The organism is Micromonospora sp. WMMA1363 (assembly GCF_030345795.1).
GTDB lineage: Bacteria > Actinomycetota > Actinomycetes > Mycobacteriales > Micromonosporaceae > Micromonospora.
On sequence record NZ_JAUALB010000001.1, the window covers coordinates 3746600 to 3802791 of the forward strand.

Below are 56192 nucleotides of genomic sequence, written 5' to 3' on the forward strand. Positions count from 1 at the left end.
CGCGCTGGACTACGCCTTCGCCCGAGACGTGGTGGTCGTCGCCTGCACCGGCAACGTGGCGACCTCGACCGACAGCAAGGTGTGGTATCCGGCCCGCGAGCCCGGCGTGGTGGCGGTCTCCGGTCTGGAGCGGGACAGCGAGAATCTCTGGTCCGGCGCGATCACCGGCCACCAGACGGTGCTCACCGCGCCCGCCACCGGGCTGGTCGGCGCCCGCCCCCGGGAGGGGTACTGGCGGGTGCAGGGCACCAGCTTCGCCGCGCCCCTGGTCGCCGCCACCGCAGCGCTGGTCCGGTCCCGCTACCCGCAGATGTCCGCCGGTGACGTGGTCAACCGGCTGATGGCCACCGCCCGCGACATCGGCCCCACCGGGCGCGACGACCGGTTCGGGTACGGGTTGGTCGACCCGGTGGCCGCGCTGACAGCCGAGGTGCCGCCGGTCGGGCGCAACCCGCTGGACGACCAGTCGTCGCCCGGCGTAGTCGGCTTCGGTCCGGCGCCCCGGACAGCCGACGAGAAGCCGGCCGGCAGCGAGGCGCTGGGCTTCGATGCGACCCAGCAGCAGGCCCGGTGGGCGGCGCAGCCGGGCGGCGCCCACCACGATGCCGCACCGCAGCGGCTCTGGTCCGCCGTGGCGCTCGCCGTCGCGCTGCTCACCTGCGCTGTGCTGGTGGTGCTCCGGTTCCGACGGTGGGACCGCTGACGGCGGCCCGGTCCCGCCCGATACCAGCCCCAACCAGGTCACCTTCCCGGTAAAACGGACATCATGACGTCGTCCGGCTCCCGTCCCCTGGACCGGCCGACCCGACTGTCGTGGCACCGACGCCGGCTGCACCCGCACCACGCGCGAGGTCTGCGGCTGACCCTCGCCGTGGCGGCCGCCTTTCTGGCACTGGTGCCGTTCACGTTGCTCGCCCTGCTGGTGCTGTCCGCCTGGTCGCCGCTGCGCCGGCTGGACGACACCGTGACCGGGACGCTCGTCGGCTACGGCGTCGACCATCCGAGCTGGACACGGGCGATGAACCTCTGGACCGACCTCTTCGGCCCGATGCCGCTGCGGGTGGGGGCACTGCTGCTCGTGCTCTGGCTGGTCGGGCGGGGGGCCCGACAACTGGCGCTCTGGAGCGCCACCACCATGACCGTCGGCGGTCTGCTGGGACCACTGCTCAAGCTGCTCGTCGGGCGGCCCCGACCGGCGTTTCCGGAACCGCTGGCACAGGCGGTCGGGCTGGCGTTCCCGTCCGGGCACGCGCTGAACGCCACGTTGGCTGCCGGGGTGCTGCTGGTGGTCTGCTTTGCCCGGGCGACCCGGCCCGCCGGGCGGTACGCGGCCTGCGCCGCCGCGCTGCTGCTCACCGGGGTGACCGGGTTCAGCCGGGTGGCGCTCGGGGTGCACTGGACCACCGACGTGGTGGCCGGCTGGCTGCTGGGCGCCGCCGTGGTGGCGGGCTTCACCGTGTGGCGGGTCGTTCCGCCGACGCTTCACCCGCCGTCATCGGCACGCTGACCGGTTTTCCGGGTCCGGTGGCTACGTCGTCACGTGCATTCGCCGGTGCCGACGGCCCGGGTGCGCTCCGCGCCGGTCAGGGCGGCCGGGCGGGCCTCGGCCGCGGTCACCGCGAACCCGGTGTTCGGGTCGTCAGCCGCCGCCGCGAAGATCACACCGAGCACGAGGCCGTTGGCGGAGACCAGCGGGCCGCCGGAGTTGCCGCTCTGCACCAGCGCCCGGATCGTGTAGATCTCCCGGGTCACGTTCCCGGCGGAGTAGATGTCCGGTCCGGTGATCTCGTCGACGTCCCGGATCCGGGCCGACTGGGCGTTATACGGGCCGTCGAGCGGAAAGCCCAGCACGATCGCGTCGGAACCGCTTCCCGCGTTGCCGGCGGCGAAGCGCATCGACGGACCTGGCAGCCCCGGCACGTACAGCACGGCCAGGTCCCGGTCCGGGTCGTACACGACCACTCGGGCGTCGTACCGGTCACCGTTCAGCTCGACCACCGTGGAACGGGTGCCCGCCACCACGTGCGCGTTGGTCATCACCCGGTCGTCGGCGTACACGAAGCCGGAGCCCTCGATCCGGCGCGAGCAGCTCGGGGCGGAGCCGAGCACCTTGACCACCGACCGTTGGCTGTTGGCCACGACCTGGGATCCGGCGAGCGCCGGGTCGGGTGGGGCGACCTGCCGGGCGCGGGTGGGTGCCAGGTCGCCGAAGACGTCCGGGAAACCGTTGGTGTCGACGGTGTCGCGCAGGGCGGCGGAAAGCTCCTGCGCTCGGTCCGGCAGCACCCGGTCCACCACCGTGAGTAGCGCGCTGTTCCGGACCGAGGCGGCCAGCCAAGGCAGCGACGACGAGCCCAGCGGCACCGCCACCAGCCAGGCCACCAAGAGAACGGCGAACAGCGACACGAACGCGCCGCCGATGTCGTCGGCCTGGCGCCCGACATCGCTGGTGATCGTCCGGCGCAGGTGGGAACCGATCCAGCCGGCGAGCGCCTGACCCACCACCGCCAGCCCGAAGACCGCGACCAGGGAGATCAGCACCCGGGTGCCGCTGTCGAGGAACTGCTGCGCGAGCAGCGGCCCCACCTGAAGGCCGACCAGCGCCCCCAGGAAGAACCCGGAGAACGACAGCACCCCGACGACGAAGCCCTGACGATATCCACTGATCGCGAAGACGAGCATGAGCAGCAGAAGTACGAGATCCACGGCGGACACGCGTCAAGCGTACGGGCACCACGCACCCCGGGATGACCGCCGCTTGCGGAAGGTGACGGTGGAGTCAGCGCAGGGCCGTCTCGTCAACCTCGTCGGTGCTGGCCGACGGCGCGGGACTGGCGCCGGTCGGCGGGAGGTCCACCACCCGGCCCGAATGCCACGGGCGGGCCCAGCCGCCCATCTCCAACAGCGCCGACAGCACACCGGCGGTGAAGCCCCAGACCAGCATCCCGCGCACCGCGAAGGCCGGGCCGATCCAGCCGCTCGGGTGGCGTACCTGCATCCGGTTCTCCGGGGCGACCAGCTCGGCGACCGACAACCGGGCCACGTGCGCCACCTCGGCCGGTTCCCGGGAGTGCACCGGGTGCGGGGCGTGCCACCAGGCGAGCACCGGGGTCACCACGAAGTCGCTCACCGGGATCCAGAGTCTCGGTAGCTCGGCGAGCACGGTGACACTGTCCGGGTTGAGGCCCACCTCCTCGTTCGCCTCCCGTAGCGCGGTCGCCGACGCGTCGGCGTCCCCCGGATCGGCGGCGCCCCCGGGAAGGCCGGCTGACCGGCGTGGTTACGCAGGGTGGCGGCCCGCTGGAGCACCAGCACGTCCGGGCCGGCGCCGGCCGCCTCGCCGAGCAGCACCAGCACGGCACTTTCGCGCCCGCCACTGTCCGGGGTCGCCAGCCGGGTGAAGTCCTCCGTCCGCGCGCTGCCGAGCCGGGTCAGCAGCGGGTCCAGCCAGGGTGGTGGTGTCTGGGTCACCGTGCCACCGCCCCGTGCCGCGGCGCCGCGGACGCCGCCATCGACCGCGATCCGCTCACTGCGGAACCGCCACGGCCAGGTGCCGACGGACCAGCTCGGCGAGACGGGCGTCGTCGAGCGCGCCGGAGGCGTCGACGTGCCGGACCCGCCCGTCCGCGTCGACGAGGACGGTCAGCGGGATCGCGCTGCGTCCCAGCGACCGTTGCAGGGACTCGCCCTGGTCGACCAGGGTCGGAAACCGGACGCCGAAGTCCTCGCCGATGGACTGCGCGCCACTGCGGGTGTCCCGCGTGTTCACGCCCAGCACCGTCAGGCGTCCCTCGGCCCGCTCGCTGAGTCGTTGGAACGCCGGCAGTTCCGTGCGGCAGGGGGCGCACCAGGAGGCCCACAGGTTGATCACGGCGGGGCCGCGAACGTCCCGCAACGCGATTGGCGCCCCACCGGTGAAGCAGGTCAGGGTCAGCTCCGGTAGCGGCGGTCCGCCGGCCGGCGGGTCGGCAGCGTTCGGCACCGACTCGGACACCGCGCCATGCGGGGTAGCCCCGGCTGGCGTGGTCAGCCCCGCGCAGTCCTGGAACGGGGATGGTCGGCCCTGGGCCGCGCCGTCGCGCGTGGTGGCGCCCTCCCCGCCGGCGGCGGTGCAGCCGGCGAGCGCCAGCAGCACGGGGGCCAACAGGGCGGCGAGCCGCGTCCTCACGGCGCCTCCGCGGCGGCGGCCTGGACGGATACCAGCCCCGGATCCACTCCGGCTGCCACCGCCAACTCCTGGGCCCGGGGCCCCTTGAGTAGCTTCGCGGCCGCCGCCGGCTCGGTCGGGCCGACACCGTACGACGGGCAGAGCCTGACCAGCGTGCACGCCCCGCAGGCCGGCTTGCGGGCGTGGCACACCCGCCGCCCGTGGAAGATGATCCGGTGCGACAGCATGGTCCAGTCGCGCTTCGGAAAGAGTGCCCCGATCGCGTGCTCGATCTTGACCGGGTCGGTCTCGGCGGTCAGCCGCCACCGTTGCACCAGCCGCTGGAAGTGCGTGTCGACGGTGATCCCCGGCACGTCGAAGGCGTTGCCGAGGATGACGTTGGCCGTCTTACGGCCGATCCCGGGCAGCGTCACCAGGTCGGCGAGCTTCCCGGGCACCCGTCCGTCGTACCGCTCGACGAGGGCCTGTCCCAGCTTGATCAGTGAGTCGGTCTTGTTGCGGTAGAAGCCGGTGGGCCGGATCAGCTCCTCCAGCTCACCCCGGTCGGCACCGGCGTAGTCGGCCGCCCGCGGGTAGCGGACGAACAGCTTCGGGGTGACCTCGTTGACCTTCTTGTCGGTGCACTGCGCGGAGAGGATCGTCGCGACGGCGAGCTCCAACGCGGTGGAATGGTCGAGTTCACAGTGCGCGTCGGGGTGGGTCTCGGTCAGCACCCGCCCGATCCGCCGGGCGCGGCGCGTCCGCCCGAGGTCCGTCTCGGTGAAGCTGGTGGTCACGCCGGCCAGCCTACGTCGGCACGCCGACCGGCTGTCGGCCCACGCCCACGCCCGCCGCGTCGGTCATCCCGCCTCGGGCGGACTGATCTTCCCGGAGTCGTCGAGCACCGCCCCGGTCTCCGGGAAGTCCTTTCCGCTCAGCTCCCGCACCAGAGCCAGACCACGGTCGTCCGGATCCAGCGTCGGCAGGCCGGCCGAGTTCATGTACGTCGAGGCGAAGGAGCCGCTGGTCCACGTACCGTCCGGCCTGAGCGACACCTTGAGCACCCCGCCCCAGCCGAGCCGGCCGCTGTTGTTGAGCATCTTTCCGCCGCCGGCGAAGTTGCCCAGGCTGTACGCGATCAGGCGGCCCCGGTAGAACTCCAGGCCGCGCAGAACGTGCGGGCCGTGCCCCACGATCAGGTCCGCCCCGGCGTCGATCATCGCCTTGGCGAACCGCACCGGGTCGCCGCGGTTCTCGCCGAGGTACATCTCGGTGCCTGGCTTCACCCTGGTCCGGTCCGCCCCCTCGGCGCCCATGTGCACCTGCACGACCACCAGGTCCGCCATCCCCGCTGCCTTGGTGACGATCTGCGCGGCCGCCGCGATGTCGGTCAGCGGATTCGACCACGAGTACGGCGAGAAACCAGCGACCGCCACCTTGACGCCCCGCACGTCGACCACGGTGATCTGGCCGGGAGCACCAGTGTGCGCGAGCTCGTACTTCTCCAGCGCGGCCTGGGTGTTCTGGTAGCCCTCCGCCCCGAAGTCGTGCCCGTGGTTGTTGGCCTGGTTGAGCAGGTCGAATCCGGCGTCGCGCAGGTGCGCCGCGTACTCCGGGGGCACGCGGAACTGGAAGCAGCGGGTGGCGTCCGCCCCGCACTTGCCGACGCCGGTGTCGACGGTGAGCGGTTCCTCCAGGTTGCCCATCACCAGGTCGGCGGCGAGCGCCCCCTCGACGTCAGCGAAGAAGTCCTTACCGTCGTTCGCCGGCAGCCGGTTCGGGGCGTTGCCCATGATGATGTCACCGGTGGCGGAGAGGGAGATCGCCGTTGCGGCCGGCTCGGCAGCTCCGGTTGAGGCGGCCGGGGCGCTGCCCCCGGCGCCGGGTTGCCAGACCGCGCCGGCTCCCGGATCGGCGTCGCCACATCCGGCCGCGAGCAGGGTACCGAGGAGCGCACCAACCAGGGGCGACAGGCGTCTGCGGGGTGGGTGGGGCTTGCGAGAGGCGGCGGAATACATCGCCCGCGACCCTACCGGGCGGTCACCGTACTGACGAGACCGGATGCGGGGCTGTCACGCGAAGGTCCGCTCCGACCATGGCACGACGGCGACGGCGCCCCCGGCCACCACGGCGGCGCGCACCGCCCGGGCCAGCGGAGCGCCCCAGGTCGAGCGGGGGCCGCCGTACGCCGCCTCCGGCCCGTCGGCCGGGCAGAGGACGGTCACCGCGTCGGTCGGGGTGCCGGTGCCGGGAATGCCCAGCTCCGCGAGGGCCTGCACCTTTGCCTCCGTGGCCGTCGCCACCGCGTTGACCAGGGCGGCGTCGCCGAGCCGGGCCGGCACGTACGCCACGATGTTGACCGTGCCGGCCCGCTGGGTCAGCACCGCCGGGGCCGCCGCCGCCCAGACCGGGGCACCGAGTCCGACCGTCGCCCAGACCCGCACGCCGGTGTCGGCCCGGTCCACCACCTCCGCGACGTCCACCCCGGTCAGCAGGCCCACCCCGGGTCCGTCGAGGCCGAGTTGGTCGGCCAGGTCGGCCAGGTGGTCGGCCGGGTCCTCCCGGTCGTACGACATCGGCACGGTGGCGTTGAGCACCCACTTTCGCCCGCCGAGGCCACCACCGAGCGGCCCAGAGCTTACGCTGGGTAGCAGCCGGTCGGCTCGCCAGACCAGCAGTGGGATGTCCCGTCCGTCCTCGTGGCGGGCGGTCAGCAACGGCTCGTTCAGCACGTGGCGACCCTACTGCCCGCGCTGCAGTATCAGGCGGGACATCCGGGCGCGCGATTCTAGCGGGTGTTCGCGTCGGGCAGGTTACGACCAACGATCAAGATTCCAGGGGTGCAGCTCGGATAACAGCTCACGTGCGCCTAGACTGGCGACGCGCGAGGGATCAGCGGACGGCGGACCCGGCCGAGAAGACGGCACGCGCAGGCGGAGGTGCGCGATGGACGAGGTACTGGCTCGCAGCGGGATCTTCCAGGGCGTTGACCCGGAGGCTGCCGAGGCGCTCGCCAAGGAGATGGAGACACTGGAGGTCCGCAAGGGCGAGGTGGTCTTCAACGAAGGCGAGCCCGGCGACAGCCTGTACATCCTGCTGACCGGCAAGATCAAGGTTGGCCGGCGGGCGGCGGACGGCCGGCAGAACCTGATCGCGGTCATGGGGCCGTCGGACATGGTCGGCGAGCTGTCCCTCTTCGACCCGGGCCCGCGCACGGCGACCGCCACCGCAGTGACCGACACCCGCCTGGTGCGGCTGCGCAAGCAGGCGCTGCGCCCCTGGCTCAACAACCGACCGGAAATCGCCGAGCAGCTACTGCGGGTGCTGGCCCGTCGCCTGCGCCGGACGAACGACTCGCTGGCCGATCTGATCTTCACCGATGTTCCCGGCCGGGTGGCGAAGAACCTGCTCCAGATGGCCGGCCGGTTCGGCACCCGCGACGGTGGCGTCCTGCGGGTGACGCACGACCTCACCCAGGAGGAGATCGCCCAGCTGGTCGGCGCTTCCCGGGAGACGGTCAACAAGGCGCTCGCCGACTTCGCCTCGCGCGGCTGGCTGCGCCTGGACGGCAAGAGCATCATCATCCTCGACCCGGAACGCCTGGCCCGGCGCGCCCGCGTCTGACCGCGAGCTCAGCACGAACGGCCCGGCACCACGCCGGCGCACCGAAATCCGCGCCCGGGGACGGTCACCGGGCGCGGTACCACGCGTTCGGTCCGACGGTGCCGGCCGATCGCCAGCGAGGGTCAGCCTCCAGGATCGCGCCGATCCGCTCGACCGCGCGTCCAGCGCCCACCGCCGGTCGGCGGACAGCGGGGGCGATAGTTCCACCGTCACGTGGATGGCGCGCCCCGCGCGGCGCTCGTCGCGCACGAGGCGGAGATCGGCGCGCGACCCCATCCGGGCCCGCCGGCTAGCTGTCCGCACGGGCCGGCCAGAACTACTAGTGGCTCGCACGGGCCGGCCCGGCCGGAAAAAGTCAGTCTTGACTGTTTCTTTTCTGGGCGGCACGCTGGGGCCGTGTCCCGCGTATCGACCCGCGTACCGCAACAGGAACGCAGTCGCGCCACCCAGGCCCGGTTGCTGGAGGCGACCGTGGACTGCCTCGTCGAGCGGGGCTGGTCAGGCACCACCACGACCGTGGTGGCGACCCGGGCGGGCGTGTCGCGCGGTGCCCAGCTCCACCACTACCCGACCAAGGCCGCTCTGGTCACCGCTGCGGTCGCACACCTCGCCGAGCGGCGGGCGGAGGAGCTACGCGTCGAGGCGCAGGCCCTGCCGGCCGGGCCGCAGCGGCTCGACCGGGTGATCGACCTGCTCGCCGTGGCCTTCACCGGCCCGCTCTTCGTCGCCGCCCTGGAACTGTGGGTCGCCGCCCGCACCGACCGGGACCTACGGAAGTCACTGGTGCCGTTGGAAGCGCAGGTCGGCCGCGAGATGCACCGGCTGACCGTCACGCTGCTCGACGTCGACGAGCGTCGCGCCGGCGTACGCGAGGCGGTGCAGGCGACCCTCGACCTGCTTCGCGGCCTGGGCGTCGCCAACCTGCTCAACGACGACTCCGCCCGCCGCACCGCGCTGCTCGCCACCTGGAAACGACAGCTCACCCACCTGCTCGCCACCTGACCGCGCCGCACCGACGCCCCCACGTCCGAATCGCACCGCACGCCCGTTCCCCGGCACCGCCGCATTCCCGGCACCGCCGCACCGTCACCCGCCCCCCGAGCCCCGGAGGCACCATGGTCGACCTCACGGACCTGCTGACCGACTTTGCGGCCGAGTCAGCTGACCTGGACTCCCTCGTCGCCCCACTGCCCGCCACCGACTGGGCCCGCTCCACCCCCGCTCCGGGCTGGACGATCGGCCACCAGATCGCTCACCTGGCCTGGACGGATCACGTCGCCCTGCTGGCCGCGACGGACGCCGATGCGTTCTTCGCCTCGGTGACCACCGCGCCGGAGCCGGCCCGGCTGGTCGACGCCGGCGCCGAGGAGTTCCTCGCGCCGCCGGACGAGTTGCTGCCCCGCTGGCGGACCGGCCGGGCAGCCCTCGCCACCGCGCTCGCGGCCGTGCCGGCCGGCGAGAAACTGCCGTGGTACGGCACCTCGATGTCCCCCACGTCGATGGCCACAGCCCGGATCATGGAGACCTGGGCGCACGGCCAGGACGTGGCGGACGCGCTCGGCGTCACCCGGCCCGCCACGGCGCGACTGCGGCACGTCGCGCACCTCGGCTTCCGGACGCTGCGGCACTCCTTCGCCGTGCACGACCGGGAGGTGCCGACGGTGCCGGTGCGGGTCGAACTGGCCGCACCGGCGAGTGAGCCCGGCGACGCGATCTGGTCGTACGGCCCGGCGGACGCGGCCGACCGAGTCAGTGGCCCGGCGTTGGACTTCTGTCTGCTGGTCACCCAGCGCCGGCACCGCGCGGACCTCGCCCTCACGGCGACTGGGCCGGTGGCCGACACCTGGCTCGACGTGGCACAGGCCTTCGCCGGCCCGCCCGGTCCCGGTCGGACACCGCTGTCCACTCCAGACATGACGCCTACCGGGGTGACGGCGTGACCGACGTGCTACGCGTCGGCAACGCGTCCGGCTTCTACGGCGACCGGTTCGCCGCGTGGCGGGAGATGCTCGACGGCGGTGAGCTGGACGTGCTCACCGGTGACTACCTGGCCGAGCTGACCATGCTCGTCCTTGGCCGGGACCGGCGGCGCGACCCCCACCTCGGATACGCGAAGACCTTCCTCCGCCAGTTGGAGGGCACCCTCGGCACGGCGCTGGACCGGGGCGTCCGGATCGTCACCAACGCCGGTGGGCTGAACCCCGCCGGTTTGGCCGCCGCCGTCCAGTCGCTCGCCGGCCGACTCGGGCTCGACGTCAGGGTCGGGTACGTCGAGGGCGACACCCTTCAGCGGCCGGACGCGCTGACCGCGAACGCGTACCTCGGGGCGTTCGGCATCGCCGCCGCCCTCGGCGGCGGCGCGGACGTGGTGGTCACCGGGCGGGTGACCGACGCTTCGCTGGTGGTCGGCCCGGCCGTCGCCCGCTTCGGCTGGGGTCGGGACGACCTGGACGCCCTCGCCGGAGCGACCGTCGCCGGCCATCTGCTGGAGTGCGGCGCACAGGTGACCGGCGGGAACTTCAGCTTCTTCACGGAGCTGCCGGACGGCGGGCACCACCCCGGTTTTCCCGTCGCCGAGCTACACGGCGACGGTTCCTCGGTGATCACCAAGCATCCGGGCACCGGCGGTGCGGTCACCGTCGAGACGGTCACCGCGCAGCTGCTGTACGAGGTGGGCGGGCCGGCGTACCTCGGGCCGGACGTGGTGACCCGGCTGGACACCGTGCGGCTGGCGCAGGACGGGCCGGACCGGGTACGCGTGTCCGGCGTCCGGGGGACACCACCGCCGGACACGCTGAAGGTCGGCGTCAACGACCTCGGTGGCTTCCGCAACTCGATGACCTTCGTGCTCTGCGGGCTGGACATCCCGGCGAAGGCCGCCCTGGTCCGGAGGCAGATCGAGGAGGCGGTCGGCAAGGACGGGCTGGAGTTCGTCCTGGCCCGCACCGACCACCCGGACGCCGTCGACACCGAGGCGGCGAGCGCGCTGCTACACGTGCACCTGCAGGACGGGGACCGGGCGCGGGCCGGACGGGCCTTCTCGGCGGCGGCGGTGGAACTGGCCCTGGCCTCCTACCCGGGCTGCACGCTGACCACGCCGCCCGGCGACGCGGCGCCGTACGGGGTCTTCACCGCCGACACGGTGCCGCAGACCGCGGTGGCCCACGTCGCCGTGCTTCCCGGCGGCGAGCGCGTCCCGATCCCCCCGCCGCCTGTGACGGGTTCGGATCGGCCTCTCGCACACCAGCAGGCGTCACCAGGGGACCCGTCCCGACATCCGACCCGACGCGGGGCGCTGGGTGAGCTGGTCGGGGCGCGCTCGGGGGACAAGGGCGGCAACGCCAACCTGGGCGTCTGGGCGCGTACCGACGCGACCTGGGCCTGGTTGCGCGGCTGGCTCAGTGTCGCGCGGCTGGCCGAGCTGCTGCCGGAGACCACTCCGCTGACCGTCGAGCGGTACGAGCTGCCGAACCTGCGGGCGGTCAACTTCGTGATCCGGGGACTGCTCGGGCCGGGGGTGGCCGCCTCCACTCGCTTCGACCCGCAGGCCAAGGCGCTCGGCGAGCTGCTCCGCTCACGCCTGGTCGACCTACCGGCCGACCTCACTCCGGGAGCGCCGGCATGACCATCGTGGACACCGCCGAGCGCCGCCAGCTGCGCGAGTTGACCCGGGCGTTCGTGACCAGGGACGTGCTGCCGCACCTCGACGAGTGGGAGCGGGCCGGCGAGGTCCCCCGGAGTTACACGTTGCCGCGGCGAAGCTCGGCCTGCTCGGCATCGGGTTCCCCGAGTCGGTGGGTGGCAGCGGCGGCGATCTGCTCGACTCCATCGCCGTCACCGAGGAAATCATCCGCTCCGGCGGCTCGTCTGGGCTGGTAGCGGCGCTGTTCACGCACGGTATTGCGCTGCCGCACATCGTCGCCGCCAGCGCGGCGCTCGGCCCCGCCGTCGGCTCCCACGAAGGCAACGACTCCGCCGCCGAAGCGCATGATCTCGTGGACCGGTACGTGCGACCGACGCTGGCCGGCACGATGATCGGTGCGCTCGCGGTCACCGAACCGGACGGCGGTTCGGACGTCGCGGGACTGCGCACCACCGCTCGCCGCGACGGCGACCACTACGTGGTCAACGGCGCGAAGACGTACGTCACGAGCGGCCACCGGGCCGACTTCGTGACCACCGCCGTCCGCACCGGTGGGCCGGGCGCGGGCGGCGTTTCGCTGCTGGTGATCGAGAAGGATGCGCCCGGCTGCACGGTCGGGCGGCGGCTGGAGAAGCTCGGCTGGCACTGTTCGGACACCGCCGAGCTGTCCTTCGCCGACGTCCGGGTCCCGGCGGCCAACCTGGTCGGCGCGGAGAACACCGGCTTCCTCGCGATCATGCAGAACTTCGCCGCCGAGCGGATCTCGCTGGCCGTGCAGGCGTATGCGACCGCACAGCGCTGCGTCGAGTTGGCGACCCGGTGGTGCCGGGACCGGTCCACGTTCGGCCGCCCCCTCGCGAGCCGGCAGCTCGTCCGGCACCGGCTGGCCGAGCTGCACACCCGCGCCGAGGCCGCCCGGGAGTACGTGTGTGCGGTGGCTGCCCGGGTCGCGGCCGGGGAATCGGCGGTGACCGAGGTGGCGATGGCGAAGAATGTCGCGGTGGCCGCCTGCGCCGAGGTGGTCGACGCCGCGCTGCAACTGCACGGCGGATTCGGCTACCTGCGCGACGCGGAGGTGGAGCGGCACTACCGCGACCAGCGCATCCTCGGTATCGGCGGCGGCACCACCGAGATCATGAACGACATCATCGCTAAGGGCATGGGGCTGTGAGTGCGAGGAGTGAGCCGGGCCTGCGAGCCCCGCAGTCACGAACGAAGGGAACTCCGTGACCATACTCGACACCGCGATCGACCCTGTGGCGCCGGCGTTTCGGGTCAACCGCGAGGCCCTGCTGGAACGCCTCGCCGAACTGGACGCCGCGCTCGACCAGGCCCGAGCCGGCGGCGGCGAGAAGTACGTGGCCCGGCACCACAAGCGCGGCAGGCTGCTCCCCCGGGAGCGCGTCGAGCTGCTGCTCGACCAGGACAGCCCGTTTCTCGAGCTGTCGCCGGTGGCCGCGTTCGGCACGGACTTCCCGGTCGGCGCCAGCACGGTCACCGGCATCGGCGTGGTCGAGGGCGTCGAGTGCCTGGTGATCGCGAGCGACCCGACGGTCCGCGGCGGCGCGGTCAACTCGTGGTCGCTCGCCAAGACCCGGCGGGCCGGCGAGATCGCCCTGGCGAACCGGCTGCCGATGGTGAACCTGGTCGAGTCGGCCGGCGCGGACCTGCCCACCCAGGCGGAGATCTTTATCCCCGGCGGGCGGGTGTTCCGGGACTTGACCCGGCTCTCCGCCGCGAAGATCCCGACGGTCAGCGTGGTCTTCGGCAACGCCACCGCCGGGGGCGCCTATGTGCCGGGAATGTCCGACCACGTGATCATGGTCCGGGAGCAGTCGCAGGTCTACCTGGCCGGGCCGCCGCTGGTGAAGATGGCCACCGGCGAGGACGCCGACGACGAGTCGTTGGGCGGCGCGGCGATGCACGCCAACACGTCCGGCTTGGCCGACCACCTGGCGGAGGACGAGCGGGACGGCATCCGGTTGGCCCGGCAGTGCATTCGCCGGCTCAACTGGCGCAAGGAAGGCCCGCTGCCACGTACCGCCGCTCCCCAGCCGCCGAAGTACGACCCGGAGGAGTTGCTGGGCATCGCCAGCGCCGACCTGAAGGTGCCGTTCGACCCGCGCGAGATCCTCGCGAGGGTGTTGGACGGCAGCGAGTTCGACGAGTTCAAGCCGACCTACGGCACCGCGCTGGTGACCGGCTGGGGTGAACTGCACGGCTACCCGGTCGGCGTCCTCGCGAATGCCCGGGGCGTGCTGTTCAGCGCGGAGGCGCAGAAGGCGGCCCAGTTCATCCAGCTCGCCAACGCCGCCGACATCCCGCTGGTCTTCTTGCAGAACACCACCGGCTACATGGTCGGCACGGAGTACGAGCAGCGCGGCATCATCAAACACGGCGCACTGATGATCAATGCGGTGTCGAACTCGACCGTGCCACACCTGACGGTCAATGTGGGCGCGTCGTACGGCGCCGGCAACTACGGCATGTGTGGGCGGGCCTACGAGCCGAGGTTCCTTTTCACGTGGCCGAACGCCAAGTCCGCGGTGATGGGACCAGCGCAGCTCGCCGGGGTGCTGTCCATCGTGGCCCGGCAGGCCGCCGCCGCGAAGGGCCGGGATTACGACGAGGAGTCCGACGCGGCGATGCGGACGATGGTCGAGCAGCAGATCGAGTCCCAGTCCGGGGCGCTCTTCCTCTCGGGCCGCCTCTACGACGACGGTGTGATCGACCCCCGGGACACCCGCACCATCCTCGGGCTCTGTTTGTCGGCGATCCACAACGGACCGGTGAAGGGCGCCGACGGCTTCGGCGTCTTCCGGATGTGACCCGTGAGCGCGAGGAACGCAGCGCAGCGGAGTCCCGCAGCCGCGAACGAAAGGCAGACACCGTGAGCGCGAGGAACGCAGCGCAGCGGAGTCCCGCAGCCGCGAACGGAAGGAGGGCTCAGTTCGGATGATTCGCAGACTGCTGGTTGCCAACCGGGGCGAGATCGCCCGCCGGATCTTCGCCACCTGCCGGACGCTCGGGATCGAGACGGTCGCCGTGCACTCGGCAGCGGACGCCGACGCGCCCTTCGTCGCGGAGGCCGACCAGGCCGTCTGGCTGCCCGGGAACACGCCGGCCGAGACGTACCTCCGGGTCGACCTGATCCTGGGCGCGGCCCGCCGGGCCGGCGCGGACACCGTGCATCCGGGCTACGGTTTCCTCGCCGAGAACGCCGACTTCGCCACGGCGGTCACTGACGCCGGTCTGACCTGGATCGGACCGCCGCCGAAGGCGATCGCCGCGATGGGCGACAAGATGGCCGCGAAGGCGCTGCTCGCCGAGGCGGGCGTGCCGATGCTCCCCACCTGGACCGACGCCGACCAGGTCAGCGGCTTCCCAGTGCTGGTGAAGGCGTCCGCCGGGGGCGGCGGGCGCGGCATGCGCGTGGTCCGCGACGCCGAGGGGCTCGCCGAGGCCATCGCCAGCGCGCGCCGCGAGGCGGCGGCGGCGTTCGGCGACGGCACGGTCTTCGTCGAGCGGTACGTCGAACGCGGCCGGCACGTCGAGGTTCAGATCTTCGGCGACGGCTACGGGACGGTGGTGGCCCTTGGTGCGCGGGACTGCTCCATCCAGCGCCGTCACCAGAAGATCGTCGAGGAGGCACCTGGTGTCCTCCCGGCCGGGGTGCGGCAGCGGCTGCACGAGGCGGCGGTGGCCGCCGGTGGGGCGGTCGACTACGTCGGCGCGGGGACGGTCGAGTTCCTGCTCGCTCCGGACGGGGAAGTCTACTTCCTGGAGATGAACACCCGCCTCCAGGTCGAGCACCCGGTCACCGACCTGACTACGGGGCTGGACCTGGTCCGGCTGCAGTTACTGGTCGCCGAGGGTGAGCCGCTGCCGCTGACCGCGACCCCGCCGACCGAAGGCCACGCGATCGAGGTGCGTCTCTGCGCCGAGGTCCCCGGCCAGGGGTACCGACCGGCGACGGGCACGCTGCACCGATTCGGGGTTCCTGGTGTGGCCGCCGAGTTCGGGCCGTTGGCCGGGCCGGGCCTGCGGCTGGACTCGGGCGTGGTCGACGGCTCGGTGGTGAGCGTCCACTACGACTCGATGCTCGCGAAGGTGATCGCCTGGGCGCCGACCCGCACCGAGGCGGCTCGTGCCCTGGCCGGCGCGCTGGCTCGGGCCGAGTTGCACGGCGTGCCGACCAACCGGGATCTGCTGGTCCGCATCCTGCGCAGCCCGGAGTTCGCCGCGGTCGACGTCGACACCGGCTTCCTGGATCGGCACCCTGAGGTCTTCGCCCCGCTGCTGCCGGCCGAGGAGGTTCCCATGGTCGCGCTGGCGGCAGCCCTCGCGGCGGCCGCCGGTCGCCGCGAGGCGGCTCCGGTGCTGGCCGGGCTGCCGTCGGGCTGGCGCAACGTCCCCGCCTTTCCACAGGTCACCCACTTCACCGGCCCAAACGGCGAGGAGATCAAGGTCCGCTACCGCCTGAACCGCACGGGGGACCTTGCCGAGTGGTCGGCGTCGGCAGGCGGAGCGACACAGGTCACCATCGGCTCCGCCGGCGCCCCGACCGCCGAGGGCGGAACCGCCGATGTGATGCCAGCAGTCGCTCTCGTCGAGGCCAGACGGGAGCGGGTCGTGCTCGACGTGGCCGGGGTACGGCGGGCGTACCGCGTGCACCGGGTGGGGTCGCAGGTCTTCGTGGACGGCCCGGACGGCGCGGCGACCCTGGCCGAGCTGCCGCGTTTCCCCCTGCCCACCGCGGAGTTGGCCGCGGGGTCTCTGCTCGCGCCGCTGCCTGGCGCGGTGGCCCGGGTGCACGTCGAGGTCGGCCAGCGGGTCGCCGCCGGTGACCTGCTGCTGACTCTGGAAGCGATGAAGCTGGAACACCCTGTGCTCGCTCCAACCGGCGGCCTGGTCGCCGAGCTGCCGGTCCCCGCCGGCGGCCAGGTCGACACCGGCGCCGTGCTGGCCGTTGTCAATTCCCTCGAGGAGGCATCGTCATGAACTTCGACCCCACCCCTGAGCAGGACCAGCTCCGCGACGCGGTCCGGGCGTTGGGCAAGCGGTACGGCCACCGATACTTCGTGGAGCAGGCCAGGGCCGGCGAGCACACCACCGAGCTGTGGAACGAGGCCGGCCGGCTGGGCTACCTCGGCGTGAACATCCCCACCGAGTACGGCGGCGGGGGCGGCGGCATCACCGACCTGACCATCGTCTGCGAGGAGTTGGCTGCGGCTGGCTGCCCGCTGCTGCTGCTCGTGGTCTCCCCCGCCATCGCCGCCACGGTCATCAACCGGCACGGCACCGACGAACAGCGCAAGCGCCATCTGCCTGGCCTCGCCGACGGCTCGCAGAAGATCGCCTTCGCGATCACCGAGCCGGAGGCCGGGTCGAATTTCCACCGCCTCGGCACGGTGGCCCGCCGCGACGGTGACGACTGGGTGCTCTCCGGCCGCAAGTGCTACATCTCCGGGGTCGACGAGGCCGGTCACGTGCTGGTGGTGGCCCGCGTCGCCGTCGGTGACGGCGGTGCCGGCTCGGCGGACGCGGCGCCAGAGAGGCTGAAGCCGGCGCTGTTCGTCGTGCCGACCGACGCGGCCGGGCTGACCTGGTCCAAGCTGGACATGGAGATCCTGTCCCCGGAGAGCCAGTTCCTGCTCTACCTGGACGACGTCCGGGTGCCCGGGGACGCGCTGGTCGGCGGGTCCCTGGACGCCGGTCTGCCGGCGCTCTTCTCCGGGCTGAACCCGGAGCGAATCATGATCGCCGCGCTGGGCGCCGGCACCGGCCGGTACGCCATCGAGCGGGCCTCGGAGTACACGGCGAGCCGAAAGGTGTGGGGTGGGCGGTCGATCGGCTCCCACCAGGGGGTGTCGCATCCGCTGGCCCACGCGGCGGTGCAGGTCGAGCTGGCCCGGCTGATGATCCAGAAGGCGGCGGTGCTCTACGACGCCGGCCGCGACCTGGAGGCCGGCGTCGCCGGCAACATGGCGAAGTACGCGGCCGCCGAGGCCGCCGCGCTCGCCGTCGACACCGCCGTGCAGGTACACGGCGGGGCCGGCATGACCACGGAGTACGGGGTGGCGACGCTGCTCGGTGCGGTAAGGGCGGGACGGATCGCCCCGGTCAGCCGGGAGATGATCCTCAACTTCGTCGCCCAGCACGTCCTAGGCCAGGACAAGTCGTACTGAGACAAGTCACGGCTCAGGTGGCGAACTGCCCGTTCTTGTCGGCGTCGATGGCATAGCCCCACCCACCGGGGTCGAAGGACAACAGCGGCTCCTGCTGGTCCTTGCTGTCGCGAACCATGACGGCCTCGGTAAACGCACGTGGCGTAAGCATCGGTCTGGAGCAGGCCCGGGATCAGTTGTGCCTCGTACTTGCGGAGACGGCTCGCGGCGGTTTCGTATCGACCGAGCGGCCAGCCCCAGTTCGTGACTCCGCTGTTGTTCCGCCTGACCCGGGTCCTCGACTGGGCTACCTACGACGGCTGGATCTGGCTGGACGGCTACCAGCTCAATGTCAAGGGTGACGCCGTCGCCCGCCGGACGATCCTCTCGGCGCCGCCTGCCGCTGAACTTCGCGTATGGGAGTTCAGCGGCAGGCGGCGTCGATCCGGTGTACCGGGCGTACCCGCCGACCCAATCCCTCCAGCAACGAGTCCTCCACGTGGAAGTCGTGGACTCGCAGCCGGTGCCGGGGCAGCTCCTCTTCCGTTGGGCAGAGCACCTGCCCGCGTACCTGGTCGACCGGGACGTAGCGAACCCCGCCGCGCTCCTGAAGGATCACCATGTTGACGTCGTCGGTGGTCACCACGTGCCCCCGGATGTTCTCGGTGGCCCCGGCCGCCGCCCCGACCGTGGTGACGGTCAGTGGCAGCACCGGCGTGCTGATCACCGGTAGCGCCACCCAGACCAACATGGCCAGCACGGCGACCTGGGTGACCGTAGCCAGCGGCCGGATCACCATCCCGGGCAGCGGCCCGGCGATGGCGAGCGCGAGCAGCGGTGCCACGACCAGCAGCACGATCGCCAGCGCCTCTTCCTGCCGCCACGCGTCGCGCAGCGTCGGCACGAGCAGCCACAGGTAAGCGGCGAACACCGCCACGACGATCATGACCCGCACGGCGGCGCGCTCGTACAGCCGTCCCGGCCACAGTTGGAAGGCCGCCGCGAGGGCGGGCACGAGGAGCGGCAGGTACAGCAGCGGCCAGGTGACCAGGGCCATCAGGAAGCTCCCGGCCACGAACCAGGCCGGGGTGACCTCCGTCCAGCGGGCGAAGAGCGGCCGGCGCCGCCCCGGCGGCAGGTTCCGCACACTTGCGGCGAGCACCGCGCCGAGCGCGAAGACCGCGACCAGCGCGGTGGAGAGCAGCCGGGCGGTCGTGGTGAGGAAGCCGGCCAGCAGGTTGATCGGCCCGACGTTGGCGACCAGCAGCAGGGTGGTCTGCAACTCGCCGCCGGCCTCCACCCCGAGCCGGAGCACCGAGAAGATCGTCGGTACGCCGACCACGGCCGTCCAGAACGACTGGCTGGCCCGTGCGCGACGCTCGACCTGCTCCCAGCCGGCCTCACCGCCCGCCATGGCCAAGGCCGGCGAGTGGCCCGTGGCGGGCACCGGCGTTGCCGGTGACGACGGCGCGGGCTGCGCCGGCAGCGTCGCCGGCACGGGTGGGCGCGGCACGGGCGGCGGCGCGGAAGCCGCCGCGCCACCCGCGTCCCGGTCACCGGGGGCGGTGGCCCTCGCGCCACCCGTGGCCGGGGCACCGGGGCCGGCCTCCGACGCCCGGCTCATCGCCGGGGCGCCTTGTCGTCGAAGTCCACCAGCTCCGGCACGTCGAGCGGCTGCGGCTGCCGCTTCTCGCCGCGCAGCCACGGCCCCAGCGTCCGGTTGTACGCGGTCTGCCACGGGCTGATCTGCCCATCGCGCCCCTGCTGGTAGCTCTTGTCGAGGAAGTACGCCACCAGGTCCCGCAGCGCCGGGTCACCGATCGGCACGCCGACGCCGAGCAGTTCGCTGGTGCCGAACGGCATGTCGACGATCTCGAACTCGGTCGGATAGCGGGCCAGGAAGCCGGCGAGGATCGTCTCGTCGGAGCTGACCGCGTCGTACTTGCCGGCCCGGATTCCTTCGACGCAGTCCCAGACGTCCTTCACCACCAGGGTGCGGACCTGGTGCTTCTCCAGCTCCGCCTCGGTGGTGGAGCCGCCGCTGGTGCAGATCTTGTACTTCGGGTTCCGCAGGTCCTCGATGGTGCGGATGCCGTCGGTGTGCCGGGCCGGGACCAGCACCTCCTGGGTGGTGACGAAGTACGGCCCGGCGAAGTTGACCTGCTTCTTCCGCTCCTCGGTGATGGAGAAGCTGGACACCACGAGGTCGACCACGCCACCCTGGAGCGCGGGGATCCGATCCTCGGTGGACACGTTCACGAACTCGATCCGCTGCTCCCCCTCGTAGCCGAGGGAGGCGGCGATGTAGCGGGCGATCTCGACGTCGAAACCCATGTGCGCGCCGTTGCGCACCTCACCCATCAGCGGTTCGTCGTTCGCCACCCCGATCCGCAGGACGGGTTGACCCCAGATGTGGGACTCGCGGAGCTTCTCCCGCACCGAGGGCCGGTCCGGCTCCTGCTGGCTGTCGCAGCCGGCGGCCGCGGCGAGGACCAGGGTCATCGTGACGGCCGCCGTGGTGGCGATCGAGCGGAACCGTGATCCGGCGGTGTGTTCGCGCATGAATGACCTCGCTACGCGGCGGAACCTACGGGAGACCGACGGTAGCCGCCGTCGTCGAGCCGCCACCATCTACCGGAGCCGGGGTGCGGGGAGCGCCCGATCGCCCGCCGCACCCCGGGTCCTCAGCGGACGGTCAGCGTGCCGACCGCGGGCAGCGGTGCCACCACCGGCGGGAGCCGCTTGGGCGCGCCCCGCCCGGGAGCCGCGCTGCGGGCGTTCTCCGCCACCTCCGCCCGCTCGGTCGCCACCGGAGCGTCGGGCAGCGGCGCGAACGGCTGCACGTCACCCTTGCAGACCGTGCCCCTCGCCGGCAGCGTTCCCCGGAGCAGGTACGTGTCGATTGCGCCGGTGGCGCACGCCGACGTCCCGTACGCGGTGTGGCCCCAGCTGTCGCTGCTGAGCAGGCGGCTGTTCGGCAGCAGCTTCGCCGCGCCGACCGCACCCTGGTAGTTGGTAGCCGGATCCCAGTAGTTGCCGACGACCAGCACCGGGGCGCTGGTCCGCCGGGTGAACGGCCCGGTGAACCGGTCCTCGTCGCGTACCGTCCAGGTCTTCCGGGCACACGGCGCGGAAATCCAGGTCCAGAGCCGGCCGAAGTACGGGTCGCGCTGGTCGGCCCGCGCCGCCCGCGCCCGCCACGAACCGGCGTCCTTCGGGTGGTTCGCGTCGGTGCAGTCGACGCCGAGGAAGGTCTCCAAGCCGTTGTCGTACGGGAAGTCGAACGTGCGTTGCTGGCGTGCCCGCGCGGCGAGCCGGACCACGCCGGCGCGGGCCTCGGTGCGGGCCGCCGGGCTCGCGGCCGGGTCGGTCAGTACCAGCAGTTCGGCGGTGATGCCGACGACCTGCTCGTACCCGAACGGGCTGTACATCGCGCCCAGGGTGGCCGATACGAAATCCGCGTAGGTGACCCGGAAGTCGCCGAAATCCGGATCCTCGATCAGCAGCGGGTTGGCCCGCAGCCGCCGGGCCACCAGTTCGTACGAGGCGGCCGGGTCGCCGCCGGCCAGCACGCACTGCTCCTTGCCCGCCGCCGCGCACCGCGCCAGGATTTCGCGCAGCGCCTTGGACGCGCCCTGGGCACTGCGCATCCGGTCCTCCTGGGCCACGGTGCGCGTCCGGCCCTGGCCGACCCACGCGGTCGGGTCCACCACACCGTCGATCACCAACGCGCGGACTCGGCCGGGGAACATGTTGGCGTAGTACTGGCCGAGGACGCTGCCGTAGCTGAATCCGAGGTAGTTGAGCTTCCGGTCGCCCACTGCCCGGCGCAGCACGTCCATGTCGCGGGCGACCTGCGCGGTGGACATCGCACCGCTGAGCGGCTTGCCGGTGGTGGAGCAGCCCCTGCCGACCGCCTTCACGGAGGTGACGTAGGCCTGTTCCTCCGCCTTCGTCCAGGGAAAGGCGACGTTGAGCCCGGCGTAAGCCCGGGTCTGCTCCTTCACCGAGCCGAAGCAGCGGATCTGCTCGCTGGCGTTGACGCCACGTGGATCCACCCCGATCACGTCGAAGCGGTCGAGCACCTCGTCACCGAGGAAGTACGGTGCCGCGAGCGCGATGCCGGTGCCGGAGCCACCGGGGCCACCGGGGTTGATGAAGAGGCTGCCGACCCGGTTCTGCTGGTCGCGGGCCTTGACCCGGAGGACGGCGATCTCGGTCGTCGCGCCCTTCGGCCGGTCGTAGTCCAGCGGCAGCTCGACCGTGGCGCACTCGGCGTATTCGTAGCACTGGTACCAGTCGAGTTTCGGCGTGGGGACGCGGTCGACCCGACGCGCCTCGGTGCGACTGGTGCGGTCGGAGGTGGCTGGTCGGTCTCGGTCGGCCTGGGTGGGGGCCGCTGTCGCGGGCACGGCAGCCAGTCCGCTGAGGAGAATGCCGGTGACCGCGGCGGCGAGGGACCGATGTCGTCGTGGCATGTGGATGCCTTCCAGTGGGCGACGGGGGACATGTCGAGGTGTCGCTCGACCCCGCCACTCTAAATATCGTAGGCAATGAATGTCGCTCCGGCAGAGCCGCATTTCGGATAACAAACCCGACGATGTAACGGAAATGTCGCGATCGACGTTGTTTTTGTTCATTCCGGCGGCGATCCGGCACCACAGGTTGACAGCCGGGCTGCGGTGGACATCCTGGACAGGTGACAGTACGCAGGCCCTACGCACGGACGATCGCGCTCGTCGCCGGCGCGGCGGCGGTCGCGCTGCTGGTGACCCTGCTCGTGCTACGCCGGCAGGACCTCCTCGCGGTCGTGCTCGCACTGCTCTGCATCCTGGCGGCGGCCATCTCGGGGGTCGCCGTGGCGGCCGTCCGCGACGGTCGGCAACCGCCCACGACCCCCGCCTCGCCACCGGCCGACGGCCTCTACGGCGTCGACGCCGACACGCTGGAGACCCTCGACCACCGGGACGCGGTGCGCGCGATGCGGGACCGCCGCCGGGGCCGGCCGCTGTCAGCCGACGGTGAAGGTAGGTGACGCGAGCGCGTCCAGGCCACGACCGGCCAGGCAGCGGTACGTCCGGTCGGCGACCTCCGGCGGCAGCACCTCCAGGTTCCACCCGTCGACGGATGTGACGCCGCTGGTCAGCCGGAAGGTGGTCAGGTTGCAGACGCGACGCACCGTCGGATCGGCGCTGACCTCGTCGTAGCCGGCTCCGAGCAAGGCGTCGGGCAGTTCGCCCTCGGCGTAGCTCTCCCAGGTGTGCTCGCCGGCACAGGGCACCCTCGCCGCGCGGGCCCGGGCGCCGCGCACCTCCAGCGGCCCGAAACACTCCAGCTCGTCGCCGCAGTGCGCGCCGTCAGGCAACTCCGCCGCCTGAGCGCAGGCGGGCCGCGGGCCGCTGTCGGCCGCGAGGTCGGCGGTCGGCGAGGCAACGGGCGCGAACATTCCGCCGGCCAGCCAGGCGCCGGCGCCGGCTGCGGCGGCGAGCGCGACCGCCCCGGCCCCGCCGAGGAACCAGCGGCGTCGCCGCCGGCCGGCGGCGGGCACGGTGGGATGCTGGTCCTCGGCCGGCGGGCGGGGCGCGGGCCGGGCCGACCGGCCGACCACGTACGGCCCGGACGGCGCGCCGCCGCCGGCGTCGTCCGGGAGTCCGCCGTGACCGGGTACGACGCCGCCGAGCGGAAGGCCAGCCAGCAGGTTCCGCAGCTCAGCCGCGGACGGCCGGGCACCCGGGTCGTTGGACATGCCGGCGCGGAGGATGTCGATCATCTCCTCGGGGACGCCCGGCAGACCCTGAATCGGCTGGTGGAACATCTCCAGCACGGTGACCAGGCTCGGGTTGCGCTCGGAGCGCCAGCGGGGCGGCCGGCCGTGCATCACCGCGTAGAGGGTGGCACAGAGCGCGTACACGTCCACGGCCGGCGACGGCGGGCTGTGGTTGAACATCTCCGGCGGCGCGTACGCCGGGGTGAGCACCTCCAAGGCGACCGAAGCGTCCCGCATCTCGGCCACGACGGCCAGCCCGAAGTCGGCCAGCACCGCCGGGTTGAAGTGCGAATGGAGAATGTTGGCCGGTTTGACGTCGCGGTGCAGCACGCCGGCCGCGTGCGAGTGGGCGATCGCGTCGGCGATCTTCATCCCGAGGTCGCGGGTCTCCAGCGGGCCGAGCGGGGAGGTCCGCATCCGCTCGGCGTACGACCCGTCGCACAGTTCCATGATCAAGTATGGGTGTTGGTCGACCGTGACCCCGACGTCGAACAAGTCGACCACATGAGGGTGCGATGACATCCGGCCGGCGGCGCGCGCTTCCCGGAGGAACCGCGCCTGGTCCCGCTCACTGTCCAGCGTACGGTTCTCGACCTTGAGCGCCACCTCGCGCCCCACCGAGATCTGGGTGGCCTTGTAGACCGTCGCGTAACCACCTCGGGCGAACACCCGTAAATCAGTCAGCCCGGGCACGATGGGCATCGGCAGAGCGCCGGGCGGGGTGTCGGTCACAGCTCGAAAATACCGAATCCGGTGGGCAGCTCAGCGAACCGCGTCCGCGGCGGACGGTGAATCGCCCTGCTCGTCGGGCACGGTGGCGGACCCCTCGGGCACGGCTGCGGACTCGTCCGACGATCCTGCGCGGCGCGTATCCCACCAGAGGCCGGCGGCGGTGGCGAGCGCACCCAGGCCTTCCCAGGCGGCCACACCGAAGAACCGGCCCGGCGCGACGTCGGCCAGCACCGCGATGGTGAACACGGTGCAGGTGACCAGCCGGAACCAGACGGTGAACCGGTAGAAGGGCCGCCACTCGGTGGCGGTGGCGAGCAGGTAGTAGACCCCCATGTTGAACGAGGCCATCGAGGACGCGGTCAGGAAGGTGCCGGTGTAGTCACCGGGTGCCCGGGAGGCGGGCACCTCGAAGCCGAGCAGCCGCAGCAGGAACTCCGGCCAGATCAGCCCGAGCGCGCCCATGACCAGCGCGAGCGCGCCGAAGACCGCGATCGTCCAGCCTGCGGCGGAACGCGGCAGCTTCATCGGACCCTCCCCAGCCCGTGCGGTCACTCCCCCTGGACCGCATCCGACCCCCACACGTTAGCGACCACCGCCGCCCCCCACATCACCGAAACCGCCAATCCTGCCCCACTCCGGCCCACCGCGGGCTCCGGCGGCGCTCCCACCGCACCCACTGAACTCAACCCGACGTGAGGCGGGCGAGCAGGGCGTCGGCGGCACGGCGTTCGCTGCGCTGCCCGGTGGCGTACGCCAGGCGTACCGCCTCCTCGGCGCTGGCCCGCGCCTCGGCCAACCGGCCGGCGGCGGCGAGCGCCTCGGCCAGCACGCCGGCCGCGACCACCTGGCTGCGGACATCCTCCGCCGGGACGGTGACGGCCCGCCGCGCCCAGTCCAACGCCTGCTCCCACTGGCCGTGCGCGAGTAGGGCGGACCCGTACCGGGCCATCGTCTGGCACCGGGAGAACAGCAGTGTCGGGGCATTGAACGCGGCGGTGGCCACCGGGGCGAGCAGCCCGACCGCGGTCGCCGAGTCACCGGCGGCCAGCCGCGCGGTGGCCAGCAGCACCCGGGGCGCCGCCTGGGCGGGGGCCTGCGGGTTGTGCGGCTCGACGGCGGTCAGCACCGCTCGGGCGTCCCGCTCGGCGAGATCGAAGTCACCCATGTCCAACGCCACGAACCCGCGCAGCGTGCCGGCCATGCCGGTGAGCAGCGGATGCGAGGTACGCCCGGCATACCCCAGGGCGTCGGTGAGGAGGTCGGCGGCGTGCTCCGGCTCGCCCAGGCCACGCGCGATGACACCCCGCACCACCAGCGCGAAGCCGCGCCCCCAGTCGTCGGAGACAGCGGCGAAGTCCCGGTACGCCCGCCGGGCCGCCCGGTCCGCCTCGGCCAGGTCGCCCAGCTCGGCGGTGGCGAACGCCTCCACCGCGCGTAGCGTGCCCACCGCCCACTCCTCACCGACCCGCTCGCCGAAGGGCAGAAACACCCGCGCCATCCGGCAGGCCTCCCGCAGCCTGCCGGCGAGCAGCCGGGCGAACGCGGTCGTGCCGCGCAACCAGGCCCGCCCGTACGGGTCCTTCAACTCGGCGAAGAGCCGAGCGGCCCGGCCCAGCACCGCGTCGGTGCCGGCGAAGTCGCCCCGGGTGGTGGTGACCCAGGCCAGGTTCTGCAACGACCAGGCCTGCCCCCGGCGGTCCTGCACCGTCAGGCTGACCTGGTACGACGCGGCGAGCCGACTGCTCGCCTGGCCAAGCCGCCCGGCGATGAAGTCAGCCATACCGAGACGGCGCATCGCCGAGGCGCGCAGCGCCGGCAACCCCTGCGCGGTGGCCACCTGCAACGCCTCCTGCCAGCAGGTCACCGCCCGGCCCTGGTCGCCCATCGTCTGGTGGGCCTGGCCGGCGAGGAGCAGGGAGCCGGCCCGGGTGGCCGCCTCGTCACCGGCGTTGGCGGCGATCTTCTCGGCGAAGGCGAGCGCGTCGGTCGGCCGGCCGACCTGGAGCAACGCCCGCGCGTGCACCACCCGGTCGGCCGCCGGCACAGCACCCCGCGCCAGCTCGGCGGCGCGTTCGGCGTACTCCACGGCCAGCGCCGGCTCCCCGGCGTTCAGCGACCGTCGGGCGGCGCGGCCCAGCGCGGCGACGCCCAGCGTGATCACCACCCGCGCCGACGCGTCCGGGCGCAGGCCCACCGCGTCGGCCAACACCGTCGCCCGCTCGACGTGTTCGGCCACGAAGTCGTCCCGGGCCGCCTCGGTGAAACCGCCTGGCGCGGGCGCCCCGGCCGGTGGGTCGGTGGCGGCCCACCGGGCGAGCGCCGCGTGCCGTTCGGCCAGTTCGGCCTTGCTCACCCCGGCGTACGCCGCCTCCCGCATCAGCGGGGTGGCGAACGCGTAGCCGACGCGGGTGCGATGCAGCATCCGTCGTTGCAGCAGCTCCTCGACCGCGCGCTCCAGCTCGACGGCGACGACGGCCGCCGGCCGACCGTCCCTTCCGGTCCGCTGTTCGCGCAGCGCCTCCAGGGTGCCCGCCGGCACGTCATCCCCGACCACCGCCGCGTCCCGCAACACCGAGCGGGCGTCGGGCGGCAGCGCATCGATCCGCGCGGCGAGCACGGCGGCGAGATCCCGGGAGAGTAACCGGCTACCGAGTGAGCCCGGTGCGAGCCGCCAGCCGCTGCCGACACCGACGGTCAGCGCACCACGCTCCATCAGCAGCGTGACCAGCTCGGCGAGGTAGAACGGATTACCCAACGCGGTGGCCAGCAGCCGGTCGGTGTCGGCCTGCGGCAGCCGGCCACCACCGAGGTAGCTGGTGAGCAGCCGGGCCGCGTCCGCACCACGCAGCGGCGGCAGCGCGTGGACCTCGGCGTCGGCGACCAAGGTCAGGGCACCCGCGGTGCGGACCAACTCGGGGCGGCCGAGCAGCAACACCAACGCCGGCCCGGTGAGCCGGGACAGGCTCACGCCGAGCGCTCGGATCGTCTCGGTGGTGGCGTTGTGCAGGTCGTCGACGACGACCACCAGGGGTGCCTCACCGGCGAGGGCGCTGAGCAGGTCGGCGACCGCGTTCGGGATCGCGTCGACGTCGGCTGCCTGGGCGGCGGGGCTCCACTCGCCCTGGTCGGTGGGGACGCCGCTGGGCAGCTCCGCATACCCGAGGAGGGCCAGCAGATGCTCGGTGGCGATCGGGGCGAGCCCGCCTCCGACCCGGCCCAACCGCTGACCGAGCCGACGCAGCCGCTCCTCGACGGCTGGCCGGGTCAGCGCGGTGGCCGCGTCGGTGGGCAGGCCGACGGCGGCCCGGACCAGGTCGGCCAGCGGCCCGAGCCGACGCCGCTCGCCGAACGCCGCGCACCGGATCGAGAGCACCCGGGCGCCGGTGTGCGCCGCGAACCGCCCGGCGCCCACCTCGTAGCCGGCGGCGAGGCGTTCCACCTCGGCGGCGAAGCGGGACTTGCCGATCCCCGCTTCGGCGGTCATCAACAGCACCCGGGGCTCACCGCGGTCCACCACCTCGGCGAGCCGGCCGGCCGCCCGCCCGATCTCGGTCTCCCGGCCGACGAAGGGCGCCTCGTCGCCGAGACCGGACCGGGTGCCCGGAGCGTCCAGCAGGCCCAGCAGCTCGTACGCCTCGACCGGCTCGCGCTTGCCCTTCAGGCGCAACGGGCGCAGCGCCCGCCAGGACGCGACGTGCCGGGTGGCGGCAGCGGTCCGCGCGCCGGCGTAGACCGCACCGACGGCGGCGGCGTCGGCCAGCCGGGCGGCGGTGTTGACGGTGTCGCCGATGACCGTGTACTCGATGGCCGCCTGGATGCCGGCGATCACGTCTCCGGTGTTCAGGCCGACCCGCAGGCCGAGCGGCGCGCCGCCGCCCCGCTCGTCGTCGAGCACCCGGCGGACCGCCCGCTGCATGGACAGCGCGGCGCGCACGGCCCGTTCGGCATCGTCCTCGTGGGCCACGGGCGCGCCGAAGACCGCCATGATCCCATCGCCGGTCAGCTTGTCCACGTGCCCGCCGAAGGTCTTGACCGCGCCGGCCAGCGCCGCGAGCACCCGGTCGGTGACCGCGCCGACCCGCTCCGGGTCGAGGTCCTCCGACCAGGAGGTGAAGTCGGACAGGTCACCGAAGAGCACGGTGACCACCCGGCGCTCGGTGGCCGGAAGGGTCGCCGCGGCCGGCAGCGCGGCACCACAGTTGTGGCAGAACCGCGCCCCGGGGACGGCGACGGTTCCACACACCGAGCAGGTCACGTCTGCTCCAACCCCAGGTCGGCACCGCCGGATTCCCGGCCCAGGTCGGCACCGCCGGATTCCCGGCCCAGGTACTCCAACTGCGCCCGGACCGACCACTCCGCCGCCCACCACAACGAGCGGTCCACGTCCGCGTAGACGACCGCGACGACCTCGGTGGCGGTATTGGCGCCAGCGTCGAGCGCGGCCCGCACCTGGTCCAGCCGGGCCCGCCGGTGGGCTAGGTAGAACTCCGCCGCGGCACCGCAGTCGGCCAACGCCGGGCCGTGCCCGGGCAGGGCCGGGATCCCGACGTACGTCGAGAGCAGTTCCAGGCTGGCCAGGTAGTCCCCGAGGTGCCCGTCCGGGTGGGCGACGACGGTGGTGCCACGGCCCAGAATGGTGTCGCCGGTGAGGACGACCTGCTCACCGGCGTAGCTGGCGAGGACGCAAACGGAGTCACTCGTGTGCCCGGGCGTCGGAACAAGCCGCAGCTCGATGCCGGGGATGGTGGGCGACGCGCCGGCGCCGACCGGCTCCGCGGCAATGGTGTGCGCCGCGTCGACGGCACGGACCGGCACCCCGCCGAGCAGGTCGTGCAGCCGCGTCGATCCGTCCGTGTGGTCCGGATGGCCATGGGTGATCAACACCAGCCCGACCGGCCGGTGCGCGGCGATCGCGGCGAGGTGCCCCTCGTCGGCCGGCCCCGGGTCGACCACGACAGCTGGCTCGCCGGGGACGGCCCGCAACACCCAGGTGTTCGTGCCGTCGAGCGTCATCGGCCCCGGGTTGGGCGCCCGCAGCAGCGTGACCCATCCCGGCAGTTCGTCCGCGAGAGCCGCCGCCGGTGCCGTGAAGTGCCCGCTCATGGCTGAGATCGTACGACCCCGAGCGCCACCCTCCGCGATCTTGCGCTGCTGACCCCCGCTTCATACCTATACAGGACCTGTGTCCGGACGAAACGCAAGATCGCGGAGGGCAGGAGACTAGGCGGAGACCTCGACGATCACCTCGACCTCGACCGGGGCGTCGAGCGGGAGCTCGGCCACGCCCACCGCGCTGCGGGCATGGCGGCCGGCTTCACCGAAGACGGCGCCGAACAAGTCAGACGCGCCGTTGATGACGGTGGGTTGGCCGGTGAATCCGGGGGCGCTGGCGACGAACCCGGTCAGCTTGACGACCTTGACGACGTTCTCCAGACCCACCAGCGAGTCGATCGCGGCGAGCGCGTTGAGCGCGCACCGCCGTGCCAAGTCCTTGGCCTGGTCGGCGGAGACACCGGCGCCGACCTTGCCGCTCGCCAGCAGCTTGCCCTCGGCCATCGGTAGCTGGCCGGAGACGTAGACGTGCTGACCGGACTGCACCGCCGGCACGTAACTGGCCACCGGGGGCACCACGTCGGGCAGCTCGTGCCCCAGCTCGGCGAGCTTCGCGTGCGGCCCGGTCATGCCTTCGCCCGCTTCAGGTAGGCGACGAGCTGCTCCGGGTTCGGGCCGGGAACCACGGACACCAGTTCCCAGCCGTCCTCGCCCCAGTTGTCGAGGATCTGCTTGGTCGCGTGGACCAGCAGCGGGACCGTGGCATATTCCCACTTCTGCATCGCTGGAAGGCTCTCTTTCCTGGAGTGCGGCTCTTTCCAGGCACAGCCTACGGTCCGGTCGCCGACCGGGTCACAGGACGCTGCTCCGGAGCCGCCGGCACGTCGCCGCACGGGCCGCCGTGATCGTACGGCTGGGGGCAGCGGGACCGGTCGGGCAGCGGGAGGTCGCAGAACACGCGATGCCGGTTGTTCTGGTCATCGGCGGTGGAGACGGTGGTCTCCCCCGCGTCGACCTCGCCGAGGAAGCTCAGCGAGGTCGCGATCGTGCCCGCCATGGCGGTGGCCACGGCCAGGTCGGCGACCCGGATCGGCAGGTGCACCACGTACCCCGGCCCGTCCTCGTCCCGCGGCCGGTCCGCGGTCTGGGCGAGGACGCGCACGACGTCGAAGGGCTCGGCGAACCGCCGGTACGACCGCTCGTTGATGGGCAGCCCGCCACCCTCGCCGCCACCCGGCCCAACCGGCCGCCGGGCCGCCGGTGGGAAGTCGATCCGAGGGGTGTTCTCCACGTCGCGCATACCCTGCCTCCGGCCGTCCTACCTGGTCGATTCCTCACCTGCCGGTCCGGCCCCGCCCTGGCCGGAGTCCCGCATCGGTGAAAGGTAGGACGGACCCAGGGTCCCACCAATAAGACGCGCGGGCATGGACCATGACAAGTCACATATGTGACAGCCCCCCGGCAGGAAAGCTGATCGCGGCCGCCAGACGGAGCCCGTCCCGTCCGCAGGTGACCCGGCCACGGGACCGGCTCCGCGCGGCGCCGCCGGACCGGCCGCTACCCTTCCCGTCGAAACGGGCGGGCCATCGCGACCACGCCGACGGTCCGCCCAGTCGGCGCCAGTCCCAGCCGGGGGAACGATGACCCAACCACACAGCGGCGGTCCGACCGGATCACCGACCAGTCAGCCGGACACCCCGGCCGAGTCGATCGCGGCCATCCCCTCGGTTCCGCGCCAGGTCCAGTCGGCGACCTCGTCGCCGGCCGTCGGGTCGCCGCACCAGAACGCGGGGGCGCCCCGGCGCAAGCGGGGCGCACTGGTCGCGTCGGTGGCGCTGGCAGTGATCCTGGTCTTGGGCGCCAGCGGCGGCGTCGTGGCGTTCCTGACCCTGCGTACCGCCGAGAACGGTACGGGCGCACAGGAGCCGACGGCGGCGGTCGAGGCGTTCCTCACCGCCGTCTACCGGGATCGCGACGCCGACCGCGCGGCCGCCCTGGTGTGCTCCGCCGCGCGGGACGACGAAAAGATCGTGGCCAAGGTCGCCGAGGTGGAGAAGTATGCCGCCAATTACCGGAATCCGCGTTTCCGGTGGAGCACGCCCCGAATCGACAACCAGACCGGCGACCGGGCGACGGTCACCACCAAGGTGACCATGACCACCGCGGACGAGAAGATCGCCGACCTGCCGCTGCGCTTCACCGTGATCAGGAAGTCGGGTTGGTGGGTCTGCGAGGTCGGCTGATCGCCCGACCTGGTTAGGCTCGACGGGTGGGAGCAGCGAGCGGACAGGACGAGCCGGCCGGCGCGCAGTGGCCGGGTCGCCTCCACGTGGTGACCGGCAAGGGCGGCACCGGCAAGACGAGCGTGGCTGCGGCGCTGGCCCTGGCGCTGGCCGCTGGCGGCCAGCGCACACTGCTGGTCGAGGTCGAGGGGCGCCAGGGCATCGCCCAGCTCTTCGGTGCCGACCCGTTCCCGTACGCCGAGCGGCACCTGACCGACGCCCCCGACGGCGGCGAGGTGCGGGTCCTCGCGGTGGACGCGGAGGAGGCCCTGCTCGAATACCTGGACATGTTCTACAAGCTGGGCGGGGCTGGTCGGGCGCTGCGCAAGCTCGGCGCCATCGACTTCGCCACCACCATCGCCCCCGGCCTGCGCGATGTGCTGCTCACCGGCAAGGTCAAGGAGGCCACCACCCGCACCCTCGGCCAGCGGCGGGCGTACGACGCGGTGGTGCTGGACGCACCGCCCACCGGGCGGATCGGCCGCTTCCTGAACGTGACCGCCGAGACCGCTCGGCTCGCCCGGGTCGGCCCGATCAAGACCCAGAGCGAGGGCGTCGCCACGCTGCTGCGGTCACCGACGACCGCCGTGCACGTGGTGACGCTGCTGGAGGAGATGCCGGTCCAGGAGACGGTCGACGCGATCGCCGAGCTGACCTCGCTCGGCTTCCCGGTCGGGCGGGTGATCGTCAATGCCGCCCGGCCACCGCTGCCGGTCGGGCAGGCGGTCACCGCGGCCGAGCTGGCCCGTGGGCTGCGCGCCGCCGGGCTGTCCGCCGACGAGCGGACCGTCACCGGGCTGACCGCGGAGGCGCGCGACCAGGTCGTCCGACGCGAGCTGGAGGACTCGCTGCGGACCGACCTGGTGGAGCTGGGGCGCCCCCTGGTCGAGCTGCCGCTGTTGCCCGACGGGGTGGACCGGGCCGGGCTGGACCGGCTGGCCGAGGCGCTCGTCCGGGCGGATTGACTCACACCGCCCGTCGGGGCGGACGCACGGCATGAGCCGGCCCGATACGCTCGATTGGTGCCTTCCGACAACGTGGCGCCGCCGCTGGACGTCGACCGGATCCTCGCCGATCCGGGCGTACGGATCGTGGTCTGCTGCGGAGCGGGCGGGGTGGGCAAGACGACCACCGCCGCCGCGCTCGCGCTGCGGGCCGCGGAGGAGCACGGCCGACGTGCGGTCGTGCTCACCATCGATCCGGCCCGCCGGCTGGCCCAGTCGCTCGGGCTGACCGAGCTGGACAACACCCCGCGCCAGGTCAAGGGGATCGACGTGGAGGCCAGCGGCGGCGAGTTGCACGCCATGATGCTCGACATGAAGCGCACCTTCGACGACGTGGTGCTCCAGCACACCGATCCGGCGAAGGCGGCGGAGATCTTCGCCAACCCGTTCTACGCGGCCATGAGTTCCACCTTCGCCGGCACGCAGGAGTACATGGCGATGGAGAAGCTCGGGCAGCTGCACGCGCGGGGCGAGTGGGACCTGATCGTGGTGGACACCCCGCCGTCCCGCTCGGCACTGGACTTCCTCGACGCGCCGGCCCGGCTCTCCCGCTTCCTGGACGGGCGGATGCTGCGGCTGTTGCTCGCGCCGGCGCGTACCGGCGGCCGGAGCATGTTCACCTTCGTCACCGCCGGCTTCGGGATGTTCTCGAGGGTCGTGCAGCGGGTGCTGGGCGCCCAACTGCTGACCGACCTGTCCGGCTTCGTCGCGGCACTCGACTCGATGTTCGGCGGCTTCCGGCAGCGGGCGGAGCAGACGTACCGCATCCTGCAGGCCCGAGAGACGGCGTTTCTGCTGGTCGCGGCGCCGGAGCCGGACGCCGTCCGGGAGGCCGCGTATTTCGCGGGGCGGTTACGGGAGGAGCAGATGCCGCTGGCCGGCTTGGTGCTCAACCGGGTCCACCGGCCGGCCGTGGCGGAACTCGACGCGGCCGAGAGCCTGGCCGCCGCCGAGCGACTGGCCGGGATGGGCGGCCACGAGGGCACCGTCGAGGTGCTGCGAGCCCACGCCGCACTGGCCCAGTTGGCGGTACGCGAGCAGCGGGTGGCCGCGCGGTTCACCGAGGCATTCCCGACCGTGCCCGCGGTTTCGGTCAGCGCACAACCCGCCGACGTGCACGACGTCGACGGGCTGCGGACGATCGGTGCGGCGATCAGCCGCGGGTGACCGGGCCGGTCGAGGCGCCGGCCAACGGACGCCGGCTGGCTCAGCCGACGGTTGCGGCCAGGACCTTGTCCTTGTCGGCCTTCTCCTTGGCGTTCTTTCGCATCGCGGCCTCGAACATCTTTCGCCAGCTCGTGACCTGCGGGTGGCGGCGCAGCAGGGCCCGGCGTTCGCGTTCGGTCATGCCACCCCACACCCCGAACTCGATCCGGTTGTCCAGCGCGTCGGCCAGGCATTCGTAGCGGACTGGGCAGCTTCGGCAGATCCGCTTCGCCACGTTCTGTTCGGCGCCCTGTACGAACAACGCGTCCGGGTCCCCGTTCTGACATGCCGCCAGCGACGGCCAGTCAGTGATCATGCCCATCTGTACACGTCCCCCCTTGCAGTAACTACCGACCCCTTCGCGGACCAGCCGGCAATTCCCCCCGGTCGCCCGGCCGGCCTTCCCCAAGGCCGCGCGGACGACATGTGGCACTGTCGCCACCCCCATCATGCTCTGTAGTTGGATGATTACGCAACGTTGTCGGCGAAATCCATCATTCTGGACACTCCCGGCTTCCCGGACTCTCGGCCGCCGGGTTACCCCGCCCAGGAACGCGAAAACGCTGCGCACCCTCCCCGCACGGAGGAGACTCGGGCCGGGGTCCACGCAACCTCACACCAGGGACCGTGCGTTTAGCACAACGAGGTCGACGCGCGCAGGAAATGGGGAAAAGACGCCCGCGCGCCCCTCGATGCCTGTTCGCGTACCCTGTCGAGGTGACCTGGATGCGGAAACGTGACCACAATGTGCTGACCAACGCCGCATCGCTGCTCATCTGTGGCCTGCTGGCCGGCGTGGTGGTCGCTGCGGCGGCCTTCCCCGCAGTGGCGATGTCCGGCCTGGCCGCGAAGGCCGGCGCCGAGACCTTCGGCGCACTGCCCAACGAGTTGACGGTTTCCCGCGCACCGCAGAAGAGCTACCTCTACGCGTCGGACGGCAAGACCGCGCTGGCGACCATGTACGACGAGAACCGCCGCGACGTGAAGCTCAAGGACATTGCGCCGGTCATGCGAAAGGCGATCATCGCCGCCGAGGACCACGACTTCTACGAGCACAACGGGGTCGACCTCAACGGCGTCGCCCGCGCCTTCATCAACAACCGCTCCGGCAACGACCGGCAGGGCGCCTCGACGCTGACCATGCAGTACGTCCGACTCGCCATCGCCTACTCGGCCTCCCACCCGGCGGACGTGGTCGCGGCCACCGAGGACACCAGCGCGCGCAAGCTGCGCGAGATGCGCTACGCGCTCCAGATCGACAAGGAGCTCTCCAAAGACGAGATCCTGGAGCGGTACCTGAACATCGCGGCGTTCGGCAACGGCGCGTACGGCATCCACGCCGCCAGCCAGGTCTACTTCGCCAAGAAGCCGAGCGAGCTCACCATCGATCAGGCGGCGATGCTCGCCGGCCTGGTCAAGGCCCCGAGCGCCTTCAACCCGGCCACGCCCAGCGGCCGTCCGCAGGCGGTGGCCCGGCGCGACTACGTCATCAACAACATGCACGAGATCGGCGCCATCACCAAGGAGGAGGCCGACAAGGCCAAGGCTGTCGAGCTGAAGGTCGTCGGCAAGCGGGCCCCGAACGGCTGCGTCGACGCCGCCAAGAGGGAGTGGGGCTTCTTCTGCGACTACTTCTACCGCTGGTGGATGTCGCAGGAGGCGTTCGGTTCGACCACGTACGACCGGGAGCGGCGGCTGAAGAGCGGCGGCTTCCACATCATCACCACGATGGAACCCCAGGTCCAGAACGCCGCCGATACCGCCGTCCGCAAGAACCTCGGCGTCGACAGCAGGGCCGCCCGGATGGTCGCCGTGGTCGAGCCCGGCAGTGGCCGGGTCCGTGCGCTCTCGGTCAACCGCAACTACAAGCTCGACGACCCGGACAACCCCGCCAACAAGCCGCACAGCGACCCGAAGCGGCGCAAGGAGGGCAAGCGGGGTAACTATCCCAACACGGTGAACCCGCTGCTCAGCGGCGGTGACGGCATCATCGGATATCAGGCCGGCTCGACGTTCAAGATGTTCACCATCGTCGCGGCACTGGAAAAGGACATCCCGCTCGGCTACACGATCAACGCTCCGAAGCAGTTCAGGTCCGACTACGTCATCCGGAGAAACGCCCCCGCGGCCTGCCGGGGCACCCACTTCTACTGCCCGACCAACGCCACCAGCAGCATGGCCGGCATCCACAACATGTGGAGCGCCTTCGGCCGCTCGGTGAACACCTACTTCGTCCCGCTCCAGCAGCAGGTCGGCGCGGAGGACGTGGTCAAGGCCGCCAAGAAGCTCGGCATCACCTTCCGCGCCCAGGAGGACCTCGACCTGGAGAAGGGCGCACACCAGTGGGGCGCCTTCACCCTCGGCGTCTCCCAGACGACACCGCTGGAACTGGCCAACGCGTACGCGACCCTCGCGGCGGACGGCACGTACTGCTCGCCCATCCCGGTGCAGGAGATCCGGGACCCGGAGGGCAGGAAACTCGCCATCGCCAACCCGCGGTGCGAGCAGCGGGTGAGCACCGAGGTGGCCCGTGGGGCGGTGGACGCCGCCCGCTGCCCGGTCGGCGACCGCTCGGCAACCTCGAAGTGCACTGGCGCGACCGCCCGTCAGGTGAAGAGCACCGTGCAGGCCCCGGTGGCCGGCAAGTCCGGCACCACCGACTCGGAAAAGACCGCCTCGCTGGTCGCAATGACCAAGCAGTACGCGGTGGCCGGGATCATGGCCGACCCAGACTGGCCGCAGACGACCCAGAAGATGAAGCACGAAGACAAGAAGGGCATCAACCCGCCGGTATACGAGACGCTGCGGGACGCGATGAAGGGAAAACCGCGGATCGAATTCACCTCACCCGGCAACAAGATTCGCGAGGGGGATCAGCGCTCCATCCCCGGCGTCAAGTGCCAGTCGATCGACACCGCGCGCAGCCGGATCAAGGGCGCCGGCTTCGAACCGGTCGTCTCCACCACCAAGGTTACGTCGAACTGCCCGGCCGGCACGGCCGCCGGCACCAGCCCGGCAGGCCGCACCATCAAGGGCGGTGTCGTGACGATCCAGGTCAGCTCCGGCCCGGCCAGGAACCCGGACACCGGTCAGCCCAGCACCCCGCCGTCCAACCCCGGTACCCCGCCGTCCAACCCCGGCACGCCGCCGACCAACCCCGGCCGCCCGCCGGACCGCCCCGGCGGCTGACGGAGCCCTGATCACCGAACGGGCGGGACCCTGGTGGGGCCCGCCCGTTTCGCGTCCACGGGGAAGAGATCAGCCGGCGACCTGCCGGCGCACCTCGCCGGCGACCCGGCCGCCCTCCGCCCGACCGGCCACCGCCGCCTGGACGGCCCTCATGGCCGGACCCATCTGGGCCCTTCCGGCAAAGCCGCCCGCAGCGAGCGCCCCCGCGACCACCTCGGCCAGTTCCTCGTCGGACAGCTGCTTCGGCAGGTAGCGCTCCAGCACCTCACCCTCGGCGGTTTCCTTCGCGGCCTGCTCTGCGCGCCCGGCCTCGGTGAAGGCCGTCGCGGCCTCCCGACGCTTCTTCGCCTCCCTGGTCAGCACCGCGAGCACCTCGTCGTCGGTGAGCTCGCGCTTGGCCTTACCGGCGACCTCGGCGGTGCCTACCGCCGCGAGCGCCATCCGCAGGGTGGAGGTGGTCAGCTCGTCGCGTGCCTTCAGCGCGGTACGCATGTCCGCGGTCAGACGGTCCTTCAACGTGCTCATGGACGGTCAAACTACCCTGATCGGCATGCGAAAGCGCACCCTATTCCGGCTCTCCGCCGGGACCGCCGCCGTGGGCGCGGCCACCCTGGCGTACGCGTCTCTCGTCGAGCGCAACATGTTCACCCTGCGGCGGTACGACGTGCCGGTGCTGCCACCCGGCGCGGAGTCGCTCCGGGTCCTCCACCTGTCCGACCTGCACATGATGCCCGACCAGCGGCGCAAGCAACGCTGGGTGGCGTCGCTGGCCGGCCTGGACCCCGACCTGGTCGTCGTGACGGGCGACAACATGGCGCACCCCGGTGCGGTCCCCGGAGTGTTACGTGCCCTGCAGCCGCTGCTGGACTACCCGGGCGCGTTCGTGTTCGGCTCCAACGACTACACCGGCCCGGTCTGGCGAAACCCGTTCACCTACTTCCTGCCGGGCCGGGAGTACGCCGAGGGCGTCGGCCTGCCCTACGACGAGCTGCGCGACGTGTTCACCGGCGCCGGCTGGATCGACCTGAACAACGCCCGGACCACGCTCAAAGCGGGCGGTCGGCTCATCGAGCTGGTCGGCGTCGACGACCCACACATCGAGCGCGACGACTACGCCGCGGTCGCCGGCGCGGTCACCCCGGCGGCCGACCTGTCGATCGCGCTCAGCCACTCCCCGGAACCAGCGGTGCTCGACGAGATGGCCGCCGACGGGTTCGGACTGCTACTCGCCGGCCACACCCACGGTGGCCAGGTGTGCGTACCGGGCGTCGGTGCGCTGGTGACCAACTGCGGGCTGCCCCGGTCGATGGCGAAGGGCCTGCACCGCTGGCCCGGCTCGGACTCCTGGCTGCACGTCTCGGCCGGCCTCGGCACCCACCCGACCGCCCCGATCCGCTTTGCCTGCCCGCCGGAGGCGAGCGTCCTCACACTGATCCCGCGCTGAACTCATCGATCTCAAGATCCACTTATGTTCGCCCGGCCCGAGGGGTACCGAGTTTGACCCTCGGGCGGGGTGAGCTAGTATTTGTCGGCACGCCTCGGGGTGTGGCGCAGTTTGGTAGCGCGCTTCGTTCGGGACGAAGAGGTCGTCGGTTCAAATCCGGCCACCCCGACCAGAGTTAGGCCAGCCCAGGGCCGGTCTCCGGAAACGGAGGTCCGGCCCTGGCCCGTCCCCGGGGTCGTTTTGGAGACGATTTTGGAGACGATCTAGCCGATTCGGTGCTCATAGCTCCTGTAGCAGTCGATCGAGCACACCCACCGGCGAACGCGGCGACAGCGCCTTCCGCGCGTGCAGCGCGTCGTTCCATCGCTCCGTCAGGCCGTCGCAGAGCGCCTGACGCATCGCTGCGGTGATGTGCGAGTAGCGCGCCCCCACCGAGCCGTCCGCGTGCCCCATCCGGTCGTCCTTGAGCTTCGTCGGCGTCCCCATCTCGTCCATCTCGGTCTTGTGGGAGTGCCTCAGGCCGTGCGGGGTCAATCCGGCCGCGAGCGGCAGCCAGCATGCATCGGCTCGTGCACTGGAGCCCCGGCCACGCGCAGGCACCCCCGGCCATGGCTCGCTGAGAATCGGCACCGGGCGGGACCGGTTCGGAGCAGCCTGTGGATACCAGCCGGTCGCCGCTGGCTGGAACAGCCAGGTCGCGAATCCGCTACGACGCCAGTGCGGAGCCAACTCACCCGGTGGCAGTCCGCCACGGACGTAGCCGAGTTCGGCGATCGCCCCCGCCACCTTCTTGCGGGTCGATTCGGGAACCGTCTCGGGTCGGTTCAGCACGTTGGACGCTGTTCCGGTCGAGACGCCTGCAAGGCGAGCCACGTCGATCAGCTTCGCGCCGGAAGTCTGCGCGGCTTTGTTCGCCGGTCGATGCCCGCTGAACATGTACGTGCGCCCATGGCACCGGCAGGGTTTCGGGTCGGTGCGCTTGATGTGCTCCGCGATTAGCCGTCCGAAAACTTCCGGCAGGTCGATCGTCCGGTATGAGTCATCCTTCGGTGGGCAACGGATAAACTCCCCCGTATCGAGTTCGTAAAGCTGCCACTCGACACGAATACTCCTCGGGCGCACGTATAGGGTCTCCAGCCCCACTAGCTCTCCCCAGCGCATTCCCGTCGTCCCCTTGGTGACGATTCCAACAAACTCGTCGTCCCGGCCCGATAGGAGGCTCGCGCGCTCCGCGACAAGAATCAGAGTGAGCATATTCGCAATCACCTTCTCCGGCCCACGTGTGCGCGCCCTCCCCGCCCGCTTTCCCCTCCCCCGGCGTTTCGTGGCGGGATTGCTGATCACGATTCCATCAGCGTGCGCGTCTTCACAGATCAAGTGAAGAGTGCCACGCCAGGTCTTGATGCTCGCCTCTGCGTAACCAGTCTTACGTTCCGCCTTTTCCCACAGGTCCACGTCACCTACCGTCATTCCACGCATGAGGGAATCCTCGAACGCGGGCAACAGGTGGTTCTCGATGTGACGTCGGTAGTTTTGCATGGTCGAAGCGGCGAGATCCTGCCGCGCGTACCACGAGCGAGCGTATGCACCGAAGGTCATCCGACGGTCCGCTTCTGCGGTCCGCATTTGCGGAGCCTGGTTCGCGTCGTCCGCTTCCGCGCGATCGGCCGCCCGCTTCGCATCCCGCTTTGTGTCGAAGTGAATCGGCTTTCCGGTAATCTGATCGCGAACGGTTTCCAGCTTCCCCAACGCAGACTTGTAACGTCCGCGCCAGTAGCTACCGGCATTCTCGGCGTATCCCATGCTCATTCACTCCATTTGAGATGCCCCCCGCGCCGCCCGGGTTCCGGACAAGCGCGGGGCGCGTTTCAGGCCGCTTCGGCACTTTGAGAAAGAGCGCGCCGGGCTCGGGGCGGGACTCGGGCGGTAAGAGTGGCGGGCTGAGTCGGGATCCCGCTACGTCGGCTCGTGGTCCGTCCGGTCTTTCGATGAGTGGACCTGACGGACGGCGTAGGCGGCGATCCGGCCGCGCGTCGTTCGAACAACTGCGCGATCTCCGCGAGATGTTCGGGCAGGAACCGATATCCTCCGCCGATCCAACAGAACGGAATGCGGCCACGGCGGGCTTGCTCTTTCACCCACCATTCCGAGCATCTCAGAATCTTGGCCACTTCGGCGGGCAGGTAGAACTCCGGGATGTTGGCCGGGTACATGGTGTCTCCCCATGGGTGTGCTGAGGGGTGCGTGCAGGGATGCCCATGGCGTCATGGAGGGCCGATTCAACGCGATGGCCTTCCGCCATGGGTGAGTAGGTGGTGCCGTGCGAGCCCGTACATCGGCCCGTTGAGAGCGCCGTGGGGCCAAGATCCGGGTTTCCAAGGGGAAAGGTGTAGGCCGGATCGACTGCCTGGCGCTCGGCGGGTCGGGTTTCGGCGTGATTCGGCGGATGCCTCCTTGTGGGCGTCAAGCCGTATCAAGCCGTCCCAGCCGTCCCAGTGCAGGTCAGCCCTGGGACGGCTTGGTGGGCTGGGACGGCTTAAGCCGTCCCACGGGCATCAGTGACCGGTCCTCGGGTGTGGTCCACCGGTGGGGGTATCTCGGTGTTGGGGGTGGGTTGGGACGGCTTAAGCCGTACCACGGGTGCAAGCCGTCCCTGGCTTGAGCTGGGGTGGGACGGCTGGGACGGCTCGGTACGGCTTGCCTCTGTGTCGGGGTCGAGGGGTGGGCAGTAGCGCTGCCAGGCGTCCTGGAAGTCGCCGCGTTGGTATCCCTTGGCCTGGTCAGACAGGAGGTTGTAGGACCTGGCCTGCTCGGGGGTGAAGCGGATGTTGCCGGAGGTAATGTCGTATTCCTTGAGCAGCATTCCGAGGCGCATCGCGGTGAGGCCGGCGCCGTTGCTGTACTCGTCCCAGGGTGCTTCGGGGTCGGCTTTGAGTCGGTCGAGTAGCACAACGGTCGGAAGCGCGTCGGCGGTGCCGAACGCGCGGCGGCAGTCGGTGAGCAGTCGCACCCGGTCGGAGGTGACGCCGTTGCTGTCTCGTTCGGCGGTCAGGGTGAGGGCGGCTTCACGGCCTCGGTCGGGCCAGTCGCCGCCGGCTAGGTCGGCGACGGCTATGAGGGGTTCCCAGGTGTCGGCCGCCCGGTCTTCGAGGGGCATGTCGGGTTCGGCTTTTTCCAGCACGGCGTGGTGGGCGTGAAGCCATTCGGTGAGGTCGTTGGCGAGTTGACGCAGGACTACGCCGTCACGGCGGTGCCGGTAGGGCTTGACCTGTTCACCGGGGGCGCGGCGGCGCATGCGGATGACGACCGCCCGGTCTTCGATGGTGTCGGGCATGGCGCCGATGCCGGCGAGCGCGGCCATGGCGAAGGTGGCGATCTTTTCGACTTTGCGGTTGGTGTTGTCCCACCGGATCGTGGGCCGGTTGCGCTGGTGACCAGCGTTGAGCAGGCCGCGTAGCTCCTCGTTGGCTTCGGCCGCTTTGCCTCCGAAGATCGTGTCGGCTTCGTCGACGAGTAGGGTCGGTGGGTCGTCGGAGCCGATCGATCGGTACACCGCCGCTGTGCTGGCGTTGACGGTGATGAGTGGGTTGGCGCAGGTGCCTTCCACGATGTCGAGCAACCGCGACTTGCCGCAGCGTTTCTCTGGGGCGCGGATGACGAGTCGGGGTGCGTGTGCCCATGCTTGCTGGGCGTGGGTGGCGGCGATCCACAGCACGGTAGCGTCGATCGCTTCGGGTGAGGGGAGCACGACGTACCTGGTCAGTGCGTCGTGTAGGCGGTCAAGGATCGCGGGTCCCTCGATGGTGCGGTGTGGTTGGGTCATGCGGCGGCCTCCAGGTCGTCCAGGGCGGGTTTAGTGCGTGGCGCAGCTGCGGCGAGCACGTTTGTGCGCCATTGCAGGGCGTAGGTGAGGCAGTTGGCGCAGTTGCGGTGTTGGGTGTGGTGACCGGGTAGTGGTGGGCTGCGGCGGGCGTCGACCGACCATGCGAGGGAGTCGGCGGAGGCGAGCAGGTGGCCGTGTTCGGCCAGGCCGAGTGTCTTGAAGCCGAAGCCATGCAGCCGGTGTAGGCCGCGTAGGTGCAGGGCTCGCAGGATGTGGCCGGCGTGGTGGGTGCCTTGCCGGCGACAGACGGAGCCGAGTCCGACTAGCGGCATCGTGGTCAGGTCCAGGCGGATCATTGACCAGTACAGGTCGACGCAGCGCAGGTAGTCGTCGGTGTTCCAGCCCTGCACGACGGGGATGATTGGCAGGTCGGGGGCGAGGTCGCGCAGCTGCGCGTAGTTGGCCACGGTGCGGCGTTGGTGCTCGGTCACGCTGAGGTGGGTGCCGGCGAAGTGTTGACCGCCGACCGTGCCGCCGTTGATGACGATCGGTTCGCACATCCAGTCTTGGGGCGCGGCCCACCGCAGGTGGCCGGTTTCGTCTCGGTAGCGGTGAAGTCGGGCCACGTACTCGATGGGGCTAACCGTCCAGCGGCCGTACTTCTGTAGCTCGGTGAATCCGCCGGAGTCGCACGCCCACGGTGCAGCTGCGCGGGGCAGCGTCTTGTAGGGCCGTAGCCTCCGGTCGGAGACGAACAGTGGCACACCGGCCTTGCCGAGCCAGCCGGGCTGGTGGGTGCCGAGGAAGAACGCCGGGCCGTTCATGCGGCGAGTCCTTCGTCTCGGAAGCCGCCCCGGATGGCGGCGCGGATGTCGCGGTCGGTTTGGTCGGCGTTGCGGCCGGTGGTGGTGAGGGCGGCGATTCCGTCGTCTTTGTTGATGGCGTGGGCAAGGATCATGCGGGCGACGCCTCGGGATGCGCCGTAGAGGGTGGTACGGCGGTGTCCTTCGGGGGCTCGGGCTACCGCGTCAAGGTGCGAGGCGAGTAGCAGGTCGGGATGGGAGATGCCCCCCGCGCTGCGGGTGCTGACCGGTGGGGTTGGTGTGGTGGGGATGGTTGGTGGTGGGGCTGGTTGGCACACCGTGGCCAGCGCGGGGGGCATCTCCTGCACTGGCCCGCGATCAGCCCAGCGGTACGGTCGGCCGGTGCGTTGGTGGATGCTGGGGGGCAGGACGACGTATCCGCCGTCGGTTTTGATGTCGATTCCCGGTACCCCGGGTACTTTCGCGGCCAACGGCGTACCGGGGTGGCGGTAGAACAGGTGCAGCCCATCTGATCCAGTGATCACATATGCGGTGCGGGGCACCAGGCCGTCTGCTACCAGGGTGGCTAGTCCTCGCCGGCCCCCGTTGCGGGGGTCGACGTCCAGCACGACGACATCGGATGCGGTGCCGGTACGCAGGGCGAGTTGCCCTCGGGGCGCGGCGTCGACCATGGCGGTGATGCGGTCGGGGTCGGTGGTGGCGGCGTAGAACCCGTGACAGGTCAGACAAGGACAGGCGTCGCGGTCGTGGCCGTCGTAGCCGCGCTTGTCGTCGCATCGCTCGCACCCCGCCAGGGGCCGTTTTGACCGGGCGAGCATGAACACGGGCCAGCCGTGTGCGGCGTAGTCGATGGCTGCGGTGAGTAGGCTGCGCGCGGGGGGCTTCCTGCTGTGTCGTGCGGCGATGTACTTACTGATGTCGGTGGGTGTGGGGTTGTGCAGGGTGGGGATGTTGGCCTGTTTGGCGAGCGCTGCGCAGCCGGTGGCGCCGCGTGAATTCTTGCGGATGAACGCTAGGCATAGGTCTGGGTGGGTGGCGACCATGGCAGCGTTTCGGTGGGGTCCGGCGGCGTGGCCGGTGGTCCAGTCGGCCGGGTAGGTCTCGACCGGCACGTGGTGGCGGGTGCACCAGGTGTGAGCGATGGCGTCTGCTCCGCGTGGGCATGCTCCGTGTAGGACCGTGATGGGTTCGTGTCGGTGTAGTGCGGAGAGGGCTTGGTTGATAGCGCTCTGGTCTGTCCATGTTCGAGAACCGGTGATCATTACTCGCATCGAAGGGACTTCCTTCCCGGAGCAGGCGTGAGGATGGCCAGCGCCCGGCGGGCGCTGGCCATCCAGTAAGTGAGTGCGCGAAGCGCGTCGTTTCGGGGTTAGGCGGTGCGTCGGTGTTGGCGGGCGGCGTCGAGGTCGATCAGTGCGCCAGGGGCCGGCTCGTGCTGTGGTTGTGGTGGTGTCGTGGTGGGTACGTGGATGCGGGCGTAGGTGCGGAAGCGTCCTGTGTCAGCTCCGGTGAGGGCGACTCGTTGTCCTGGTTGTAGGACATGGCCGATGGCGGCGAGCGCGCGCGCTGCCGCGTCCAGTTCCGGCCGCGTACCGATCAGCCACACTTCAAGATCGGCCATGACACTCCGATCTTGGACGGCAAGGTAGCGGGGTCGCGTCGAGTGGGCGCATGACGAACCTCCGTTACGGAACGTGTAGATGCGTGGGTGTGTGTCGCGTGTCGCGTGGGGGCGCGCGAGGGGGCGGCCAATGCGCGCGGGCGCGCGCGTGCGGGCGCGCGGGCGCGCGTAGGAGCGGCGAAAAGGGGGTCCTGCGCGACAGTGCGCGACACCATGCGACAGTTACGCGGCGTGACTTTCGGGGGTGGTGGTGGGGTGGTAGCGGTAGCCCTTACCGACCGGTGTCCGTCGGGCGGTACCGGCGTCGACCATGGCCCGCAGGATGCGGTGGACGCTGCCTCGGTGGGCGCTGCCCCGTAGCTTTTTGACGCCGCCGGTGATCTCGGTGGCGGTCATGCCGGCCGGTCCGGCCCCGGCGAGGACGGCGGTGATGGCTTCGGTCATGGGTGCGTCGTCGCCGTCAACCGCTGTGCTGGTGTCGTCGGCGGGAAGGTGGGCCAGGGGAAGGGTTGGTAGGTCGGGGAGGTCGGTGTGAGCGGCGGTACGCGCCGCGTCGAGGGCGTCACCGGCCGCCGTGCGGCCCCGGCGCGGGCTGGGCGTGTCGTTGTCGGCCCGGCGAGGCGCTGTCGGGCGCGTGGTGGGTGCCTGGAAGGGGTCGACGCGGCGAGCGGCGTAGGCCTCTCCGGCAGCGGCGCGGGCGACCGGATCGAGTGTCGGCCGGGCGGTGGCGAACGTGTGGGCGAGGCGGTTGACGATCGGCGGTTGGTACAGGGCGTAGGAGCGTACGGGTAGCGGGTCGACGTCGGGGCCGTCTTGGACGTAGAGCAGGCCGGGGACGTTGAACAGGGTCGTGTCCACGGTGTCGAGGTCGACGCCTTGAAGGACGAAGCCGACGTCGGCGCGGCGGTTCATTCGTAGACACAGGTTCGGGTGTAGCTGGGAGCGGAAATCGCCGTCGTCACCCAATGCGGCCACTGTTGGCCGCTGCGTGGTGACCAGAAGTTGCACTCCGGCGGAGCGGCCGGTTTGGGAGATCTGCCGCGCTCGTTCGGTGGCCTGCGCCGCCAGGTCAACCCGGTCCGGGTTGCCCGTTCGGATACCGAACAGCGCGGCAGCCTCATCGATGATGATCGTCAGCAGGGGGTGGTCGGGTGTCGGTACCACCTTGTCGTCACCCCGCCCTCGGGCCGCCTGCGTTGCGAGGACGCGGGATCGGGCGTCGATGATGGCGACCGCTGCGTCGAGCATGGCCACGGCCTCATCGAGCCTGGTGGCGAGCCAGTCGAAGCAGGGCAGCCACGCTGCCTGTCCTTGTCCGGCTTTGGCGACCTCGATCGCCCAGATCACGGTGTCTCCGCACGCGGCCAGACCACAGGTGATCACGTTAAGGGTGTTGGTCTTCCCCGATCCGGACGCGCCGCCCATCAGGGCGTGACGGGCACCGTGAGCGGGGGTCCACAGGTCAAGCAGCATCGGTAGCCGGTCGGCGCGTTCACCAAACGGCAGACCATCGGTGATTCGCCGCTCACCCGGGGTCCACAGGGTCAGCCGGTCCAGCGGGCGGGATGTCGTCGACGTCATCAGGCGGCCTCCGGGTCGCTCAGGTCAAGGGTGGGGGTCGGGTCGTCCCGGTCGGTGGGCAGGTTGGCGACGGCGGGGTGGGCGATGGTGCGGCCGGACTCCCACGGGTCCCGGTCCACGACGTGCAGGCTCACCCGGCGGGCGTTGGTCTTGTCCGGCACGACCGTGACCGAGCCGCGCCGGTACTGGTAGCCGGACTCGATCCGGTCGCGATTCACGTCGCGGGCGGTGTGGTTACCGGGCAGCACCACCGACAACACCCGACCAACCGTGGTGGTCTTCACCCCGGTGAGCTTCGCCCCGGCGATACCGGCCAACTCGGCGACCGAGGTCCAGCGGGCGCGCATCCGGTCCAGGGCGGCTGCCGACCGTAGTGCCGGCCCGCACCACCAGCCGAGCCCAACCAGCGGCCACCCGATCGCCCACACCCCGTACAGCCAGCCGGTACCGGGACGCACCGCGACGGCACCCAGCCAGGCCAGCACCACCACAGCAGCCACGCCCGCGTACACGCGGTCGTACAGGCGGGTCATACCGACTGCTAGCCACGCCAGCAGGCAGGCCGCAGCCACCGCGTACACGCCGGCGAACCAGCCGATCGGCGCGTGCGCCCACATCACCGCGAGTCCCCACCCAGCCAGGGGCAGCGGCACAGCGACGAACAACGGGGTCAGTTGCCACCGCCACCGATACACCGCCCCGCCGACCGCGTAAAGCACCGGATGCCGGTAGGCCCTCGGCCCAACACCGAGGTACAGATCATGCGATTTACGACGCCTCACAACAGATGTCCTCTCACAACAAAAACAGGGATGCAGGGAAAGGGTTGGAGCGGTCGCCTGGTCATAGGGCGACCGCTCCAACGGCGGGAAGAGATGAGGTGTTAGGCGGCCTTCTGGTCCCAGAAGTCCTGGCGGCGAACCTGCCGGACGGCGGTTTCCGCAGCCTCGAACTGCGCCGCGTACAAGCGCCGGAAGGCGAGGCGGGAGCGGGAGAAGGTGCCTGACGCCTCCGCCAGCTGAGCGATCGCGTCGGCGGTCGGCCCGGTCACCCGAGGATCAAGCCTCATAGCGTCCAGCCGTTCCACCCACTGTCCGACGTTCTCGGCCAACGCCAACACAGCGGTAGCCATACCGGCAAGCTGCGCGTCGAGGTCCCACGCTGTGGCCGGGTCCATCTCCCCGACCACACGAGCGGCACGAGACAACGCGGTCGTCTCCTGAGTACCCACAGGGAAAGTCCTTCCAGTAGTGGTAGACGCCGATCGGGTCGGCGTCGAATCGGGTGTCGGGCGCGGGCGAGGCGCCGGCTTGCGTGGCGTTGCCGTCGGCCGGCGGGGTCGCGCCGTCTCACGGGCGCCGGCCCGGTTGTGGCGCTCGATGTGCTGCTCGGCCTCGGCCATCGGCACCGACTGGCCGCAGTAGCCGCACCTGATCACGGTGGCCTCAACCGGCCGGAACCGGCGCCCAGTCCACCGGGCGGCAGCGGCCACCTGCCCCCGACGTCGCCACGCCCACCGGCCGCCCCGAGCAGCCCCCCGGGCCGTCGGGTGCCGCTCCAACCACCGCCGCACCGCGCGGCGGCGTCGGCGTCGGGCATTCGCGGTCGCCTGATCCAACAACGACGACTGCTTGCTCGTGTGCATCTCACCCTCCACGGGTTAGGGCGGCGAGAAGGGTGGTAGCGGCGGTGCCGACCAGCGCGGTCAGCAGCAGATCCACCGCGAGGCGGACGCGCCTGTACTTGCGCAACGCGACGCGAGAAAGCCACACCAGGTAGCGAGCCTCCTGCTCGGCGCTAGTACGCGTCGGGTCGATGGCCTCAGCCAGCAGCTGATACGGGGTAGACACGGCGTAGTGCACCAACCCATGCCCACCGCCCAAACACGGACGGACCGCCACCGCCAACAAGGCGGTAGCCGCACCAGCCAGACAAACCGTGACCATCCCGACCGCCATCACCGCCACCGGTAGGGCGGCGCGGGTCAAACCGGCCCCACCGAGCGTGGCCACCGCACCCGCGATCGCCATCAACACCGCGGCCTTGCTATCCACACGCGTCAACTCGTCGCGTGTCTGCTCGGATCGAGCGAAGAACCAGCCCGGATCAGCCAGGCCGTTGACCGGCGCCGGCTCGAATGCTGGCACCATCACAGATGCCCTCCTCACACGAGGTTTGGGTGTCGGAACCGGCGGCACAGCACGGTTTTCCAGGCCATGGGCTGTGCCGCCGGGCGGGTCGTGCCTGTTGAGCGGGGCCGGTGTTCACCGGCTGACGTGATTGCCGCAGGCGCCGCAGGTCGCGGTAACTCCGGACACGTGGGGCAGGTCAGATTCACGGGGTTCCTCTCCGGCCGCCAGACGGTCTGACAGCCACCGCGCCCCACCGGACCGGCGATGGTCCGGTGGGGACGGAGGCGGTCAGGGCTTAGCGGCGGGTCCGGCGAGCAAGCCGGTCAGCGGCGGACTGACCACGGCTACCGGCGGGAAGTCGGGCCTCGCGGGTGGCGGTTACGGCGACGCTGGGGCAGTAGCCGCAGCGGCCGGTGTTCTTGCAGGTGCAGGCAGGGGGGCGGATACTTTTAGCCATCGGATCGGACTCCTGTCCGTGAAGGGGCCGGCGGCACAGCACAGGTTTCTGAGGCCATGAGGGCTGTGCCGCCGGGTGGGGCTACTGCTCGAAGCGCTGCCAGCCGAGAACAACCGGATTGCGGCAGCCGGAACGGGTCAAGATCTGCGTGACGACCTTGATGTCGGCTCCGCTGCGGATCGGGTGTGTAAGCCGGACTTCCGCGTTGCCGCAGCGCTGGCCGTGGTCGGCGGTGAAGGTAACGAAGTAGCGGATCGTGGGGGTGTCGGCGCGAGCCATGGCAGGGCGCTCCTTCAGAAGCGAAGGCGAACAAAGGGGGTTAGGCGGTGGCGAGTTCGGGTCGCCAGCCGTTGACGAAGCCGGCGACGCGGTAGGCGCGGGCCTTGTCGCCTCGGCCGGACATCACTCGCCGGTGGATCGCGTGACCGGTCGGGTCCGGCTCCAAGACCCCGGTCGTGATGGCGTTCCGGACGTCGGTCAGAAGCGTCCGGTCGTTGGCGGAAAGCTCCACCGCCGCGCTCGGGTCGGCGGCGAGTTTGGGCAGGTTGATGGCATCCGGACGGGCATCCGACAGGGCCTCGATCGCCCGGGCGAAGTGGGCCTGAATCAGGGGCAGGGCCACCGCCGCGCCGAACGCCAACGCCGGAATCGCCATGTGCAGCGCCACCTGGAACAGGTGCTCGGTCAGGCTGTCGTAGCGGTGGCTGATCGTCGGCATCATGTTCATGCCCGCGATCGCGGCCAGCAGCACCCGCTCGATACGCACCAGCGCCGTGTCGTGCATCTGGTGGCCGACAGCGGCCAGGGAACCCCGGGCAATCAGCACACCAACCAGCAGCACGCTAAACGCCGGGTCAACGAGCCACGCCACCACCCACATCGGCGACCACTTCTCGGAGCCGATCGCCGCGAACCGCTGAACGTTGACCATCGTGAAGCCCATGCTGAACAGCAACGCCAACCAGGCCATCGCGGTCCACCGGGCACGCTGACGCATCAACCGAACAGCCCGCACGTCCGGATCGGTCAACAGCCGCCGTAACTGGCGGGCCTCAGCCGCCCGCGCTTGCCACCGCTGCACCCGAGCCGTGTCCCCCGCCAACCGCGCGTGCCGCGCCGCACGCTCACCCTCGACACGCTGCCGGCGGCGACGCTCGGCTCGACCCGGCTGCACCGGGAGTGGTGACACCCGATCAGTGGCATCCTCTCCCGTCGAAGCCGACACGGGCGGGGAAGGCTCTACCGCATCCGGCATGGACTCACCGGGTTGATTACCCTCGATGATCGAGGTAGGCACCAACAGTCCGCCCTGGTGGGTATAGGAGCGACTGTCGAGCGTGGGGGCAGTCATCAGGGGAACCTCCGATCAGTGAGTGAGGGCGTCCGCGATCAGGTCGCGGTGGGCTGCGAATACCTGGCCGCCGTGTAGCACGTCGAGGTGGGTCAGTAGGCAGTCGTAGGTGTCGGCGGGGAGCCAGGCGGCGCGGCGGGCGTCGTCCTGGCCAGTCACGTCGGGTAGGTGGAGCCAGCCGGAACCAAGGTCGATCCGCACGGGGGTGGTGACCATCCACGCTTCATCGCTCGCGCGGGGATCGGACACGTACCGGGCCGGCAGCGTTTCGTAGGGAACCTGCCGCCGGTCAAGCCTCAGCCCGGTTTCCTCGGCAAGCTCACGAAACGCGGCGTCAGTCGGATCTTCGCCCGGGTCGACGTGTCCACCGGGCAACGCCCACCCGAACCCGTCGCCGCGCTCGATCAGCAGCAGACAGCGCACCTCGTCGAGATCTGTGGCGGTGACGATCGCGTCGGAGGCCTGAGCCTCACCCCAGTGTCCGAGGCGGTTACGGCCGTACCGGACGCCGGTCGGCGGGGCCGGCGCGACCGGGCGACCGTCAACGACCACAAAGGGAATCGTTGCTCGGCGCTGCCTGTCGGCCCAGTCGATTTCGATGGGGTCCATGATCGGGTCCGCCCACGCCTCACCAGCGGCGATGCCAGCCAGCACGGACGAATGGGTGAAGGTACGAGGGGTCATGCTGCGTCCTCCATGGGGTAGGCACAGTCGACGCACTCGCCTAGCGAGCGCGGGATGCAGTAGGGCCGGACCGTGCCGCAGGTTGGGCAGGTCCGACGGGCCGTCAACGCCTTGCCGATTGCCACGCGTTGAGCGGGCGTAGCGGTGCGCTTCGGCCGGGCCAGGTCCAGCCGATACAAATGCGCGACGCGAGTACCGCCGACGCCGCGCCACAGAATCTGAGCGGCGACCGGCTGCCCACCAGGCCGAAGACCAGTGGCGCGCAGTTGACGGCGAGTCGCGTAACCCGGCGGCGCACCCCGCCACCACCAGGTCGGAATGCCGTACCGGTCTCCATCCGGATCGTGGAAGGCCGCGCGGATACGAGACATCAGGCCACGCGATCCGGGCTAGTGGCATGACAGCGGGGCCTGACAGCACGAGCGGCCAGCACCGTGCAGGCAGCCCGCAACCGCTCCCGCCGCGCTCGGCGCACCATCTGCCGAGTCACCTCGTTAAGACCGACGGCCAGGACGGTAATCTGCGCGTCAAGCCACTCCACCTCGGCCTCAATCAGCGGCACCTCCGCCTCAATCTCGGCCAGCTCAGCCATGCTCGGCCCCTCAAGGCCATCCAGATAATGCAGGTCAACGCTCACTTGCGGTTCCTCCGACGCTTGCCCGCCGCGCTCCGGCGACGGGGAACACAGGTAGACGGCCGGCATTGCCGACACAGCGGCTGGTCCGGCGCCAGCGGAGCGATCTCGCCGCAGCTGTGGCACTCCCGCCAACAGGCGCTACCGGAGATCGTGAGACGGACGGAAGCGGCAGTAGAGGCCATGTCGGTGTCCTCTTTCGCAGGTCGGACCCGACCCAACGGGCGTACCGTGGAGTCGGGTCATGTCTAGGAACTGGTGTGACCACCAAGGGCGGCGGTGAATCACCACCGCACCCGCCGGCCGACCCCCGATAGGGGGCCGGGGTTGCCCCTGGTCGGTGATGCAACACCGACCAGGGGCCAGCAACGCCAGACAGGCGCCACGATGTACATCGACCGCTATGGGCCGCTTACTGCTGGCACCTTCCGCATGTCGCTTCCCAGCGATCCCGGGTCGGATGCCTGACCGTTCGTTACTGCGCAGCCGGTCAACACTGCCTCTGTGGAGTTGTCAAAGATCAACCGAACCCGGCGTCTCACGGGCGTACGGCAACGCGTGCCGCCGTTCCCCGAGCCATCCGGCCGGCTGGCAACTCGCCGGCCCTGAGGTCCTTGAGTTGCTTGAGGCCCAAGGTGCCACAAGCTAACCGGACAGTCAAGCCCCAAGGTGCCTCTTGTGCCCCAAGGGGCACCCTGTTGCACTTGCAGCCCTGATCAAGGACAGTGGACAGGTGGACACGAAGCCGCGATATGAGCAGGTGGCGCTGAGTCTTCGCGCTCGGCTCTCCTCCGGAGAGCTGCGCCCAGGAGACCGCTTACCGTCCGAAAACCAACTCAGTGCAGAGACGGGTGTGAGCCGGGACGTAGCACGGAAGGCACTTCAACTGCTGGTCAATGAGGGCTTGATCGAATCCCTCGGCCGCCAACAGGGGTACCGGGTACGCGATGTTCAGCCGTTGACCTACCACGCGACCCGTTCCGAGCTCGCAAGCCGGCGACGTGGCGCAACAGCCGACATCTGGATGACAGACGTGATGGAGGCGGGGCGGCGGCCCGCGATTGCGCTCAGCGTCTACATGGACAAGCCGTCCAGCGAGGTCGCCGACCTGCTCGGCGTTAAACCGAATCAACAGGTTGCCGTTCGTCGTCGCCTACGGCTTGTCGATGATCAAGCATACGCTATTTCCGTTGCCCACTTCCCTAAGTGGGCGGTCGAAAAGGTACCAAGCCTCGCCAATCCCGCCGATCTGCAACCAGGTCCAGCGGCGCTCCTTTCGGAGGCAGGACATGAGCCGGTAAGAATCATGGACCGAATTCGGCTCAGAATGCCGACGCCCGATGAGCGGGACATTCTGCGGATACCCCCCGGGGTGCCTGTCGCGGAACACGTCCGTGCGCCCTACGACGAACACGGAACGGCAGTCAGGGTAACCGTCACCGTTCTGCCCGGCGACCGCTGGACCCTAGAGTACGAGGTGAGCCCTCGTGATATCTGACCTGCAAATCACGCAAGCCCAGGATCACGACCTACCCGATGTCTTAGCCGTTCTTGACGATGCGGCGGGATGGCTACAGGGACAGGGTATCGACCAGTGGCCGACTTCGTTCAGCCGCGATGCGACGTGGCGTACTGACCGCATCCGCGCCTACATCAGGCAGGGCCTCACGTATCTCGTCAAGGACCAGGATGGCACGGTGTTGGCGACTTTCACCCTAACGGCTGGCGCTGATCCTCAGTTCGCCCACGGGTGGCCCGATGGACCTGACGCCGGGGGCTACGTCTTTCGTATGGCGGTTCATCGCTCTGTCGCCGGCAGGAAAATCGGCTCCCAGATCCTTGATTGGGCTGGCCGCGAAGTCGGCAAGTGGGGCCGAAAATGGTTGCGCGTTGATATTCACAGGCACAATCCGGAGTTGCAGAGGTACTACGAACGCCACGGTTTCGTGAAGGTGGCGGAGGTGACGGCCCCTGACCTTTCGACTCCTGGTCGAATTCGTGGCTCCGGTACGCTCATGCAGCGTCCAGCCGAAATCGGGGAGGTAGACGTGACGAATCGATACGACTCACACGGAACCGCTGCGGCACTCATCGAAGCCGCAACCATGATTATGCAACTCCGGAATAACCCACCTCCACCGGTCGACAATCCATGGAACACGGCACTTGAACAGGCTGCGAGGTTACTGGAGACGGAAGCTAGCCGGATCAAGCAGGCGGGCGGTATGTACCACCGGACGTAGGGCTCGGATGGCTAACGGCGGAGTCTGCGGGAGGTGCCCCGCTCGGTTGCCTGCCTGGGCCACTGGAGACAGTCTTGGAGACAACCCACCCCAGAAAGCCCCCGCGCGCTAACGACTTCCGACGCGTTCCAAGCCCCTGACCGGCAGGTATAGAAGGCGCCCCAGGTCCGAAGGACCCCAAGATCCTCATTCGGGACGAAGAGGTCGTCGGTTCAAATCCGGCCACCCCGACCAGAGTAAGTGCAGCTCAGGGCCGGTTTTCTTTGCGGGAAGCTGGCCCTGAGTCGTCTCCCAGAGTGCCCGTGGGGAGAAACTCGGGAGACGATCATGGGAAAAACCTGCCTCCCGGCCGATCTACACCCGCGCCTTCAACAGCCGGTCAAGCGCTGCCACGGGCGAGCCCGGGGCCATCTCCCGGCGGGCTGCAAGCGACGCATCCCACTGGCCGGTGAGCGCCGTCACAAGCCGCTGACGCATCTCCGGCGTGACGTGCGAGTAGCGAGCCTGCACCGACCCATCCTCATGCCCCATCCGCTCGTCCATGAGCTTCGGAGGGGTACCCAGCTCGACCATGACCGTCTTGTGGGTGTGCCTGAGGCCATGTGGCGTCAGGCGGGGTGCGATCGGCAGCCAACATGAGTCAGCGCGACCGGTGGCGTTCCGGCCGCGTACCGGCACGCCGGGCCAGGGGTCCGCGAGCACTGGCACCGGGCGAGCATCCTGCGGGGCCTTCTTCGCATACCACCCGGTAGCCGCCGGGCGGAACAACCATGTCGTGAAGCTGTTGCGCCGCCAGTGCGCGGCCAACTCTCCCGATGAGCCGCCGCCCCGCATATAGCCCAATTCCTCGGCCGCAATCTCGACCTTGGCTCGCGTTGTCTCCGGCACCTTCTCCGGGTGGTTCAGGACAGTAGAGGCGGTGCCGATCGACACGCCAGCACGGCGAGCCACATCCGCGAGCTTTGGCCCTGGCCGCTGCGGCGCACCGTTGGCGGACCGATAGCCGCGAAAGACGTACTTGAGCCCATGGCACGGGCAGGGCTTCGGTTGCGTGCGGGCGATGTGCTCGGACACCAAGCCGAAAAGCCACGCGGGCAAGTCAAGCGTGCGGTGGGAATCGTCCTTGGGCGGGCAGCGGTGAAACTCTCCCGTGTCGAGTTCGTATTGCTGCCATTCCACCCTTAGCCCGCTCGAACGGACGTATTGGGTTTCTAGCCCTACAAGCTCACCCCACCGCATTCCCGTATAGCCCTTGAGAACAACCGCGGCGAATTCATCATCGCGGCCCGACAGGAGTGCCGCCCGCTCGGCAAGCAGCAGAATGCCAAGCGAGTTGGTAACTGCTTTCTCGGGACCGCGATTGCGAGAGCGGCCCGCTCGTTTACCTCTGCCACGACGGCGCGTGGCCGGGTTAGCGTCGCGCAACCCTTCGTCTACCGCGTCGGCAAGAATGAGATGGAGGGTTGCGCGCCAGGTCTTGATACTCGACTCGGCATAGCCGAGCGCTCTTTCCTCCTTTTCCCAGGTCCCAACGTCGGTAGCCGTGATATCGGCAATGACGGCGTGCTCGAACGCGGGTAGTAGGTGCTCCTCAATGTGGCGCTTGTAGTTCTGCAAGGTGGATGCGGCCAGGTCTTGAGCCGCGTACCACCGGCTCACGTACTGCCCGAAGGTCGTCCGGCTCTCGGCCGGGTCGCGGCGTCGGCCGGCGCGCACCTTCGCTTCTTCATCATTGGCCGCGCGCTCAGCCTCCCGCTTGGTGCGGAAGCGGATGGTTTCACCATCGTCATCACTGATGGTGCCATACTTTCCGCGCTCGATTTTGTACCGGCCGCGCCAGTAGTCTCCACGCTTTTCGGCGTACCCCAAATCGATTTCCTTCCGTATACAGCGGTGCCGCCCGGCGAAGTGCCGGGCGGCACCAGACGTGGGCTAGGCCGCGATTGACGTTTGCCCGTCCGCGTTGCGCGCCCGCCGGGGCCGGCGCGCTTTGAGTTGAAGTGCCGGCTCCGCTCTTTCTGATCGGCCAGGGCGCGATGCAGAAGTCTCGCGGCGGGGCGGGGTGGCGCTAGCCGGCCGCCTCTCGAACAGGCGAACTATCTCCGTGATGTGTTCGTTCGTGAAGCGGTAGCTTCCGCCGATCCAACTGAAGGGAATGCGGCTCTGTCGCGCTTGCTCCTTCACCCACCATTCGGAACAGCGGAGAATTTTGGCGACGTCTGCCGGTCGATGCAGCGGCCCGGGGTGGCCGGACGGATCGTCGCGGCGAAGCTTCAAGTCATGGGGCTTCACTGGCGAGCCTCCTCACGATCACGGGGTACGGCGTCGATGTAGATGCGGTGCCAGGTGGACGGGGGCCGGTCGGGGTAGGACCGGCTGACGCGCTGGATGGTGAGCACGTGGGCGAGTGCGGTGAGGGTGGCGGCGGTTTCGGTGGGGGCGGAGCAGCGCAAGGCAGCACGGGATGCCGCCGCGCGGCCGGCGTCGTAGTCGGTCCGCGCGCCGCGGTTCAGCGTTTCTCGTTTGCGAGGGAGGCTGAACCATCTCCGCAACTCCGCAACTCCGCAAAGGTGGCTGTGAGCTGC

The 56192-nt window shown here is 70.7% G+C and carries 52 protein-coding genes, 1 tRNA gene and 5 pseudogenes (1 of these 58 cut by a window edge); 20 read left to right on the forward strand and 38 right to left on the reverse strand.

What is annotated here, in order from left to right:
• Both mycP and QTQ03_RS17390 read left to right on the forward strand, forming a co-directional pair.
• Positions 1-703 carry the 3' portion of a type VII secretion-associated serine protease mycosin gene (gene mycP, locus QTQ03_RS17385; RefSeq protein WP_289278977.1) on the forward strand. It extends 662 nt beyond the left edge of the window, so only the last 703 of its 1365 coding nucleotides appear in the window; the start codon falls outside the window, past its left edge; it ends in the stop codon at positions 701-703.
• A gap of 63 nt (positions 704-766) precedes the next feature.
• Complete coding sequence (locus QTQ03_RS17390; RefSeq protein WP_289278978.1) at positions 767-1507, forward strand: phosphatase PAP2 family protein; 741 nt, start codon at positions 767-769, stop codon at positions 1505-1507.
• A gap of 29 nt (positions 1508-1536) precedes the next feature.
• Here QTQ03_RS17390 and QTQ03_RS17395 read toward each other — a convergent pair whose 3' ends face one another.
• From QTQ03_RS17395 to QTQ03_RS17420, 6 genes and pseudogenes are all read right to left on the reverse strand, one after another.
• A complete protein-coding gene (locus QTQ03_RS17395; RefSeq protein WP_289278979.1) occupies positions 1537-2715 on the reverse strand; it encodes a MarP family serine protease in 1179 nt (392 codons plus the stop codon).
• 64 nt (positions 2716-2779) lie between these two features.
• Positions 2780-3471: pseudogene (locus QTQ03_RS17400) on the reverse strand (NUDIX hydrolase).
• 55 nt (positions 3472-3526) lie between these two features.
• Positions 3527-4168, reverse strand: coding sequence for a TlpA family protein disulfide reductase (locus QTQ03_RS17405; RefSeq protein ID WP_289278980.1), 642 nt, complete (start codon positions 4166-4168; stop codon positions 3527-3529).
• On the reverse strand, positions 4165-4944 hold the full coding sequence (nth, locus tag QTQ03_RS17410; RefSeq protein WP_289278981.1) for an endonuclease III: 780 nt from the start codon (positions 4942-4944) through the stop codon (positions 4165-4167). The genes QTQ03_RS17405 and nth overlap by 4 nt, the downstream gene beginning before the upstream one ends.
• Before the next feature lie 63 nt (positions 4945-5007).
• Positions 5008-6165 carry a CapA family protein gene (locus QTQ03_RS17415; protein WP_289278982.1) on the reverse strand — a complete coding sequence of 386 codons (1158 nt, stop codon included), beginning with the start codon at positions 6163-6165 and terminating at the stop codon, positions 5008-5010.
• Between the two features lie 54 nt (positions 6166-6219).
• Positions 6220-6879: an adenosylcobinamide amidohydrolase gene (locus QTQ03_RS17420; RefSeq protein ID WP_289278983.1), complete on the reverse strand. Its 660-nt coding sequence runs from the start codon at positions 6877-6879 to the stop codon at positions 6220-6222.
• A 214-nt stretch (positions 6880-7093) separates the two neighbouring features.
• Here QTQ03_RS17420 and QTQ03_RS17425 point away from each other — a divergent pair, with 214 nt between their 5' ends.
• The 8 genes and pseudogenes from QTQ03_RS17425 to QTQ03_RS17460 all read left to right on the forward strand — a co-directional run bounded on the left by QTQ03_RS17425 (position 7094) and on the right by QTQ03_RS17460 (position 17602).
• Entirely contained in the window at positions 7094-7771 is a 678-nt protein-coding gene (locus QTQ03_RS17425; RefSeq protein ID WP_289278984.1) for a Crp/Fnr family transcriptional regulator, read from the forward strand.
• Between the two features lie 396 nt (positions 7772-8167).
• Entirely contained in the window at positions 8168-8773 is a 606-nt protein-coding gene (locus QTQ03_RS17430) for a TetR/AcrR family transcriptional regulator (RefSeq protein WP_289278985.1), read from the forward strand.
• A gap of 113 nt (positions 8774-8886) precedes the next feature.
• Positions 8887-9711 (forward strand): TIGR03084 family metal-binding protein, encoded by an 825-nt coding sequence (locus QTQ03_RS17435; RefSeq protein ID WP_289278986.1) that lies wholly within the window; start codon positions 8887-8889, stop codon positions 9709-9711.
• Positions 9708-11396, forward strand: a complete 1689-nt coding sequence (locus tag QTQ03_RS17440) for an acyclic terpene utilization AtuA family protein (RefSeq protein WP_289278987.1) — start codon at positions 9708-9710, stop codon at positions 11394-11396. Before QTQ03_RS17435 ends, QTQ03_RS17440 begins: the two co-directional genes overlap by 4 nt.
• Positions 11393-12585, forward strand: a pseudogene (locus QTQ03_RS17445) (acyl-CoA dehydrogenase family protein). The gene QTQ03_RS17440 and the pseudogene QTQ03_RS17445 overlap by 4 nt, the downstream one beginning before the upstream one ends.
• Positions 12586-12640: 55 nt before the next feature.
• Positions 12641-14242 (forward strand): acyl-CoA carboxylase subunit beta, encoded by a 1602-nt coding sequence (locus QTQ03_RS17450; protein WP_289278988.1) that lies wholly within the window; start codon positions 12641-12643, stop codon positions 14240-14242.
• A gap of 127 nt (positions 14243-14369) precedes the next feature.
• Entirely contained in the window at positions 14370-16415 is a 2046-nt protein-coding gene (locus tag QTQ03_RS17455) for an ATP-binding protein (RefSeq protein WP_289278989.1), read from the forward strand.
• Positions 16412-17602: an acyl-CoA dehydrogenase family protein gene (locus QTQ03_RS17460; protein WP_289278990.1), complete on the forward strand. Its 1191-nt coding sequence runs from the start codon at positions 16412-16414 to the stop codon at positions 17600-17602. Before QTQ03_RS17455 ends, QTQ03_RS17460 begins: the two co-directional genes overlap by 4 nt.
• A gap of 13 nt (positions 17603-17615) precedes the next feature.
• Here the strand turns inward: QTQ03_RS17460 and QTQ03_RS17465 are convergent, their stop codons facing one another.
• Together QTQ03_RS17465 and QTQ03_RS17470 are read right to left on the reverse strand one after the other, a co-directional pair.
• Positions 17616-17720: a DUF397 domain-containing protein gene (locus QTQ03_RS17465; RefSeq protein ID WP_289278991.1), complete on the reverse strand. Its 105-nt coding sequence runs from the start codon at positions 17718-17720 to the stop codon at positions 17616-17618.
• Positions 17704-17778: pseudogene (locus QTQ03_RS17470) on the reverse strand (hypothetical protein); the annotation flags it as partial. The pseudogene QTQ03_RS17470 and the gene QTQ03_RS17465, both read right to left, overlap by 17 nt.
• 2 nt (positions 17779-17780) lie before the next feature.
• On the opposite strand from QTQ03_RS17470, the pseudogene QTQ03_RS30705 reads away from it, so the two are divergent.
• A pseudogene (locus QTQ03_RS30705) lies at positions 17781-17965 on the forward strand (hypothetical protein); the annotation flags it as partial.
• 40 nt (positions 17966-18005) lie between these two features.
• Here the strand turns inward: QTQ03_RS30705 and QTQ03_RS17475 are convergent.
• From QTQ03_RS17475 to QTQ03_RS17485, 3 genes are all read right to left on the reverse strand, one after another.
• Positions 18006-19205: a hypothetical protein gene (locus QTQ03_RS17475; protein ID WP_289278992.1), complete on the reverse strand. Its 1200-nt coding sequence runs from the start codon at positions 19203-19205 to the stop codon at positions 18006-18008.
• Positions 19202-20143 carry a transporter substrate-binding domain-containing protein gene (locus tag QTQ03_RS17480; RefSeq protein WP_289278993.1) on the reverse strand — a complete coding sequence of 314 codons (942 nt, stop codon included), beginning with the start codon at positions 20141-20143 and terminating at the stop codon, positions 19202-19204. Before QTQ03_RS17480 ends, QTQ03_RS17475 begins: the two co-directional genes overlap by 4 nt.
• Positions 20144-20265: 122 nt before the next feature.
• On the reverse strand, positions 20266-22059 hold the full coding sequence (locus QTQ03_RS17485; RefSeq protein ID WP_289278994.1) for an alpha/beta hydrolase: 1794 nt from the start codon (positions 22057-22059) through the stop codon (positions 20266-20268).
• A 221-nt stretch (positions 22060-22280) separates the two neighbouring features.
• Between QTQ03_RS17485 and QTQ03_RS17490 the strand changes: the two genes are divergently transcribed.
• Positions 22281-22616: a hypothetical protein gene (locus tag QTQ03_RS17490; protein ID WP_289278995.1), complete on the forward strand. Its 336-nt coding sequence runs from the start codon at positions 22281-22283 to the stop codon at positions 22614-22616.
• Here the strand turns inward: QTQ03_RS17490 and QTQ03_RS17495 are convergent.
• From QTQ03_RS17495 to QTQ03_RS17525, 7 genes are all read right to left on the reverse strand, one after another.
• Complete coding sequence (locus QTQ03_RS17495) at positions 22593-24050, reverse strand: serine/threonine-protein kinase (RefSeq protein ID WP_289280875.1); 1458 nt, start codon at positions 24048-24050, stop codon at positions 22593-22595. The two genes, QTQ03_RS17490 and QTQ03_RS17495, sit on opposite strands and share 24 nt — an antisense overlap.
• A gap of 60 nt (positions 24051-24110) precedes the next feature.
• Positions 24111-24605: a hypothetical protein gene (locus tag QTQ03_RS17500; RefSeq protein WP_289278996.1), complete on the reverse strand. Its 495-nt coding sequence runs from the start codon at positions 24603-24605 to the stop codon at positions 24111-24113.
• 157 nt (positions 24606-24762) lie between these two features.
• Complete coding sequence (locus tag QTQ03_RS17505) at positions 24763-28335, reverse strand: adenylate/guanylate cyclase domain-containing protein (protein WP_289278997.1); 3573 nt, start codon at positions 28333-28335, stop codon at positions 24763-24765.
• On the reverse strand, positions 28332-29183 hold the full coding sequence (locus QTQ03_RS17510; protein ID WP_289278998.1) for an MBL fold metallo-hydrolase: 852 nt from the start codon (positions 29181-29183) through the stop codon (positions 28332-28334). The genes QTQ03_RS17505 and QTQ03_RS17510 overlap by 4 nt, the downstream gene beginning before the upstream one ends.
• Before the next feature lie 117 nt (positions 29184-29300).
• Complete coding sequence (locus QTQ03_RS17515; protein WP_289278999.1) at positions 29301-29762, reverse strand: RidA family protein; 462 nt, start codon at positions 29760-29762, stop codon at positions 29301-29303.
• Positions 29759-29914 (reverse strand): Sp36 family protein, encoded by a 156-nt coding sequence (gene sp36 / locus QTQ03_RS17520; protein ID WP_012184767.1) that lies wholly within the window; start codon positions 29912-29914, stop codon positions 29759-29761. Before sp36 ends, QTQ03_RS17515 begins: the two co-directional genes overlap by 4 nt.
• A 47-nt stretch (positions 29915-29961) precedes the next feature.
• Entirely contained in the window at positions 29962-30432 is a 471-nt protein-coding gene (locus QTQ03_RS17525; RefSeq protein ID WP_289279000.1) for a hypothetical protein, read from the reverse strand.
• A 340-nt stretch (positions 30433-30772) separates the two neighbouring features.
• On the opposite strand from QTQ03_RS17525, the gene QTQ03_RS17530 reads away from it, so the two are divergent.
• Genes QTQ03_RS17530 through bagB form a run of 3 tightly spaced genes read left to right on the forward strand, consistent with a single transcriptional unit; the run spans position 30773 to position 33585 of the window.
• A complete protein-coding gene (locus tag QTQ03_RS17530) occupies positions 30773-31375 on the forward strand; it encodes an Rv0361 family membrane protein (RefSeq protein ID WP_289279001.1) in 603 nt (200 codons plus the stop codon).
• Between the two features lie 26 nt (positions 31376-31401).
• A complete protein-coding gene (gene bagA / locus QTQ03_RS17535; protein ID WP_289279002.1) occupies positions 31402-32379 on the forward strand; it encodes an ATPase BagA in 978 nt (325 codons plus the stop codon).
• A gap of 54 nt (positions 32380-32433) precedes the next feature.
• Entirely contained in the window at positions 32434-33585 is a 1152-nt protein-coding gene (gene bagB, locus QTQ03_RS17540; RefSeq protein ID WP_289279003.1) for an ArsA family ATPase, read from the forward strand.
• Positions 33586-33625: 40 nt separating this feature from the next.
• On the opposite strand, the gene QTQ03_RS17545 is transcribed toward bagB, so the two are convergent.
• Positions 33626-33946, reverse strand: a complete 321-nt coding sequence (locus QTQ03_RS17545) for a WhiB family transcriptional regulator (protein ID WP_289279004.1) — start codon at positions 33944-33946, stop codon at positions 33626-33628.
• A 404-nt stretch (positions 33947-34350) separates the two neighbouring features.
• On the opposite strand from QTQ03_RS17545, the gene QTQ03_RS17550 reads away from it, so the two are divergent.
• Positions 34351-36813: a penicillin-binding protein gene (locus QTQ03_RS17550; protein ID WP_289279005.1), complete on the forward strand. Its 2463-nt coding sequence runs from the start codon at positions 34351-34353 to the stop codon at positions 36811-36813.
• Positions 36814-36882: 69 nt separating this feature from the next.
• Here QTQ03_RS17550 and QTQ03_RS17555 read toward each other — a convergent pair whose 3' ends face one another.
• Positions 36883-37338: a GatB/YqeY domain-containing protein gene (locus QTQ03_RS17555; RefSeq protein ID WP_289279006.1), complete on the reverse strand. Its 456-nt coding sequence runs from the start codon at positions 37336-37338 to the stop codon at positions 36883-36885.
• Between the two features lie 25 nt (positions 37339-37363).
• Between QTQ03_RS17555 and QTQ03_RS17560 the strand changes: the two genes are divergently transcribed.
• Both QTQ03_RS17560 and QTQ03_RS17565 read left to right on the forward strand, forming a co-directional pair.
• Positions 37364-38257: a metallophosphoesterase gene (locus QTQ03_RS17560; protein WP_289279007.1), complete on the forward strand. Its 894-nt coding sequence runs from the start codon at positions 37364-37366 to the stop codon at positions 38255-38257.
• 95 nt (positions 38258-38352) lie between these two features.
• A tRNA-Pro gene (locus tag QTQ03_RS17565) sits at positions 38353-38429 on the forward strand.
• A gap of 107 nt (positions 38430-38536) precedes the next feature.
• Here QTQ03_RS17565 and QTQ03_RS17570 read toward each other — a convergent pair.
• From QTQ03_RS17570 to QTQ03_RS17645, 16 genes and pseudogenes are all read right to left on the reverse strand, one after another.
• Positions 38537-40060, reverse strand: coding sequence for a LacI family DNA-binding transcriptional regulator (locus QTQ03_RS17570; protein WP_289279008.1), 1524 nt, complete (start codon positions 40058-40060; stop codon positions 38537-38539).
• Positions 40061-40125: 65 nt separating this feature from the next.
• Positions 40126-40470: a helix-turn-helix domain-containing protein gene (locus QTQ03_RS17575; RefSeq protein ID WP_042919353.1), complete on the reverse strand. Its 345-nt coding sequence runs from the start codon at positions 40468-40470 to the stop codon at positions 40126-40128.
• A gap of 323 nt (positions 40471-40793) precedes the next feature.
• The gene (locus QTQ03_RS17580; RefSeq protein ID WP_289279009.1) at positions 40794-42080 is read right to left on the reverse strand and encodes a DUF3631 domain-containing protein; all 1287 of its coding nucleotides are present in this window, start codon (positions 42078-42080) and stop codon (positions 40794-40796) included.
• Positions 42077-42904 (reverse strand): deazapurine DNA modification protein DpdA family protein, encoded by an 828-nt coding sequence (locus QTQ03_RS17585; RefSeq protein WP_289279010.1) that lies wholly within the window; start codon positions 42902-42904, stop codon positions 42077-42079. The genes QTQ03_RS17580 and QTQ03_RS17585 overlap by 4 nt, the downstream gene beginning before the upstream one ends.
• On the reverse strand, positions 42901-43809 hold the full coding sequence (locus QTQ03_RS17590) for a bifunctional DNA primase/polymerase (protein WP_289280876.1): 909 nt from the start codon (positions 43807-43809) through the stop codon (positions 42901-42903). Before QTQ03_RS17590 ends, QTQ03_RS17585 begins: the two co-directional genes overlap by 4 nt.
• 183 nt (positions 43810-43992) lie before the next feature.
• A pseudogene (locus QTQ03_RS17595) lies at positions 43993-44175 on the reverse strand (DUF2493 domain-containing protein); the annotation flags it as partial.
• Positions 44176-44273: 98 nt separating this feature from the next.
• Positions 44274-44525, reverse strand: a complete 252-nt coding sequence (locus QTQ03_RS17600) for a hypothetical protein (protein ID WP_289279011.1) — start codon at positions 44523-44525, stop codon at positions 44274-44276.
• Between the two features lie 222 nt (positions 44526-44747).
• The gene (locus QTQ03_RS17605) at positions 44748-46106 is read right to left on the reverse strand and encodes an FtsK/SpoIIIE domain-containing protein (protein WP_289279012.1); all 1359 of its coding nucleotides are present in this window, start codon (positions 46104-46106) and stop codon (positions 44748-44750) included.
• Complete coding sequence (locus QTQ03_RS17610; protein ID WP_289279013.1) at positions 46106-46825, reverse strand: hypothetical protein; 720 nt, start codon at positions 46823-46825, stop codon at positions 46106-46108. The genes QTQ03_RS17605 and QTQ03_RS17610 overlap by 1 nt, the downstream gene beginning before the upstream one ends.
• 164 nt (positions 46826-46989) lie before the next feature.
• Positions 46990-47337, reverse strand: coding sequence for a hypothetical protein (locus QTQ03_RS17615; protein WP_289279014.1), 348 nt, complete (start codon positions 47335-47337; stop codon positions 46990-46992).
• Positions 47338-47752: 415 nt separating this feature from the next.
• Complete coding sequence (locus QTQ03_RS17620) at positions 47753-48256, reverse strand: Pycsar system effector family protein (protein WP_289279015.1); 504 nt, start codon at positions 48254-48256, stop codon at positions 47753-47755.
• A gap of 520 nt (positions 48257-48776) precedes the next feature.
• Positions 48777-48974 carry a hypothetical protein gene (locus QTQ03_RS17625; protein ID WP_289279016.1) on the reverse strand — a complete coding sequence of 66 codons (198 nt, stop codon included), beginning with the start codon at positions 48972-48974 and terminating at the stop codon, positions 48777-48779.
• Between the two features lie 40 nt (positions 48975-49014).
• The gene (locus tag QTQ03_RS17630) at positions 49015-49884 is read right to left on the reverse strand and encodes a hypothetical protein (RefSeq protein ID WP_289279017.1); all 870 of its coding nucleotides are present in this window, start codon (positions 49882-49884) and stop codon (positions 49015-49017) included.
• Positions 49885-50061: 177 nt separating this feature from the next.
• Entirely contained in the window at positions 50062-50730 is a 669-nt protein-coding gene (locus tag QTQ03_RS17635) for an NUDIX domain-containing protein (protein WP_289279018.1), read from the reverse strand.
• A complete protein-coding gene (locus QTQ03_RS17640; protein ID WP_289279019.1) occupies positions 50727-51101 on the reverse strand; it encodes an RRQRL motif-containing zinc-binding protein in 375 nt (124 codons plus the stop codon). The genes QTQ03_RS17635 and QTQ03_RS17640 overlap by 4 nt, the downstream gene beginning before the upstream one ends.
• The gene (locus QTQ03_RS17645; protein ID WP_289279020.1) at positions 51101-51367 is read right to left on the reverse strand and encodes a DUF6284 family protein; all 267 of its coding nucleotides are present in this window, start codon (positions 51365-51367) and stop codon (positions 51101-51103) included. Before QTQ03_RS17645 ends, QTQ03_RS17640 begins: the two co-directional genes overlap by 1 nt.
• A gap of 730 nt (positions 51368-52097) precedes the next feature.
• Between QTQ03_RS17645 and QTQ03_RS17650 the strand changes: the two genes are divergently transcribed.
• Both QTQ03_RS17650 and QTQ03_RS17655 read left to right on the forward strand, forming a co-directional pair.
• Complete coding sequence (locus tag QTQ03_RS17650) at positions 52098-52862, forward strand: GntR family transcriptional regulator (protein WP_289279021.1); 765 nt, start codon at positions 52098-52100, stop codon at positions 52860-52862.
• Positions 52852-53607, forward strand: coding sequence for a GNAT family N-acetyltransferase (locus QTQ03_RS17655; RefSeq protein WP_289279022.1), 756 nt, complete (start codon positions 52852-52854; stop codon positions 53605-53607). The genes QTQ03_RS17650 and QTQ03_RS17655 overlap by 11 nt, the downstream gene beginning before the upstream one ends.
• A 354-nt stretch (positions 53608-53961) precedes the next feature.
• Here QTQ03_RS17655 and QTQ03_RS17660 read toward each other — a convergent pair whose 3' ends face one another.
• Together QTQ03_RS17660 and QTQ03_RS17665 are read right to left on the reverse strand one after the other, a co-directional pair.
• Entirely contained in the window at positions 53962-55476 is a 1515-nt protein-coding gene (locus QTQ03_RS17660; protein WP_289279023.1) for a LacI family DNA-binding transcriptional regulator, read from the reverse strand.
• Between the two features lie 419 nt (positions 55477-55895).
• Positions 55896-56060, reverse strand: a complete 165-nt coding sequence (locus QTQ03_RS17665) for a hypothetical protein (RefSeq protein ID WP_289279024.1) — start codon at positions 56058-56060, stop codon at positions 55896-55898.
• Between the last annotated feature and the right edge of the window lie 132 nt (positions 56061-56192).

Excerpts from the sequence above, each read along its gene's own strand:
- QTQ03_RS17390 (WP_289278978.1), top strand. The coding sequence starts at position 767 with ATGACGTCGTCCGGCTCCCGTCCCCTGGACCGGCCGACCCGACTGTCG.
- QTQ03_RS17415 (WP_289278982.1), bottom strand. The coding sequence starts at position 6,165 with ATGTATTCCGCCGCCTCTCGCAAGCCCCACCCACCCCGCAGACGCCTG.
- QTQ03_RS17425 (WP_289278984.1), top strand. The coding sequence starts at position 7,094 with ATGGACGAGGTACTGGCTCGCAGCGGGATCTTCCAGGGCGTTGACCCG.
- QTQ03_RS17435 (WP_289278986.1), top strand. The coding sequence starts at position 8,887 with ATGGTCGACCTCACGGACCTGCTGACCGACTTTGCGGCCGAGTCAGCT.
- QTQ03_RS17455 (WP_289278989.1), top strand. The coding sequence starts at position 14,370 with ATGATTCGCAGACTGCTGGTTGCCAACCGGGGCGAGATCGCCCGCCGG.
- QTQ03_RS17460 (WP_289278990.1), top strand. The coding sequence starts at position 16,412 with ATGAACTTCGACCCCACCCCTGAGCAGGACCAGCTCCGCGACGCGGTC.
- QTQ03_RS17465 (WP_289278991.1), bottom strand. The coding sequence starts at position 17,720 with ATGGTTCGCGACAGCAAGGACCAGCAGGAGCCGCTGTTGTCCTTCGAC.
- QTQ03_RS17475 (WP_289278992.1), bottom strand. The coding sequence starts at position 19,205 with ATGAGCCGGGCGTCGGAGGCCGGCCCCGGTGCCCCGGCCACGGGTGGC.
- QTQ03_RS17480 (WP_289278993.1), bottom strand. The coding sequence starts at position 20,143 with ATGCGCGAACACACCGCCGGATCACGGTTCCGCTCGATCGCCACCACG.
- QTQ03_RS17485 (WP_289278994.1), bottom strand. The coding sequence starts at position 22,059 with ATGCCACGACGACATCGGTCCCTCGCCGCCGCGGTCACCGGCATTCTC.
- QTQ03_RS17495 (WP_289280875.1), bottom strand. The coding sequence starts at position 24,050 with ATGCCCATCGTGCCCGGGCTGACTGATTTACGGGTGTTCGCCCGAGGT.
- QTQ03_RS17500 (WP_289278996.1), bottom strand. The coding sequence starts at position 24,605 with ATGAAGCTGCCGCGTTCCGCCGCAGGCTGGACGATCGCGGTCTTCGGC.
- QTQ03_RS17510 (WP_289278998.1), bottom strand. The coding sequence starts at position 29,183 with ATGAGCGGGCACTTCACGGCACCGGCGGCGGCTCTCGCGGACGAACTG.
- QTQ03_RS17515 (WP_289278999.1), bottom strand. The coding sequence starts at position 29,762 with ATGACCGGGCCGCACGCGAAGCTCGCCGAGCTGGGGCACGAGCTGCCC.
- sp36 (WP_012184767.1), bottom strand. The coding sequence starts at position 29,914 with ATGCAGAAGTGGGAATATGCCACGGTCCCGCTGCTGGTCCACGCGACC.
- QTQ03_RS17525 (WP_289279000.1), bottom strand. The coding sequence starts at position 30,432 with ATGCGCGACGTGGAGAACACCCCTCGGATCGACTTCCCACCGGCGGCC.
- QTQ03_RS17530 (WP_289279001.1), top strand. The coding sequence starts at position 30,773 with ATGACCCAACCACACAGCGGCGGTCCGACCGGATCACCGACCAGTCAG.
- QTQ03_RS17545 (WP_289279004.1), bottom strand. The coding sequence starts at position 33,946 with ATGGGCATGATCACTGACTGGCCGTCGCTGGCGGCATGTCAGAACGGG.
- QTQ03_RS17550 (WP_289279005.1), top strand. The coding sequence starts at position 34,351 with ATGCGGAAACGTGACCACAATGTGCTGACCAACGCCGCATCGCTGCTC.
- QTQ03_RS17555 (WP_289279006.1), bottom strand. The coding sequence starts at position 37,338 with ATGAGCACGTTGAAGGACCGTCTGACCGCGGACATGCGTACCGCGCTG.
- QTQ03_RS17560 (WP_289279007.1), top strand. The coding sequence starts at position 37,364 with ATGCGAAAGCGCACCCTATTCCGGCTCTCCGCCGGGACCGCCGCCGTG.
- QTQ03_RS17570 (WP_289279008.1), bottom strand. The coding sequence starts at position 40,060 with ATGGGATACGCCGAGAATGCCGGTAGCTACTGGCGCGGACGTTACAAG.
- QTQ03_RS17575 (WP_042919353.1), bottom strand. The coding sequence starts at position 40,470 with ATGTACCCGGCCAACATCCCGGAGTTCTACCTGCCCGCCGAAGTGGCC.
- QTQ03_RS17580 (WP_289279009.1), bottom strand. The coding sequence starts at position 42,080 with ATGACCCAACCACACCGCACCATCGAGGGACCCGCGATCCTTGACCGC.
- QTQ03_RS17585 (WP_289279010.1), bottom strand. The coding sequence starts at position 42,904 with ATGAACGGCCCGGCGTTCTTCCTCGGCACCCACCAGCCCGGCTGGCTC.
- QTQ03_RS17600 (WP_289279011.1), bottom strand. The coding sequence starts at position 44,525 with ATGGCCGATCTTGAAGTGTGGCTGATCGGTACGCGGCCGGAACTGGAC.
- QTQ03_RS17605 (WP_289279012.1), bottom strand. The coding sequence starts at position 46,106 with ATGACGTCGACGACATCCCGCCCGCTGGACCGGCTGACCCTGTGGACC.
- QTQ03_RS17620 (WP_289279015.1), bottom strand. The coding sequence starts at position 48,256 with ATGGTGCCAGCATTCGAGCCGGCGCCGGTCAACGGCCTGGCTGATCCG.
- QTQ03_RS17625 (WP_289279016.1), bottom strand. The coding sequence starts at position 48,974 with ATGGCTCGCGCCGACACCCCCACGATCCGCTACTTCGTTACCTTCACC.
- QTQ03_RS17635 (WP_289279018.1), bottom strand. The coding sequence starts at position 50,730 with ATGACCCCTCGTACCTTCACCCATTCGTCCGTGCTGGCTGGCATCGCC.
- QTQ03_RS17640 (WP_289279019.1), bottom strand. The coding sequence starts at position 51,101 with ATGTCTCGTATCCGCGCGGCCTTCCACGATCCGGATGGAGACCGGTAC.